Annotated in this window: 46 protein-coding genes and 2 pseudogenes; 31 read left to right on the top strand and 17 right to left on the bottom strand. The window is 45.1% G+C overall.

From position 1 onward, the window contains the following. The first annotated feature begins 290 nt into the window (after positions 1–290). The 3 genes from AB4517_RS01055 to AB4517_RS01045 all read left to right on the top strand — a co-directional run bounded on the left by AB4517_RS01055 (position 291) and on the right by AB4517_RS01045 (position 4,102). Positions 291–2,183, top strand: a complete 1,893-nt coding sequence (locus AB4517_RS01055) for a PTS mannitol transporter subunit IICBA (RefSeq protein WP_136974018.1) — start codon at positions 291–293, stop codon at positions 2,181–2,183. A gap of 183 nt (positions 2,184–2,366) precedes the next feature. Then, on the top strand, positions 2,367–3,515 hold the full coding sequence (locus tag AB4517_RS01050) for a mannitol-1-phosphate 5-dehydrogenase (RefSeq protein WP_017077054.1): 1,149 nt from the start codon (positions 2,367–2,369) through the stop codon (positions 3,513–3,515). A 50-nt stretch (positions 3,516–3,565) separates the two neighbouring features. Then, the gene (locus AB4517_RS01045) at positions 3,566–4,102 is read left to right on the top strand and encodes an MltR family transcriptional regulator (protein WP_372073657.1); all 537 of its coding nucleotides are present in this window, start codon (positions 3,566–3,568) and stop codon (positions 4,100–4,102) included. 261 nt (positions 4,103–4,363) lie between these two features. Here the strand turns inward: AB4517_RS01045 and nagB are convergent, their stop codons facing one another. Both nagB and AB4517_RS01035 read right to left on the bottom strand, forming a co-directional pair. Beyond that, positions 4,364–5,164 (bottom strand): glucosamine-6-phosphate deaminase, encoded by an 801-nt coding sequence (gene nagB, locus AB4517_RS01040; protein ID WP_017057618.1) that lies wholly within the window; start codon positions 5,162–5,164, stop codon positions 4,364–4,366. Positions 5,165–5,770: 606 nt separating this feature from the next. Beyond that, positions 5,771–6,124, bottom strand: coding sequence for a DUF413 domain-containing protein (locus AB4517_RS01035; RefSeq protein WP_017061517.1), 354 nt, complete (start codon positions 6,122–6,124; stop codon positions 5,771–5,773). 154 nt (positions 6,125–6,278) lie between these two features. On the opposite strand from AB4517_RS01035, the gene AB4517_RS01030 reads away from it, so the two are divergent. Beyond that, entirely contained in the window at positions 6,279–7,169 is an 891-nt protein-coding gene (locus AB4517_RS01030; RefSeq protein ID WP_136974019.1) for a LysR family transcriptional regulator, read from the top strand. A gap of 183 nt (positions 7,170–7,352) precedes the next feature. Here AB4517_RS01030 and AB4517_RS01025 read toward each other — a convergent pair whose 3' ends face one another. Continuing rightward, positions 7,353–7,556: a hypothetical protein gene (locus tag AB4517_RS01025; protein WP_017061519.1), complete on the bottom strand. Its 204-nt coding sequence runs from the start codon at positions 7,554–7,556 to the stop codon at positions 7,353–7,355. Positions 7,557–7,792: 236 nt separating this feature from the next. Here AB4517_RS01025 and AB4517_RS01020 point away from each other — a divergent pair, with 236 nt between their 5' ends. The 3 genes from AB4517_RS01020 to AB4517_RS01010 all read left to right on the top strand — a co-directional run bounded on the left by AB4517_RS01020 (position 7,793) and on the right by AB4517_RS01010 (position 10,235). Next, the gene (locus AB4517_RS01020) at positions 7,793–9,169 is read left to right on the top strand and encodes an AlkA N-terminal domain-containing protein (RefSeq protein ID WP_017061520.1); all 1,377 of its coding nucleotides are present in this window, start codon (positions 7,793–7,795) and stop codon (positions 9,167–9,169) included. Between the two features lie 25 nt (positions 9,170–9,194). After that, entirely contained in the window at positions 9,195–9,677 is a 483-nt protein-coding gene (locus AB4517_RS01015) for a methylated-DNA--[protein]-cysteine S-methyltransferase (protein WP_017061521.1), read from the top strand. A 171-nt stretch (positions 9,678–9,848) separates the two neighbouring features. Further along, complete coding sequence (locus AB4517_RS01010) at positions 9,849–10,235, top strand: hypothetical protein (RefSeq protein ID WP_017061522.1); 387 nt, start codon at positions 9,849–9,851, stop codon at positions 10,233–10,235. A gap of 14 nt (positions 10,236–10,249) precedes the next feature. On the opposite strand, the gene nhaD is transcribed toward AB4517_RS01010, so the two are convergent. Together nhaD and AB4517_RS01000 are read right to left on the bottom strand one after the other, a co-directional pair. Beyond that, positions 10,250–11,689, bottom strand: coding sequence for a sodium:proton antiporter NhaD (gene nhaD, locus AB4517_RS01005; RefSeq protein ID WP_017061523.1), 1,440 nt, complete (start codon positions 11,687–11,689; stop codon positions 10,250–10,252). Positions 11,690–11,957: 268 nt separating this feature from the next. Further along, positions 11,958–12,134 carry a hypothetical protein gene (locus AB4517_RS01000; protein ID WP_017061524.1) on the bottom strand — a complete coding sequence of 59 codons (177 nt, stop codon included), beginning with the start codon at positions 12,132–12,134 and terminating at the stop codon, positions 11,958–11,960. A 526-nt stretch (positions 12,135–12,660) separates the two neighbouring features. Between AB4517_RS01000 and AB4517_RS00995 the strand changes: the two genes are divergently transcribed. The 4 genes from AB4517_RS00995 (at position 12,661) to AB4517_RS00980 (ending at position 15,411) form a co-directional block, all read left to right on the top strand. Continuing rightward, complete coding sequence (locus tag AB4517_RS00995) at positions 12,661–13,398, top strand: nucleoside recognition domain-containing protein (protein WP_048610036.1); 738 nt, start codon at positions 12,661–12,663, stop codon at positions 13,396–13,398. Continuing rightward, a complete protein-coding gene (locus AB4517_RS00990) occupies positions 13,398–13,865 on the top strand; it encodes a YjiG family protein (RefSeq protein ID WP_372147740.1) in 468 nt (155 codons plus the stop codon). The genes AB4517_RS00995 and AB4517_RS00990 overlap by 1 nt, the downstream gene beginning before the upstream one ends. A gap of 626 nt (positions 13,866–14,491) precedes the next feature. Next, positions 14,492–14,878, top strand: a complete 387-nt coding sequence (locus tag AB4517_RS00985; RefSeq protein WP_017061526.1) for an MAPEG family protein — start codon at positions 14,492–14,494, stop codon at positions 14,876–14,878. 8 nt (positions 14,879–14,886) lie between these two features. Then, positions 14,887–15,411 (top strand): hypothetical protein, encoded by a 525-nt coding sequence (locus AB4517_RS00980; protein ID WP_017067247.1) that lies wholly within the window; start codon positions 14,887–14,889, stop codon positions 15,409–15,411. 41 nt (positions 15,412–15,452) lie between these two features. Here the strand turns inward: AB4517_RS00980 and AB4517_RS00975 are convergent, their stop codons facing one another. Then, positions 15,453–16,088, bottom strand: coding sequence for an START domain-containing protein (locus tag AB4517_RS00975; RefSeq protein WP_017061528.1), 636 nt, complete (start codon positions 16,086–16,088; stop codon positions 15,453–15,455). 49 nt (positions 16,089–16,137) lie between these two features. Between AB4517_RS00975 and AB4517_RS00970 the strand changes: the two genes are divergently transcribed. After that, a complete protein-coding gene (locus AB4517_RS00970) occupies positions 16,138–16,260 on the top strand; it encodes a hypothetical protein (RefSeq protein WP_017061529.1) in 123 nt (40 codons plus the stop codon). On the opposite strand, the pseudogene AB4517_RS00965 reads toward AB4517_RS00970, so the two are convergent. Beyond that, a pseudogene (locus AB4517_RS00965) lies at positions 16,257–16,740 on the bottom strand (YHS domain-containing (seleno)protein). The gene AB4517_RS00970 and the pseudogene AB4517_RS00965 sit on opposite strands and share 4 nt — an antisense overlap. A gap of 110 nt (positions 16,741–16,850) precedes the next feature. Between AB4517_RS00965 and AB4517_RS00960 the strand changes: the two are divergent. Together AB4517_RS00960 and AB4517_RS00955 are read left to right on the top strand one after the other, a co-directional pair. Beyond that, positions 16,851–17,305 (top strand): annotated as a pseudogene (locus AB4517_RS00960) (AraC family transcriptional regulator). A gap of 230 nt (positions 17,306–17,535) precedes the next feature. After that, entirely contained in the window at positions 17,536–18,414 is an 879-nt protein-coding gene (locus tag AB4517_RS00955; RefSeq protein ID WP_372147738.1) for a 6-pyruvoyl tetrahydropterin synthase family protein, read from the top strand. A 125-nt stretch (positions 18,415–18,539) separates the two neighbouring features. Here the strand turns inward: AB4517_RS00955 and AB4517_RS00950 are convergent, their stop codons facing one another. Further along, positions 18,540–19,580 (bottom strand): acyltransferase, encoded by a 1,041-nt coding sequence (locus AB4517_RS00950; protein WP_372147736.1) that lies wholly within the window; start codon positions 19,578–19,580, stop codon positions 18,540–18,542. A gap of 123 nt (positions 19,581–19,703) precedes the next feature. Further along, positions 19,704–20,660 carry an AEC family transporter gene (locus AB4517_RS00945; protein WP_372147734.1) on the bottom strand — a complete coding sequence of 319 codons (957 nt, stop codon included), beginning with the start codon at positions 20,658–20,660 and terminating at the stop codon, positions 19,704–19,706. Positions 20,661–20,821: 161 nt separating this feature from the next. Here AB4517_RS00945 and AB4517_RS00940 point away from each other — a divergent pair, with 161 nt between their 5' ends. Together AB4517_RS00940 and AB4517_RS00935 are read left to right on the top strand one after the other, a co-directional pair. Continuing rightward, positions 20,822–21,415 (top strand): TetR/AcrR family transcriptional regulator, encoded by a 594-nt coding sequence (locus AB4517_RS00940; RefSeq protein ID WP_017061535.1) that lies wholly within the window; start codon positions 20,822–20,824, stop codon positions 21,413–21,415. A 175-nt stretch (positions 21,416–21,590) separates the two neighbouring features. Then, positions 21,591–22,439, top strand: coding sequence for an alpha/beta hydrolase (locus AB4517_RS00935; protein WP_017061536.1), 849 nt, complete (start codon positions 21,591–21,593; stop codon positions 22,437–22,439). 120 nt (positions 22,440–22,559) lie between these two features. On the opposite strand, the gene AB4517_RS00930 is transcribed toward AB4517_RS00935, so the two are convergent. Both AB4517_RS00930 and AB4517_RS00925 read right to left on the bottom strand, forming a co-directional pair. Continuing rightward, positions 22,560–25,100, bottom strand: a complete 2,541-nt coding sequence (locus AB4517_RS00930; protein WP_372147733.1) for a glycosyl hydrolase family 18 protein — start codon at positions 25,098–25,100, stop codon at positions 22,560–22,562. Between the two features lie 394 nt (positions 25,101–25,494). Continuing rightward, on the bottom strand, positions 25,495–25,959 hold the full coding sequence (locus AB4517_RS00925; RefSeq protein WP_102432103.1) for a DUF2850 domain-containing protein: 465 nt from the start codon (positions 25,957–25,959) through the stop codon (positions 25,495–25,497). Between the two features lie 308 nt (positions 25,960–26,267). Between AB4517_RS00925 and AB4517_RS00920 the strand changes: the two genes are divergently transcribed. After that, positions 26,268–26,549 (top strand): pyrimidine/purine nucleoside phosphorylase, encoded by a 282-nt coding sequence (locus tag AB4517_RS00920; RefSeq protein WP_017057600.1) that lies wholly within the window; start codon positions 26,268–26,270, stop codon positions 26,547–26,549. A gap of 238 nt (positions 26,550–26,787) precedes the next feature. Here AB4517_RS00920 and AB4517_RS00915 read toward each other — a convergent pair whose 3' ends face one another. Continuing rightward, entirely contained in the window at positions 26,788–27,660 is an 873-nt protein-coding gene (locus AB4517_RS00915) for a pirin family protein (protein ID WP_372147731.1), read from the bottom strand. A gap of 158 nt (positions 27,661–27,818) precedes the next feature. Between AB4517_RS00915 and AB4517_RS00910 the strand changes: the two genes are divergently transcribed. Continuing rightward, positions 27,819–28,103, top strand: a complete 285-nt coding sequence (locus AB4517_RS00910; protein ID WP_372147729.1) for a hypothetical protein — start codon at positions 27,819–27,821, stop codon at positions 28,101–28,103. A 25-nt stretch (positions 28,104–28,128) separates the two neighbouring features. Here the strand turns inward: AB4517_RS00910 and AB4517_RS00905 are convergent, their stop codons facing one another. After that, the gene (locus tag AB4517_RS00905) at positions 28,129–29,319 is read right to left on the bottom strand and encodes a GGDEF domain-containing protein (protein ID WP_372147743.1); all 1,191 of its coding nucleotides are present in this window, start codon (positions 29,317–29,319) and stop codon (positions 28,129–28,131) included. A 315-nt stretch (positions 29,320–29,634) separates the two neighbouring features. Here AB4517_RS00905 and AB4517_RS00900 point away from each other — a divergent pair, with 315 nt between their 5' ends. The 6 genes from AB4517_RS00900 to manA all read left to right on the top strand — a co-directional run bounded on the left by AB4517_RS00900 (position 29,635) and on the right by manA (position 36,872). After that, positions 29,635–29,973, top strand: coding sequence for a DUF1840 domain-containing protein (locus AB4517_RS00900; protein WP_017061543.1), 339 nt, complete (start codon positions 29,635–29,637; stop codon positions 29,971–29,973). Positions 29,974–30,379: 406 nt separating this feature from the next. Further along, positions 30,380–31,774 carry a hexose-6-phosphate:phosphate antiporter gene (gene uhpT / locus AB4517_RS00895; protein ID WP_017061544.1) on the top strand — a complete coding sequence of 465 codons (1,395 nt, stop codon included), beginning with the start codon at positions 30,380–30,382 and terminating at the stop codon, positions 31,772–31,774. Positions 31,775–31,921: 147 nt separating this feature from the next. Beyond that, positions 31,922–32,530: a transcriptional regulator UhpA gene (uhpA, locus tag AB4517_RS00890; RefSeq protein WP_372054536.1), complete on the top strand. Its 609-nt coding sequence runs from the start codon at positions 31,922–31,924 to the stop codon at positions 32,528–32,530. After that, complete coding sequence (gene uhpB, locus AB4517_RS00885) at positions 32,530–34,026, top strand: signal transduction histidine-protein kinase/phosphatase UhpB (RefSeq protein ID WP_372147727.1); 1,497 nt, start codon at positions 32,530–32,532, stop codon at positions 34,024–34,026. The genes uhpA and uhpB overlap by 1 nt, the downstream gene beginning before the upstream one ends. An 8-nt stretch (positions 34,027–34,034) precedes the next feature. After that, on the top strand, positions 34,035–35,375 hold the full coding sequence (locus AB4517_RS00880) for an MFS transporter (protein ID WP_065583566.1): 1,341 nt from the start codon (positions 34,035–34,037) through the stop codon (positions 35,373–35,375). A gap of 291 nt (positions 35,376–35,666) precedes the next feature. Continuing rightward, positions 35,667–36,872: a mannose-6-phosphate isomerase, class I gene (gene manA, locus AB4517_RS00875; protein WP_372147725.1), complete on the top strand. Its 1,206-nt coding sequence runs from the start codon at positions 35,667–35,669 to the stop codon at positions 36,870–36,872. Here manA and AB4517_RS00870 read toward each other — a convergent pair. The 4 genes from AB4517_RS00870 to AB4517_RS00855 form a co-directional block, all read right to left on the bottom strand. Then, a complete protein-coding gene (locus AB4517_RS00870; RefSeq protein ID WP_372147723.1) occupies positions 36,869–37,393 on the bottom strand; it encodes a GNAT family N-acetyltransferase in 525 nt (174 codons plus the stop codon). The genes manA and AB4517_RS00870 overlap by 4 nt on opposite strands. Positions 37,394–37,489: 96 nt before the next feature. Beyond that, complete coding sequence (locus tag AB4517_RS00865) at positions 37,490–37,747, bottom strand: YdcH family protein (RefSeq protein ID WP_010432560.1); 258 nt, start codon at positions 37,745–37,747, stop codon at positions 37,490–37,492. 156 nt (positions 37,748–37,903) lie between these two features. Further along, positions 37,904–38,893 carry a rhodanese-related sulfurtransferase gene (locus AB4517_RS00860; protein ID WP_102449725.1) on the bottom strand — a complete coding sequence of 330 codons (990 nt, stop codon included), beginning with the start codon at positions 38,891–38,893 and terminating at the stop codon, positions 37,904–37,906. A gap of 314 nt (positions 38,894–39,207) precedes the next feature. Continuing rightward, positions 39,208–40,356, bottom strand: coding sequence for a PLP-dependent aminotransferase family protein (locus tag AB4517_RS00855; protein ID WP_017065696.1), 1,149 nt, complete (start codon positions 40,354–40,356; stop codon positions 39,208–39,210). A 115-nt stretch (positions 40,357–40,471) separates the two neighbouring features. On the opposite strand from AB4517_RS00855, the gene AB4517_RS00850 reads away from it, so the two are divergent. The 7 genes from AB4517_RS00850 to AB4517_RS00820 all read left to right on the top strand — a co-directional run bounded on the left by AB4517_RS00850 (position 40,472) and on the right by AB4517_RS00820 (position 48,424). Then, positions 40,472–41,341 (top strand): GyrI-like domain-containing protein, encoded by an 870-nt coding sequence (locus AB4517_RS00850; RefSeq protein ID WP_017061552.1) that lies wholly within the window; start codon positions 40,472–40,474, stop codon positions 41,339–41,341. A gap of 209 nt (positions 41,342–41,550) precedes the next feature. Beyond that, a complete protein-coding gene (locus AB4517_RS00845; protein ID WP_372147721.1) occupies positions 41,551–42,888 on the top strand; it encodes an MATE family efflux transporter in 1,338 nt (445 codons plus the stop codon). A 234-nt stretch (positions 42,889–43,122) separates the two neighbouring features. Next, complete coding sequence (locus AB4517_RS00840) at positions 43,123–43,881, top strand: ATP-binding cassette domain-containing protein (protein ID WP_137002082.1); 759 nt, start codon at positions 43,123–43,125, stop codon at positions 43,879–43,881. Continuing rightward, complete coding sequence (locus tag AB4517_RS00835) at positions 43,878–44,729, top strand: ABC transporter ATP-binding protein (protein WP_372147719.1); 852 nt, start codon at positions 43,878–43,880, stop codon at positions 44,727–44,729. Before AB4517_RS00840 ends, AB4517_RS00835 begins: the two co-directional genes overlap by 4 nt. A gap of 47 nt (positions 44,730–44,776) precedes the next feature. Next, positions 44,777–46,288: an ABC transporter substrate-binding protein gene (locus AB4517_RS00830; RefSeq protein WP_372147717.1), complete on the top strand. Its 1,512-nt coding sequence runs from the start codon at positions 44,777–44,779 to the stop codon at positions 46,286–46,288. 4 nt (positions 46,289–46,292) lie between these two features. Next, the gene (locus AB4517_RS00825) at positions 46,293–48,029 is read left to right on the top strand and encodes an ABC transporter permease subunit (RefSeq protein ID WP_372147716.1); all 1,737 of its coding nucleotides are present in this window, start codon (positions 46,293–46,295) and stop codon (positions 48,027–48,029) included. A 152-nt stretch (positions 48,030–48,181) separates the two neighbouring features. Next, positions 48,182–48,424, top strand: a complete 243-nt coding sequence (locus AB4517_RS00820) for a hypothetical protein (RefSeq protein ID WP_017061558.1) — start codon at positions 48,182–48,184, stop codon at positions 48,422–48,424. Positions 48,425–48,525: the final 101 nt, after the last annotated feature.

The following is a 48,525-nucleotide window of genomic DNA, read 5'->3' as shown; positions in this document are numbered from 1 at the left end:
TATTAAATGTGACTTTAATCACTATTTATTTTTAAGTATTACAAAATAAAACGTGATCTAGATCGTGTGTTGATGATATCCATTCTCATTAATTTGGCTTTGTAATTTAAATTCATGGTGTTTTTGTGATCTAAGGTGTGCTTGTTAACCCGAAAGTGTTTTTCGTGTGTGATGGCTATCACGAAAGTTGGGCTAAGGTGCATTTTGGAAATGTTGTGATACATTTTAATCGACTTTTGAGTACACACTTTCGGTCATTTGACCAACCAATACATTACGGGGTTCTACCTATGTTATCACCAGAAGCAAAGATTAAGGTTCAAAACTTTGGTCGTTTCTTATCCAATATGGTAATGCCAAACATCGGCGCATTTATTGCGTGGGGTTTCATTACTGCACTATTCATCCCAACCGGTTGGTGGCCTAACGAAACGTTAGCATCAATGGTTGGCCCTATGATTACATACCTATTGCCACTATTGATTGGTTACACCGGTGGTAAAATGGTTGGTGGTGACCGCGGTGCGGTAGTAGGTGCCATCACGACAATGGGTGTTATCGTTGGTACTGATATCCCAATGTTCATGGGTGCAATGATTGTGGGTCCACTAGGTGGTATCGCAATTAAAAAATTCGATGAAGCTGTTCACGGTAAAGTGAAGAGTGGTTTCGAAATGCTAGTGAATAACTTCTCTGCGGGTATCATCGGCATGATCTGTGCGATCATCGCGTTCATCGTGATTGGTCCTGCGGTTAAGATTCTATCTGGCGGACTTGCTGCTGGCGTAAACGCAATGGTAGAAGCAGGTGCATTACCTCTAGCATCTATTTTTGTTGAACCTGCGAAAATTCTATTCCTAAATAACGCAATCAACCACGGTATCTTCTCTCCACTAGGTATCCAGCAATCTGAAGAGATTGGTCGTTCAATCTTCTTCTTAATCGAAGCAAACCCAGGTCCTGGTTTTGGTCTTCTACTTGCTTACATGGTGTTTGGTAAAGGTAGCGCGAAGCAATCTGCTGCTGGTGCATCTATCATCCACTTCCTAGGTGGTATCCACGAAATTTACTTCCCTTACGTTCTAATGAACCCACGTCTAATTCTTGCGGTAATCGCAGGTGGTATGGCGGGTGTATTCACTAACGTAATGTTCGATTCTGGCCTTATCTCTCCAGCATCTCCAGGTTCTATCTTCGCAGTCTTACTGATGACGCCAAAAGGCTCTTACATCGGCGTGATTCTATCTGTTATCGCAGCAACGGCAGTATCGTTTGTTGTAGCGTCAATCCTTCTTAAAACATCAGCGCAAGATGATGAGGAAGATTCACTAGAGAAAGCTTCTGCACAAATGAAAGACATGAAAGCGTCTTCTAAAGGTGCAGCAGCAGAAGCAAACGTAAACCTAGCGGATGTAAAAGCAGTTTATGTAGCGTGTGATGCGGGTATGGGTTCAAGTGCAATGGGTGCAGGTCTACTACGTAAGAAAGTAGCAACAGCTGGCCTAGACATTGAAGTAACCAACTACGCAATCAACAACCTACCGGCTGATTCGCAAATCGTTATTACGCATAAAGACCTAACAGACCGTGCTCGTAGCACTGTGCCAGGTGCGATGCATATGTCTCTAAGCAACTTCCTAGACGGCGGCGTATACGACCAACTAGTTGCCGAGCTTGTCGATGCTCAAAGTGGTGAAGCGAAAGTAGAAGCTCCGGCGCCTGCTGCAGCTCCAGCGCAAGAAGGCAACAAGCTTGCACTCACTGACGACAGCATCTTCCTTGGCCTTAAAGCGACTCAAAAAGAAGACGCAATCAAGTTTGCTGGCGAACAATTAGTAAAACTTGGCAACGTATCACCAGAATACGTAGATGGCATGTTTGCTCGTGAAGAGCTTGTGTCTACTTACCTAGGTGAGTCTATCGCAGTACCACACGGCACAATCGAAGCGAAACAGTACGTACAAAAAACCGGCATCGTTTTCTGTCAGTACCCTGAAGGTATTCAGTGGGGCGAAGATGAAGATGATATCGCGAAGATGGTTATCGGTATTGCCGCACAAGGCGATGAGCACAACATGGTGCTGATGGCTATTACCAATTCACTCGATGATGAAGAAGCTGTGGAATGCCTACAGAACACAACAAACCCTGCTGATGTTCTACGTATTCTCAACGGAAACTAAAAAGCTCTAGTCAAGCTCCTGAGTGAAGGAGGCCGGTATCCCCCTACTGGCCTCATTTTCGGTCTTAATCTTTCTAACAAGATTCAGTCTGAATAGCTTACTGCTTAATGCCTAGGGCACATCGTCAAGGCATGTTGTTGAGCAGTTAGCTATCTAGATTCAAATATTTATAAGGTCAAAATTATGAAAGCGTTACATTTTGGTGCAGGTAATATCGGTCGTGGTTTCATTGGTAAGCTTCTTTCTGATGCTGGTATGAAGGTTACGTTTGCTGACGTAAATGAAACGGTTGTAAATGCGTTAATTGAACGCCAAGAATACCCAGTTAAGATTGTTGGCGAAGAGTGTGTTGTAGAAGTGGTTAAGAACGTGACAGCAGTAAACTCAGCGACAAGCGCAGTAGTAGATTGCATTGCTGAGTCTGATCTTGTGACGACTGCAGTGGGCCCTACGGTTCTTAAAATCATCTCTAAGTCTATCGCTCAAGGCATTGAAAAGCGTGCAGCAGCAAACAACACTGCACCAATGAACATCATCGCGGCAGAGAACATGGTTCGCGGTACTAGCCAATTAAAAGCAGCCGTGTTAGAGCACCTTTCTGATGAAATGAAAGCGTTCACTGAAGAGCACATTGGCTTTGTTGATTCTGCGGTTGACCGTATTGTTCCACCGGCAGAAGCGGGCGAAACAGATCCTCTAGCGGTAACGGTTGAAACGTTCAGCGAGTGGATCGTAGATCAAACACAATTCAAAGGTGAGATTCCAAACATCCCAGGAATGGAATGCACTGATAACCTAATGGCTTTCGTTGAGCGTAAACTGTTCACGCTCAATACGGGTCACTTGGTAACGGCATACCTTGGTGTACTTGCGGGTCATGAGACAATCAAAGACTCTATCGAAGATGACGTAATCCGAGCTGAAGTAACAGCAACGATGGAAGAGAGTGGTGCGGTTCTAATTAAGCGTTACGGCTTTGATCCAGAAGCTCACGCTGCCTACATCCAAAAGATTCTTGGTCGTTTTGCTAACCCGTTCCTACGTGATGAAGTAGACCGTGTTGGCCGTCAGCCAATTCGTAAACTGAGCCCACAAGACCGCCTAGTTAAGCCTCTGAATGGCACATTAGAGTACGGCCTACCGAATGTTCACTTAGTAAAAGCAATCGCAGCTGCGTTCCATTACAAGAATGAAGACGACCCACAAGCGGTTGAACTTCAAGCAATGTTCGCAGAAAAAGGGTTTGCTGAGACATTAGCGCATTATTCTGAGCTGAATAGTGACTCAGAAGTTGTTAAACTAGCGGAAGAAGCTTATCTAGCATTGAAATGATAAACCATCAAAGTGCCACACCAGTGGCACTTTCTTATTGTCGAGCCGTTATGCCAATACAAACTAGCCACGAAACTGAATTACTCGAAGCCCTATCTGAAGCTGAGAGCGCTAGCGCCTGTCTAATGGCGGCTTACGATGCATTGGACGACACGGTAGATGCCGTATTAAAAAACATTTTCAAGAAAGACGACACGGCAATTAAATTTGTTGTTGAACCACTTCTCAACAGTGGAGGTCCGTTGGGCGAGATTATGATCCGCGCTAAGCTGCTATTAGGGCTTGGTGTGATTAGTAAAGAGCTCTACGATGATTTAGAGATTTTCGTTACCTTGAAAGAGTGGGCGAAAATACAAGGTGAAGACACCAGCTTTACAGAAGTTGATGTGATATTTGAGCTCAACAAGGTGCACGCGATTCAGCGTATTATGCCTATCGAATATGACGCGGAGATGGTGGAAACGATGTCTGGCCCAATGCTTGAAATGTTCTTGGGGCGACATAATCAAAAGGTGAAGTCGACGATCGTATTAGCTATCACTGACATTATCACTACCCTATGCCGAGATAACGCGCTGAGCTCTTAGCTCTAGTTTGCAGCTCTGCTTATCTTGTTTCACATCCTACATAACTTGTAGCTGTTCGTTCGTTTCAATACAAAGATTAAAATGATGGCGGTTTCTCTCGTTGGAGAAATCGCTTTGTTGTTTTTGTGCTTCTAAAAAATATCCGAAATATCTTCCCATTAAATACAAAAGCAGCAGGCACAAAAAAAGCCACATTCAGTGGCTTTTTCTATTCAAGACGCTCTCTTTATAAAAACGCCCTGCTATTCAAGACTATAGGAATTATAGGTCTTGGATGTTCTCAGCTTCTAGCTCTTGGAAGTAGCGTAGAGTCTTAACTTTTAGCTCTTGTTGAGCTGGCTCATCAGCAACGATGATAGCTTTACGGTGCATCTGTAGAGCTGTAACAGTCCACATGTGGTTTACAGAACCTTCGATAGCCATTTGAAGCGCTTGAGCTTTGTTGTGGCCTAGAGAAAGGATCATCACTTCTTCAGCATCTAGAAGAGTAGCAACACCGATAGTTAGTGCGTATTTAGGAACTTGGTTGATGTCGCCATCGAAGAAACGAGAGTTCGCGATACGAGTGTCTTCAGTCAACGTTTTGATACGAGTGCGTGAAGATAGAGAAGAACCTGGTTCGTTGAATGCGATGTGACCGTCGATGCCTACGCCGCCCATGAACAGGTTGATTTTGCCGTATGAACGGATTTTCTCTTCGTATGCTGCACAGTGAGCATCGATATCTTCAGCTTTGCCGTCTAGCAGGTTGATGTTTTCTGCTTGGATATCAACGTGGTTGAAGAAGTTCTCGTGCATGAATGTGCGGTAAGACTCTGGGTGGTTAGGGTCGATGCCAACGTACTCATCCATGTTGAATGTTACAACGTGCTTGAAGCTAACTTCGCCAGCTTTGTAAAGTTCAATTAGCTCAGCGTAAGTAGTTAGAGGTGTGCTACCAGTAGGAAGACCTAGTACAAATGGACGCTCAGCCGTTGGAGCGAACTTGTTGATTGAATCTGCGATATGACGAGCAGCCCATTTACCTACTTTAGCTTTGTTGCTTAATGGAATAAGTCTCATTGATTTTGCCCCTAGAAATAAAATTTTATAGTGTTCTGAAACATTAATTCGCATTATAAAATAAGTTATCCAGTTCCGCTATTGTTTTAGGTCAAGTTTTTGCTTTTTTCGTCGTAACTGTGACTGGAACTCTCAAAATTGCACAATTATTGTATGGATATTTGGTGGCGTTAAACAAGATTAATACGTTTGTCATATACAGCAATGTTGATCTAATTCAGCACCTGAAAGGGTTGGTGTGTTTCTATGCCTTGATACGATTATTGCAATAATGGCATCGCTCGAACCATTGACGAATTTTGGTGCATTAACGTGTTTCGAGTATAAACAAGCGTTGAGCGTATAGTTGAAACTAGAAAAATAATGATGGCAATGGAGCGCTATCGTGATAAAAGACAGGGGCAGGATGAAGAACGATGAATCTCAGTGGGATGAATACCCATAAGATTGAACGAGAGCTGTGTTTTAGTCACGCTATCGCTATGAATTGTATATAAATATTGGTAAAAATGGATAGGTTGGCTAAACTTACCAATTACAAAGAAGATGTGTGTTTGAAGGCAAAAAAAAGCCCAAAGTGATGAGGTATCACTTTGAGCGATTTTACTAATCTTCTAACACTAACTCACTTTCGTATTCTTCCCTAGATACGTCGCCGCGTTTGCAGCCGTTTAGGGTGTGAAAGCGACGGCGTCCACGAGCCAGTTGAATGTACTTCAACCAAACACGCTCTAACTTGGACTTTGCCTTATGAGGGTGAGACAACACTTTAATGAAGTGTTTTTCTTCTGCATTGATTGGTGCTAGTTCACCAGTTTCAAGTGCAAGCATAGTGTCACCAAACAAGGTTAGGATTTCCTCTTCTGAAAGAGTAAAATCACCCGACTTAGCGAACCCTCTCGGGAATTTAATGGTGTCATAAAAACGTTTTTTTCCGTGTCGGAATTCGGTCTCAGACATATCAGCCTCAGTAATGTGGTTAGATAGAAATTAGTGTTTATTGCTCACGCGAAAATATTGTTAAAAGGCTAAAATAGGAAACAAAATGTTTTTGCCTTTACGATAAACAATCCTAGATCGGCTAGTTAGCAGATTTATTACAGAGATGTATTTGATGGATGTGAAAGTATTTAGAACCTTTCTTGAGGTTGCAAGGGTGCGCCATTTTGGGCGTGCAGCTGAAAACTTGTATTTAACACAAGCGGCGGTGAGTGCGCGGATCAAACAGCTTGAAGGCTATTTTGATACTCAGCTCTTCATTCGTGACCGCAATAACATCAAACTCACATCTTCCGGTGAACGTTTGATTGGTTATGCCGAAGTGATGGTGTCCACCCTACAACAAGCCAAATTTGAGCTGTCGTTAGAGAGTGGTAAAGCCTTGCAGTTAACGCTGGGCGGCACGCCGAATATTTGGGATGCGTATCTGCAAAACTGTTTAAGTGTGGTAACCGACTCTTTTGGTGGTTACGGCTTTATGGCAGAGGTGATGGGGCGCGAGCAACTGAACCGTAATTTGTTAGAACGAACCTTAGATATGGCTTTCGCGTTCGATCAGATCAAAGCAGAAGAGCTGAACTGTAAAAAAGTCGCTGACTTGGTTTTGGTGTTGGTATCAACGCAGCAAGATGATCTGGAATCTGTATTTCAACATAAGTATGTTTATGTGGATTGGGGAACGCGCTTTGGTTCTGAACACGCAGTACGTCACCCTAAAGTGCCAGCACCGTACCTACGTACCTCTACAGCCCGTATCGCCCTCGATTTCATTTTAGAGAAAGGCGGCAGTGCGTATCTTCCGGTGTCTCTAGTCGAACCTTTTATCGATTCGGGTCAGCTGCACAAGGTGAAAGGGGTTGAAGACTGGTATCTCCCAATTTATCTGAGCTACCGTAAAAGCAGTACCTCGGTTGATGCGATCATGCAGGTTGAGAAGTTGGTTAATGAGATTGACCCATCGACGGCTTACACATTGCAGCAAGCCGCTGAACAAGCACCTGAGTAACGGCATTCGCGGTAAGCAGTGGCTTTGCTGATTAGATTCAATAAAAAATGGCTCCCAACTAATTGTATAGTTGGGAGCCATTTTTGTTTTAAACCAGAAATGTACTTCTTTTCGGAACTAGAGATCGTTTCTAATTCCATAAATATCGTTTAAGCCTGGTATGTGTAGCCTTTATTAAAAGCCCTATAGGTTCATTAGATTCTCAATAGACTCTTCAAGAGAGTGTGACATGTACGAATGGATTTGATTGCCATCCGTTGCGTCAATCTCGATCATAGAAATCCCGTTGTCCGCTTTGTCTTCAAGAAAGCTTAGAGACTGCTCGACTGATTGACTGGTGAGAACCTGTTGATTTGATAAAACAATACGACATGTGTGTAGAACCATAGCCTTTTCCTTTTTATATTCGATAGGTCTCTGCATCTTGGCGTGCTAAGTACCGATCGTTGACGTTGTGAGAAGAATGTCCTCTCTAGGTTAAATTTAGTCGAATTGAATAAAATTAAAACCCTTTTTTGTGATTTATCTGACCTTCGCTTCCGAAAGTGGCTAGCGACAATGGTGGTTCACGGTAAACTTTTAGGTATCGGATCAAACGCTATGGTAAGTGGGAAGAGTACGGCATGTCGAAAAAGATCAATCACAACAGCAGCTTAACCAGTGAGCAGTGCCATTTGGCTCGATATGCACGAGATGCTCGCTTTGATGGGATGTTTTTTACAGCGGTGAAAACGACAGGAATTTTTTGTCGCCCGATTTGCCCAGCCACACCACCCAAAGAAGAAAACGTCGAATATTTTTCCCATCAAGCTCAAGCATTGAAAGCGGGATATCGTCCTTGTTTACGTTGTCGACCAGACAGCGCACCTTTTTCGCCGGCTTGGAAGGGCGTCGAAACCACTTTCTTACGTGCGATGCAGTTGATTGATAATGGCGCTCTGAATTCAGGATCTATCGTCGACCTTGCAACGCGGTTAGGTATTTCAGATCGTTATTTACGAACCTTATTCGACAATTACATCGGCGTGTCACCCAAGCAATATAGTCTGTACAGTCAATTGATGTTTGCCAAGCAGTTGCTGCACACCAGTAGCATGAGCATTACTGATGTCGGCTTTGCTAGTGGCTTCAATAGTACGCGCCGTTTTAATGATGCCTTTCAAAAAGAGCTGCAGCTTTCGCCAAGCCAAATTAGGCGAGCGAAGCCAAGTGACACTCAGAGTAATCATATTCAGCTTGGTTTTCATGGACCCTTAGATTGGAACCACTTGTTGAGGTTTTATCGACGAAGAATGATTGAGGGCTTAGAAGGCGTTGGCGAAGATTATTATAAGCGCACGGTAAATGTGAACGGGTCAAAGGGTTGGTTCAAGGCGACTTTAGCCAAAGATAACCGCTTGGATATTGAATTCGAGTTGGATGATATAAGCCAATTAAGAAGCTTGATTGCGAATATCCGCCGTATGTTTGATCTTGATGTCGATATTGCCAAGGTTGAGACGTTCTTTACGACTATCGATCCTAACTTGGTGGCTAAGAGTGGTATCCGTATTCCTGGCGTGTGGAGTGCTTGGGAGGCAGGCGTGAGAGCGATTCTAGGACAGCAAGTTTCGGTAACCGCGGCGATTGGTCAGCTTAACTTATTGGTCAAAGAGCTTTCTGATGAACATGAGAAAGCCAGCTTCCCAACACCAAAACAGATAGCGGACGCTGATGTTAGCTTCTTGAGAATGCCGGGAAGCCGCAAAGAGACCCTAAAGCGTTTTGCCGAATACATGGTCGACAATGAAGCTGAGCATCCTTCCAAATGGATTGAGCTAAAAGGGATTGGGCCTTGGACTATTCAATATGCACTGCTTCGCGGGTTAAGCGAACCTAATCATCTGTTGGTTGGTGACTTGGTGGTGAAGAAGTTTATTGAGCATCGCCCCGCCATCAACACGGAGAGTGTTTCGCCTTGGGGTAGTTACGCCACGTTCCACTGTTGGAATCAGTCTTAATCGGAATACTAAGCTAGGAGATATCATGGACAACCGTTTTACTTACTATGAGAGCCCATTGGGAACCGTGACGTTACAGGCGAACGATGAAGGCTTGCTCGGCCTTTGGTTCGAGACACATACCACCAAGCCGGAACCGTTGGGTGTTCAAGATGATAGCTTTCCGATCTTTGCATTGGCTATCGAGCAGCTTAATCGCTATTTCTCGGGCGAAGCTATTCAGTTTTCTGTGCCGATTGCAGCCAAGGGCACGCCATTTCAGCAGTCGGTTTGGCAGGCGCTGACGACCATTCCTTATGGAGAGACTTGGAGCTATGCACAACTGGCCGATGCGATAGGCAATCCGAAAGCCGTTCGTGCTGTGGGTTTGGCGAATGGCAAAAATCCGGTTTCAGTGATTGTGCCGTGTCACCGTGTGATTGGTAAAAACGGCAAACTGACGGGTTATGCAGGTGGCGTAGAACGTAAACAGCACTTATTGGTGATAGAGGGAAGAGAGCAAGACTAGCAAGCGATTTAGCCATGAGCCTGTCGAGATGCTGGCTGAATATCTCGTACTACTTAATGGTGAAGGCGAGTGGTTCTTAAAATATGACTTTGCATTAAAATCAACGCTTTCTGGGAAATATCGATTTGGTTGCATATTCTTTGACTATGTTCTCTAGGCAAGGATGCCCAAATGAATAGATTCCCCTTACTAATATCTGGCTGCAGCTCTGCATTATTGCTGACAGGTTGTTTAACTGATACCAGCCGACCTTTCGAGGTTCCACAGCTTGCTCTGTTCAAAGGTATGTATGAGAACGCAGATAATGACAGTTATCTACTTTTTGAATCCGGGCAAGTGACTTATCAAACAACGGATAATTCCGTGACTCGAACCTATCGTGTTGATGATGACTTGATCACCATTGAATTCAATTCTGGAAGCAGCCGAACTGACTCTAGACTAGTGATGCGCATTCAACAGAAGGGCGAGATGCTAACTTGCAACCAATGTCCAGCGATACAATTGAGTAACGTCTGGACACTTGTAGATAAGCCTGTGAAAGACAGTTCGAACTAGAAAAGATCTCCGAATTAGAAAAGATCGCCATTAAGCCATAGGTGTGCAGCGATACTGACGGCATAGCCAATCATGATCACTGGCATCCATTTCAAGTGGCCAAAGAAGGTGTATTTGCCATGCGCCGCGCCCATTAACGCCACACCTGCCGCACTACCAATAGATAACAAGCTGCCGCCAACGCCTGCGGTTAAGGTGATCAGTAGCCAGTTACCCATCGACATTTGAGGTTCCATCGATAACACGGCAAACATCACCGGAATGTTATCGACAATCGCAGATAAGATCCCCACCATGATGTTGGCCCAAATTGGATCCCATTGGCTATACATCACGCCAGAGGCAAGCTCCAAGTATCCCAGTAGACTCAAGCCACCTACACACATTACCACGCCGTAGAAGAACAGCAGAGTGTCCCATTCGGCATGGGACACTCTTCGAAATACATCAAAGGGCACGACTGAACCGAGTCGCTTCAATGCCCCCCCATCATTGTTGGCAATCGCCACCGCTTTTTTCTTCGCCAGTGAATTTGGTAAGGTCTTACGCAAGAAATAACCAAAGAACTGTAGATACGCCAGCCCCATCATCATGCCCATTACTGGAGGGAAGTGGAGTACGGCATGGAAAGCAACCGCAGTGCCGATGGTCATGATGAACAACAACACGATGCGTCTTGCACCGCGTTTTAATTCAACGTGCTGATGCACCGTGTCGGGTTGGGTTGTGGGAACAAAGTAAGACATGATCATTGCAGGGACGAGGTAATTCATCACTGAAGGAATAAATAAGGGAATGAATTCACTGAAGCTCACATAACCAGCCTGCCACACCATCAACGTTGTGATGTCACCGAATGGGCTGAACGCGCCGCCAGCGTTAGCGGCTATCACGATATTCACACAGGCTAGGTTAACGAATTTAGGGTTAGATCCTGCGACTTTCAGAACCACGGCGCACATCAATAGAGCTGTGGTGAGGTTGTCGGCGATCGGTGAGATAAAGAAGGCCAGAATACCGGTTAGCCAGAACAGAGAGCGGAAATTAAAGCCTTTGCCCACCATCCACGCTTGCAGCGCATCAAACAGTCTTCTCTCTTCCATGGCGCTGATGTAGGTCATGGCGACGAGTAGGAAAAGTAACAGCTCAGCGTATTCCAGTAAGTTGTGTTCGAGTGCTTGCTTAGCGACTTCAACAAGGTTGTGTTCTTGGTAGATAAAACCAATGATTATCCAGATCAGTCCTGCTGCAAGTAACACTGGCTTAGATTTTCGGAGCTTTAGGTACTCTTCCATCATCACCACGATGTAGGCGACAACGAAAATGGTCAGGGATAGGTAGCCAGCGAATGAGTTGGTGAGCTTGAGTGGTTCTCCCAACTGAGAAGTGGCAGCACCTGCTACCGAAGAAAAGAGTAACAAAGAGAGAACAGCAGAAAGCTGGATACCTAACATGGATTACGCTCCGAAGTTAATAAGTTATTAACACGGGTAAAAGAGTAGACCTAAATAACCATGTGCAGTGTGATAGATATCTTAATAATTCAATAGATTATAATGAAAGGAATAGACTGTGATGTGAACGAAATACGGTCTTACATACTCAAAATTACTGTCTTCCACACTTAAGTTAAAGACTAAAGACTAAAGACTAAAGACTAAAGACCAAAGAAAAAGCCCTACCGGACTCAGTGCCGATAGAGCTTATTCGAAATTGCCAACATTATGCAGCATTGAGATCAAACGTCAGTGTTTGTTCTGCTGCACATACTTCAACAGGCCAGCCATAGGATTGGTATTCAAGCGCAAGTTTGTCCGCTACTACGCGAGATACTGTTGCAGTGATCCACATGCCTTTGCCCATTACTTGATATTTAAGCGTTCTCATTTCCATAGTCATCACCGTTCTCCTTCTATATTGGCTGCGCGAAGTCTATAGCACCTCTGAGGGCTGAAATTTCGAATTAAGCTCAAATTCTTTATAAAATGGCTCACTGTTTGCGCTTGGCTCAAAACTCAATCAACTAAGGGAAAACGGTTGCGTTCTGGAAGCAAAATCACTTTTTAAGTCTCTGTATTATAATCGAATTAAAATTGACCAGAAAAACAATGTAAGAGATCTCTTACAGCATTATCAGAGATCGCACTAGGTAAAAACTTCTCACTAGAAGCCAGACTTGTGTGGTGATTGTGTGCGTTTTTGGTTGCGCTGTTGAAGCAATATTTGTTTAGTTTTGTATGTTAAATATTCTAATTTACTTAGTGTATGGTTCTGCTTATAAATCTAAATCACAGTTTTATATGTTGCGGTGTTTCTTTTATTTAAACCGATACGCTATTTGATTTTGGTCATTAACCTTTCGAACATTAGTTTGCACTATCTATACGTGTTCTGTTCCATATAAGCGAGATGTATAGAGGTCCTTATGACTAATCCAACCAAAACCGATCGTAAAGTCACGATCGGCAGCTATATCGCACTCGCGTTCGCGATTGTGTTCTTTTCAGGCTTAATGCAGTCCAATGAATGGTATGGAGTGTTCGATTTTACAACGCTCAACGGTTCATTCGGTAAGGTCGCTTACGATGTGAGTGAAACGGCCGATGGTATTCAAGCGGCAACGACGTCACTGCGTGGTAAAGGCGGTAGTGGTGCTCGCGACGGTTTCATTTTTGCTTTGACACTTATTCCGACCGTGATGTTTGCACTGGGTATGATCAACGTACTTGAGCACTACGGTGCACTGGATGCGGCTCGTAAACTACTGACACCTCTGCTTCGCCCTCTGATGGGTATTCCGGGTAACTCAGGCTTGGCACTGATCGCTTCTTTGCAAAGTACCGATGCTGGCGCAGCGATGACACGTCAGCTGAAAGACGAAGGACATCTGACTAAGCGTGAAACCGATGTGTTCACCATGTTCCAGTTTACGGCGGGTGCGGCGATCGTTAACTTTTTCTCTTCAGGTGCGGTGCTGTTCACTCTAACCGCGATGGACGGCTCTTTAGCGGTGACATCGTCAATTGGTTTGGCTGTCGCTGTGATGTTTATCTTTAAGTTTGTCGGCGCGAATCTGTTCCGTATTTACCTCAACATTACTGAAGGCAAAGAAGACAAACCAAAATCAGACAAAGAACAAAAACTGGAAGAGGAAGTAGCATAATGAGCGAAGTTAAAGCAAAGAAACCAATGGTTACTGATATTTTCGTTGAAGGTGCTAAGAAAGGCTGGGTTATTGCGACTACCTCTACGGTACCGAATGTTCTGATGGCGTTTGTGATCATCAAGGCATTGCAGATAACGGGTGCGCTGGATTTGATGGGCAGTGTATTTGCTCCAATTATGGCGGTATTTGGTTTACCTGGCGAAGCGGCAGCGGTATTGATCGGTGCGTGGATGTCGATGGGTTGCGCGGTGGGCGTGGTTATCACGCTGTTTGACCAAGGTATTCTGAACGGCAACCATATAGCTATCTTGGCGCCAGCTATCTACTTGATGGGCTCTCAGGTGCAATACATGGGCCGTATTATGGGACCAATTGGTACTGAAGGTCGCTACATCCCGGTGATGATCGCAATTTCGGTATTGAATGCGTTAGGTGCAATGTTCTTGATGAACATTATTTTGTAACGTGACTTTGAACGGTTAGCTGCGAACAGCTTTCAGACGTTACAAAAAAGGAAACCCCGTTTGGCTTTCACCAAACGGGGTCTATTCTTTTCGTAGCCATCCTGCTACTGCGCGTTACTTATCTTTCAATAGGTAACTGGTGCTCCCTGCATCGTTCCTTGACGTGGCTAAATCCTTTAACCTATCCAATTCATCGCCGTCCTAGCGGTGTCCTTGCAAACTCATCATCCTGATAAGCGACTCTATCCTAGAGCATAACTTCCTTGCTGATAACTCATCCTAAGCCATCAAATCTTCATCCTGAAGATACCTAATCCGTTAGGCTTTTTCCTGTTCCTGCCAACTCCCTGTCGACATGTGTATTAAACACTGCAGAGGCTTTGCTCACAATCCACCCTAAGAAATAAATGTACTCACTGATCGAAAGAAATATGCGTGGATTCATACAAAACAAGGGCTTGGGTTTGTATTTTAGGAATTTTCTGCGAAGCTTGATTGTGATCTCTTACGTTCGGTGTGAGAGATCTCTTACAAGTACTCGGGTGCGATTTTCATTTTATCTCGGCGGGTGTTGTCGAACAGATAACAAAGAACACTGAGTAAACACAAAATAATAGGGAAATATGATGGTTACAGCACTTTACGCAGCCTTGCTGACGATCGTAATGATTTGGTTAGCAATAGAGGTGATCAAGCAAAGGCGAATCAATCTTGTTGCTCATGCTGATGGCGGTGTCGAGTCGTTACAGATAGCACGTTCGGCACAAAGTAATGCTATGGATTACATCCCAATCACCGTTATTTTGATGGGATTGTTAGAGATGAATGGCGCCGGTGTGTGGCTGATTCATGTCATTGGTGTGGCGTTTATTCTGGGGCGTGTGATTCATGCGAAAGGGATCTTAGCGAAGAACTTCAAAGGTCGAAAAGTGGGTATGGTGTTAACGCTTATCTGCATGATCTCTTTGATTGTCCTAAACTTAGCTTACCTACCTTTTGATAAAATGTTCTAGGGAGCATTATGGCGTTGCGTCTTCCTCCTGCTTGGGCGATTGTCCTCGCAGGCTTGATACTCAACATCATGGCGATTGTCATGTCGAGCTTGGTGCTCGATAAAATTGAAGCTGAGAAAGCGGAGTACAACGATCGCAAATACGGCAATGTGTACTCAATACAGCTTGCTTGGAATACGATTGAAACCCTAGAGCGCAAGCGTGAAGCGATTTTGATTCACCTTGATAAACTAGAAACGGTGCAGCCGACCACGGTTCTCGACGAAGCACTGCGTGGGCAACTTAGGCGTTGGGTGAGTAGCGAAGTGCCAAGTATCTCTTTGGCTCACTTACCGAAACTGATGATGCTGATAAACAGTGCACAAGAAGCACAACGAACTCGAATCGATGATTACTATTTGGATAACCTGACCTTGGTTGAGTTAATCCAAAGGCTTGATGAGAAAATGGCTTTCTATAAGAACATCGCCCTGTTTCTTCAAGTATTTGGCTTGGCGCTTATCTTAGCTCGCGACCTCGCTAGAAGACCTTAATCTTAACCTTAATGCCTCCATTTACTTATCGACTTGTATCGTTAGCGAGACTCATTTGGCAGGTTAGGGTGCTGTTGGCCTTGGTACTTTGGTAACTGTTCTTTTAGCCCCTTAAACGTGCTCAGTGCACTGCCTATCGATAACTTGTTCATCAACCAATTTGGCAAGATGCCCCCTGCGTTCGCATACGCGGTGTAGGTGATGTAGGTATTGCCATTAGTCAGCGGTTGCAGTGTCCAAAGTGCGTCCACATCGTAGATTCGAATGTACCCCGACTCTTTCGCCAAATAGTTCGACGCATCCTTTATCGACAAAACAAACTGCCCACCCTCGATGCTGTATTTTGAGTAGGTCACCATGTCTCGATCTCTGGCAGGCCACGGTGCTTTGAATTGGGTATAGACGATGTTTTCATCTTCAGATATCTGCATCAACACACGGCTTTGCGATACATTATCTATCCAGTTTGGCACGTTCTCACTGTCTTCCAATAACAGTAAAAAACCGGAGTAAGTGGTGGGCGTTTGCATCTGTGCTCGTATTTCGACCAAGCCTTCGCTGTGTGGCCTTTTATCAATCATGATGCCATCTTCACTTTTGACGAACTGCCATGGGTTGGCATAAGTCAGTGTCGATAGGGCGCAGAGGCCGAGTACCAAAATCTTAGGTAATGTCATTATTCTTCCATAAAAAGAAAAGCTTATCTGCTAGGAGTATAGAATAGAAATGGACTTAGTAGGTGTTGCCAATCGCTTTGGGTTGGCCTCTTTGGGGAAAATCCCAATGAAAACGGAAGCGTTCGGTCGCTTCCGTTTTATTCTTGGGCAATGGATAAGCGCTGTAGGCTAGAGCTTATAGGCTTCTACGGTTTTGATGGTTGTCCAGTTGCTGTTGGCGTCTTGGATGAACTCTTGTGTATTCTCCAGCCAGCGTTTCTGAACCGATTTGTCTAAGTTCAGATACAACTTTCCATCTTCCATCTTCCACCTTCCAAGCGAGAGGGTCGGTTTCAAACTTCTTACCCATGGCTACTCCAAACGCGCAGTAACCGCCATATTGAGGGGCATAGGCTTCTGGATTGGCTCGAAATTCATCTCTGTTTTCACTGCTCGCAAAGTTATAGATCGCATTCTTATAGGTCGCTGTGAACTCAGATGTGCCTTTTACTGGACCTTCATTGGCAAAGTAAGCGACAGGATCATAGCCTTTAATTGCGAGGTTATTGCTGTCGACACTCATATCAAGGTCTGCTGCCATTAACGAAAAGCTGGTGCCTAGTAACGCGGCCAATAGAGTGATTTTTTGACTGGTCGATTTCATGTGTGACATATCAAGTTCCTTGTCAGTGTTGGTTATCTTGTTTGAAGTAATTTAGCCCACTTGTCCGGTCTATAGAGGGACAAAAGAACTTAAAAGTAAGCGAATCGTTCGGAGGATGCATGGATCTGCTTTCACAACTAATGGAACACTTCTCGATACGTACCGGTGTTTTCTATTCTGGCAATTTGTGCGGAGTGTCGTCATTTAAGCCGCAACAGGGTAAAGAAGGGCATCTTCATATATTGAGCGCGGGTGAGTTGACCTTGTCTAATGCGCACACGGAGTACAGGCAACTGTCACAGCCCTGCATTGTTTATCTGCCGAAATGGCGTCACTGGCCGCGATGTCTCGCACTCAGTTTATTGAAGCATTCAAGCGCGAGGTGGGCGAAACTCCGGGTGATTATGTCCAAAAGTGGCGTGTGTCTGTGGCTCAGTCTTTGCTGTTACAAAACAAGCCCATCAATTGGGTGGCGGACGAAGTGGGGTACAACAGTTATTCTGGATTCTCGCGTGCTTTTCAGCATGTCGCGGGAATGTCGCCACGTTTATGGCTAAAGCAAAATGTGTCGTAAAGCGCTGGCCATCCCTACCTGCAATATGGCTATTGGCATCAGGCTGGCCTATGTTTTAGCGGAAATTGAGCGTAGTTTGTTCATTTCTCGAATGACGGTGTAAAAAGGTGGACTTTATTAGCTCGTTGTAACATCCTGCCCGTCCTATTTTATCAGACATCAATGAGACGAAGTGCCTGCTGAGCATTATTCAGCCTCCCGTATCTCATTAAAGTATTAAGGAGTTCAACTTGAACCTATTTGTAAGAGACCTTACCGTTATCGATTCTTCATACATCTGTGAACACAGAGGGGTCGTAGGAGATAGTTGGATTTTAGATGTCACCATGTCTGGTGAACTTAATGAAATGAGCATGGTGCTGGATTTTAGTAAGGTCAAAAAGCAGATCAAACAGTTGGTTGATCAACATGTTGACCACCGCTTACTGCTGCCAATGAAAAACTCTGCAATCGTGCATCAAGCAAGCAAAGCCGGTTACTCTAAGGTAGATGTGTTGCGCGGTGACAAGAGCCTGCACCTGCACTGCCCTGATGAAGCTTACTGTCTGATTGACGCTGAAGCGATCACCATCGAGAGTGTGACCGCACACGTTTACAATATTCTTCGCGATAACCTACCAAGTAACGTCACAGGGTTAGAGATCACCCTACGTCATGAGAACATTAATGGCGCGTTCTACCACTACACCCATGGTTTAAAAAAGCATGATGGCAACTGCCAACGCATCGCGCATGGTCACCGTTCTCCAGTAGAAATCGTGGTCGATGGTCAGCGTGACGGGCAACGTGAACAAGCATTTGCTCAGCGTTGGGAAGACATTTATTTAGGTTCTAAAGAAGACCAAGTTTCAGTTTCATCACTTAACCTGAGTGAAAACGCGAACAGTGTTAATGATGAAAGTCACTATGGCTTCCGCTACACCGCGCCACAAGGCGAATTTGAGCTAGCGATTGCTAAGAGTGAGACGGAAATTTTACCGACAGATACCACGGTGGAATTACTTGCTGGCTATATCGCGGATCAAGTTGAACCGAGCCTAGCAGAGAACCAATCACTACAAATCGTCGCTTATGAAGGTGTTGGCAAGGGCGCAATGGCGTTCCGATAACACTCCAGCGAGTGACACAGTCTCATTACTGACATGATGAAATAAAGGCAAGATAATCCGTTATCTTGCCTTTATTTTTTGTGACTCTTTAAAACTGATTTAGCTGATGATGTTAGGCACAAACACTAACGAAGCAGCACGCGTCGCAGTGGTGTTTTTTCGATTCCAACAACCAACCCGAAGCTCAACAATACGGTGCCAAAAAATACCGTAACGTCTTTTGCCAATTCCGTAATGCCTAAAACTCCACAGACATTGAACAGCACGATAATGATCAGCAAATGGCAAACGTAGATGCCTAACATACGATTCGAGATCGCGCGAACCCACGCATAGTCGCCGATGTTTGGATTAGCCAAAAGCCACATAAATACGCCCATTCCCCATAGTGCCGTACCAAACAAGAAATCATTCATGTTGAATCCGACGTCGAACGTGGTGAGCCACGCCGCCTCAGCAAAGTGAATCAACATGCCTAACGCTAATAACCCCAACGCTTTAGTTGATGACACCTTCCATTGATTCTGACGAATAAGGAAACCTAAGGTCACCATTAACGTGCTAAAGAACGGGCCATTACGCGTGAAGAAAGGTGCTTCTAACCCGGTTAGCGTTGCGTAGCTGCCCGCTAAAACACCATAAACGTAAAGTACAATGGCCGCTGGTAATAGCAGTTTGTCGAGTTTCATTTCGACTATCAAAGCAATGATCAAAACTGCACATACGAGAGCGGGAATAAACCATAAATGAACCAATCCACCCTCTAAGAAAGAGTTAAGTGGCGTGTTCATTAAGAAACCCCAATAGCCTTGGCGCTCACCTAGGTAACCAAACTCTTCTACCTTCGCGAGGTTGAATGGCATCACTAAGCAAATGATGCTCCATGCTAACCAAACCTTAAGCAGTGGTTTAGAGTAATTAATGACGGTTTGCCACGGGGAGGCAGTCAGCTTGGGCTGAATAAGATAACCGGAAATTAGGAAAAACAGAGGTACCGCAAAACGAGCGGTTTGGTTGAGTACATAACCGATCCAAGGCACTTCATCTATTTGCCAATAAGTGAGTGCCATTTGACCGTGTAAACCAATGATCGCCAAGATAGCAATCACTCGGCCTAACTCGATACTGGCGATGTGTTGTGAAGGCGTATGTTGAACGGAAGACATATCAGATCTCTTAGTAAAATTTTTACGAAATCTAGCAGTCTTTATGCCCAACCAATTAGTCCTAAATCAAGGCTTATGACCTTTGTTTCAAGGCTAGTGTCGGTTTTTTGAAGCCTGTCGCAGCTATATTAAATCCATTGCAGTAAGTACAAAAATACCGAGAGTACAAGTGATAAGAGAAACAACAGTAGTAAGCGCGATGATGTTAGCCGCCAGTGTTGAGTTTCCTCCCATCGCACGAGCCATAACGTAGCTTGCCGCTGCCGTTGGTGCCGCGCTCATCAAGAAGATAAGCCCGAGATCGAGCCCTTCAAATCCTAAGTACCCAGCCGCCAATGTAATCAGTAACGGTGAGGCAATTAACTTGTAGCTAGAGGCAAACCACGTCGATAACTTTTCTTGTTTGAGCGAGCTGATATCGAGCGACCCACCGGTACACAGCAGTGCTAAAGGCAACGTCATGTTGGCAAAATATTGACCAGCATCAGTGACCATTTTTGGGATAGGAATCGAAAGTGCATAGAAGACGACCGCTAAGAAAATAGCGATGATCAATGGGTTTTTGGTAATCGACTTAGCGATCACTTTAATCGCTTTCGCGCCTGTGTCTTCGCCTTTGGGTGTCAGTGCAATTACGGCTTGAATGTTATACAGCACGGTTAGGGATGCGACATAGATAGCCGCCAATGCCACGCCTTGGTTACCATAAATATTAGCTACATAGGCGAGGCCGATGATCGCGGTATTAGCGCGGAATCCACCTTGGACAATCACACCTTGATCTTTCGAACCTTTAAATACTAACTTGGTCGAGAAAATCGTGAACAAGAAAAAGATAAAGTTAGCGATGACGCCAAAGGCAACTAACGCGCTACTGGCTGAAAAGTTGTGATTCGATTGAACAATACTCAGAAATAGCATCGCGGGTAGGGTGACTTGAAAGACCACCTTAGATGCGACATCAATGAAATTGTCGTTGATTAAGCCGATTCGTTTGAGCATCACACCAAGAAACAGCATTAAACAGATAGGGCCTGTTACTGACGCCGAAAACGCAAACTGTTCCCAAATAGTGTTCATTGTTTTTCCTTTGTTAGTCGATTTCAATTTCCTTTGAATACTGTCGCATTTTTCCACAATTCTTTGAGAAGAGAAATTGAATCCCAATAGATAAGTAAAAATCTTTGAAAAAAAGAACGAACGTGCTAAAAATAACGTATCAGATTTATCCTTGGTGAATAATGAGTAAAGGAAAGATAACCAAAGAGTATATTTTGAGTCATGCATTCGCACTTGCGAGTGAAAACGGGCTTGAGAGTTTGACGATTGGCGAATTAGCCAAACAGTGTGGCATGTCTAAGAGTGGCTTGTTTGCACACTTCAACTCTAAAGAAAACCTGCAACTCTCTGTACTCGAGTATTCCAACGCCATATTCACCGAAAGAGTCATCATTCCCGCAAGAGAGCTGGGAGATGGTGATATTGAAGCGAAATTGAAACAGCTGCTCGACAATTGGTTGGGCTGGAACCATTCATTCCAAGGCAGTTGCATGTTTATTGATGCATGGAAAGATGCGGGCAGTGAAACGCCTGTGATTCAGAAAGCACTGCAGAAAACCATTTCAGTGTGGATTGATTACTTGACGATTCAGGTAGCAAAAGCGGTTGAGAGCAAACAGTTCAGAGCCGATTTAGATCCTAAACAGGCAACCTTTGAGTTATACGGCCTCTACTTGAGTGCCAACTTGTTCTACTCGTTACGAGGCCAACAAGCGAGCCACACCCACTTTTGGAGTGGTGTACAGCGCTTAATCGCTAGCTGGAAAGAGGTTTAGCTCGCAAAGCATCTGAGTTTTGTTTAACTAAGGCTTATAAGAAATTTTAAGAGAAGTGGCGGCAAGCAGCCATAAAAAGCGCTATCGCCATTTTTTACACTAACAAATAGCACGGTCGTTCGATTTTTAGGGCCGAGCTCGTCCGCCAATGATGATGGCGATACAAGGAACGGTCATGAGTGACAAAATCTACTTTAATACATCGAACAAATTCAGCTTCAAGCGCAGCTTAATTGGCGCAACAACCAACCTGCATTACATTCTAGCGCCGAGTCATGCGAAGAAAACCGCACGTAAGCTGCTGCTCACGCCAATGCGTACCGAGCAAAAAAATGCCGATCCCCAAGGGCTTATCAAGAGTGAAATCAAAGGTCGTGATGGCGTTATAAAAACCTATTCTTTAGGTACCGGACCTGTTTGGGTGCTGACTCATGGTTGGTCTGGCACTGCGAGTCAGTTTTTCCCTCTGATGGAACATATTGCTGCTAAAGGTTTTACGGCTCTGGCTTACGATCATCCTGCTCATGGTGGCAGCGATGGTGTACATGGTCATATTCCTGCGTTTGTGAACGGTCTTGAAGCGATTCTAGATTCGGTAGGTGAGGTAGCTGGTTTGGTCGGCCACAGCATGGGTACGGCTTCTGCGTTGGAATGTAAGCACGTTAAATTGGAAAACAAGCCACTATTGCTGATTGCACCTGTACTGGATTATCTAGAAAACCTATTTGGCAGCGTCGCACGTTCTGGTTACTCAATGAAACTGTTCGAGGCGGTAGTTGGAGAAGTCGAAGAGCAGTTTAACTACCCGATTCAGTCTGTTGATCCCTATGGAAAGCTAGCGCTTCGTGAGTCTCAGACGATCATCGTTCATGATGAGCAAGACAAGTTTACTAAGTTTGATGTGTCTCAGCGTGCGGCTAATGAAATGGGTCGCGTTACTTTAATTGCGACTCAAGGACAGGGCCACGGGCGAGTAATGAAGTGCCCACAAGTGTTCGAGAGCTTTGATAACTTAATTGGTTAACTTTAACTACTCAAACAACTAGAACGTGGGTTGAGAGAAAAAACACTAAAAAGGCCAACCAGATATGTTCTGGTTGGCCTTTGCTTTTAGTTGCTTAGTTAGCTTTAACTAATCTTGTCCTTAGTTAGCACAGCTTGCTGGGCCGATCTCTTTCCACACACCCCATTGGCCTGTCGTTGTTGGATCTTCACCTGTTGTCCACCATTTCGCTTCCCAAACCTTACCGCCTTGAGTCACTTGGTCGCCACCAGTGTAGACCGCACTTGAATCCCAAGCGTTAGTACACGTGCCACCGCCTGTGGTTTTCTTGAGGACTTTCACTGATGCAGCCGCAACTGATGTATCGGTACCATCACTCACTGTCACTGAGAAGTTCAGTACCGTATCTTGCGTGTATTCAGCCGCGACAAAGCTTACCGAAGCGCCTTGTACTGTTGCGTTGATACCTGCTGGTACATCCCACGTGAAGGTTAATGTGTCTTGATCCGCATCGCTAGACGCTGACGCATCAACCACAACAACGTCACCCGCATTGACTTCAGCCGGAGCCGTAACCACTGCAACTGGCGCTGTGTTTACTGGGCCTGTGTCTTTAGGGGTTACCGTTACAACAACTGTGTCTGTTGACGTTGCGCCTTCGTTGTCTGTTACGGTTAGGCTGAATGTTAGAGCTTCTTGTTGTGCGACTTCAACAACATCGAAGCTTGCAACAGCTGCATTGGCATTAGCCAGTGTTACGGCAGTTCCGCTTACTTGTGACCAAGCGTAGCTCGCAATTGTACCGTCGCTGTCTTTTGAAGCGCTGCCATCTAGAGAAACAGAAGCTGGGCCTTCAACCGATTGGTCTGTACCTGCAGCTGCCGTTGGTTTGCGGTTGACAGGATCAGTTGTACCGCCCGCTAGGCCTTCATGCATTGCATTCAGGATGTCGCCGTTATCTGCATCAATTTCCCAAGAGAATAGACCCGCAAGGCCAAGGCTACGAACGTACGCGCCTTTTGCTTTTACAGAGCGATCATCATCAAATGTGATTAGCTGACCTGAAGTGCGGTTCCAAACGTAAGGCGCTTCTGCCATTTCGTCATAGCCATATTCGAAGCCGTTGATGCCTTGGTTATTCGCGCCAAGCATGTTTGCTTTAATGCCTTTGTAATCAATAACGCCATCTTCCCATACGCCTTGCGCAGAGCTGCCTTTCAGTTTGCCGTTACCAACGCCTGTCATAGGGTCGCTCGGATCGGTGAGTGATGATGGTAATACGCCTTCCCAACCACGACCGTACATCGCTGTACCAACCACAAGCTTGTTCGCTGGAACACCTTGCTCAAGCAACAGTTGGATGCCGTTGTCTGTGGTGTAAGCTGGGCCTGTGTATTGTTCGCCATTTTCATCAAGTCCTGTGCCATCACATTGGCCAGGGCGCATGAAGTTACCGCAGTTCAATGCTGTCTGGTGACCTAAAACGTTGTTCCAACCGCCGTAGAAGTCGTAAGTCATCGCAAAGATGTAATCCATGTATTGGATAGCATCTCCATAGTTCACGTCTTCAATTTTATCGTGGCCAACACCGATAGCTGATGTGAGTTCGTAAGTGCGACCATTTTCAGCTTCTAGCTCATCGAGCATCACGCGTAGTTCTGCCATGAGGGCTATGTAAGCAGGGCCATCGTTCACAGGGTCACCAAGATCAAGTGCAGCACCGCCGCCGCCAGGGAATTCCCAGTCGATATCCACACCGTCGTAGAATTTCCATGTGTTAAGGAACTTCTTAACTGATGCGACAAAGGTGTCACGGTTTGCTTTGGTTGTGAAATCGAAGAATGGGTCAGACAGTGTCCAGCCACCAATCGATGGGATGATCTTCAAATCAGGATTACGCTGTTTGAGCGCCATCATCATTGCGTAGTTACCCTTGATAGGTGAGCTGTACTCGTGACCCGCTTGAGGGAAGCTCTTCTGGAAAGCCGCCCAAGGGTCATGGATCACCACCTCGTAATCGTTAACGCCCTGACATGCCGTCATGAGTGCGTTGTAGCTGTTACCACCTACTGATTTAACTGATTCGTTCGGACCACAAATTGGGATGAAGCCATAAAGGATATGGGTCAAGTTGTCAGCGGGTAGGTTATCTACCGTGTAGTCACGACCATAAATACCCCATTCAACAAAGTAAGTACCTACTACCGTGTTTGGATCTGTGTTGTATGACTTGTTGTTTGGATCCACATTCATCGCAAGTGGCGCTAAGTGGGAGCCATCGGTATCTGCGATGGTGATTTTAGCGGGTGCGCTCTTGCTACAACCAGTTTCGTCACACGCTTCAATTTCCATATCGAATAAGCCGCCTTGGCCGTATTCGAATGAAGCCGTGGTTTGGCTGCCAGTGATTGGGCCGGTGGCTACTTTAACGCCATCAAAGTAGATGTTGTACGTGTTTCCTGACGTTCCGCTCCATTGGTTGAACTTGACGTCGACCTTTGCTTTATCGTGATATTTCACCATCTGGTTGTAGCCAGAGGTGGTTTCCATCGCGAGTTCAATTTTAGAAAACTGCAGGTTGTTGGAACCGTACATGTCGATGCTAGGTGCTGTTGGAGCAGCTAATGCTGTACCAGATAGCGCCAGAGCAATGCTTGCCGCACAGGTATTTATACGAATCATACTTTTTCTCTCATTCCTTGAAGGTTACGAGAACCAAATGGCCCCATAAAACGGCTCCAGTCAGTTTTGAAGGAGCTTCCCAGTCAGTATTCGAGAGAGTTTTAATTTTATAACTGAAAATAAATCCGTTTTCGATGGACAACTAAAAAATTGTATCTTGTTACAATTCTGTTGCTTAATGAGTGAGATGCTGAGTCCATGTTTTATAAAATAAAACATCCTTCAGTAGGAAAATCTCACAAGTGAAAATTCACGACATGAAGTTATGAAAAGGTGCGACAAACTATAAGAAAATACTGTGAATTGAAGCAGAATCACAAAGTGAAGTGTGTTGAGCGAGCGAGGCCAATCGACGAGTAGGCTAATGCTTCTGGAAGCAAGGAGAAGAGGAGGTTTATCTTTTGAATTGCTCAGCTAGGGAAGCACGTCGTTGTTGCATGACACTATGGGTATCACCAATTGCAGTATTTTCGTAGCCTTCTTTAACAAATTGCTGAGACGGTACGCTTGGCTCTAGTCGCTTCAAGCGAGGTGAATCATAGGTGCCGCTGATGGTGTAAACGGTGGTTCCAGATCCTGTGTTGATCGTGACAATCTTACCGTCAAAATCGAATGAGGTAGTGATAAGACGATGATTCATCATCACACCTTTGTCTGAAAATGTCAGGATATCGGTGTTGTAAGGTGGAGCCGCAATCTCTATCCATGTGCCATAGACATTACTTGGACTGACAGATTGCTGGTGGGCTTGGTAAGCAAAGTAGCCGGCGGTGAAGGCAACCATAAAGCCAGCTAATAGGAAGCCGTAGAGTAACGAGTTGGCAAATAGGTCTCTGCTTTTAGTCGGATTTTTTGCCATTATCTCTTCATTTTTCGACTGATATTGTCTTAGATTCTATTAACTAAAATCTTAGTTTGCAAAAATTGTTATAAGAGTTAGAAGCAGGATCGAATGTTCTAATAGATTTGATTGCGTTAGTGGTTTTTTAGCCTTGCTCCTCAGTATTTACGTTATCAATGAAAGCGAATTCCAGAAATGCTTAAGCTATGCGTATTTATTTCTTGTAGGAAAGTCTCGAATTGGTTAAAACAATTATCACCTAAATTTACGCATAGGCTTACTCGGTGAGCTCAATAAGTGCAATTTGAAGATAACAAGGAAGTACAATGATTAAAGAAAATACATACTTTGAAGGTGGCGTTAAGTCGTTAGCGTTTAACCAGTCTGGTGCTGATGTGAGTGTTGGTGTCATGGCGGCTGGTGAGTACACGTTTGGTACTGCAGCTCCAGAAAAGATGACCGTTGTTAAAGGTGCTTTGATTGTAAAGCGTGTTGGCGATGATGATTGGACGACATACCAATCTGGTGAGTCTTTTGACGTTGCGGGTGACTCTTCATTCGACCTACAGGTAAAAGAAGCGACGGCTTACCTGTGTGAGTACTTGTAATCAGGTCTAAATTTGTTCAATCAGGGCATCGTTTGTCTCTGCTTGAATAGAAAAAACCACGCTCTAGGAGCGTGGTTAAATAAGTGATAGTAACCGGCAGTGGATAGTGTCACTTGTTTTTGTAGTCATCAAATGGATGACCAAATCGTTGTTCGTTGCAAAATCTCTTCAATCTTCAATCTTCAATCTTCAATCTTCAATCTTCAAAGCTCAAAGCTCAAAGCTCATAGCCAAGACATCAGTAAGTCTCAAACACACCGTTGTTGTAGTCTTGAATTGTCTGTTCAATCTCTTCCATCGAGTTCATGACAAACGGACCATAGTGAACAACAGGTTCATTAATCGGTTCACCGGAAAAAATCAGTACCCCTGAATCTTCCAAGCTACCCAAAGACAGCAAGTCAGCTTTGGTAAGCAGGGCAAGTTGACCTTGGTTGATCACTTTGTCGCCGATCTTAATACTGCCTCGGTACACGTAAGTCATGGCATTATGATTAACATTAGTCCCTAACGTAACTTTTTGCCCAGAATGAGAGCGCCAATCCGCAACGCTTAACGGCACACCTGTTTTCTGTAATGGCCCCTGCGATCGTAAAGCCTCTGAACCATCGTCTGTTTGGTTGTGCAGTTCAAACCCTCCGGCAATCACTCTCAACAAACCACTTTGTTCACTTTGATGTTCCGCGATGCTTTCATTTTGGAAGTCGTGATATTGCGCTGGCTGCATTTTGTGTGCCGCAGGTTGGTTTATCCAAATCTGAAAACCATGCAGCGCGCCTTCTTCCATCATTGGCATTTCGCTGTGAATGACACCACGGCCTGCAGCCATCCACTGTGCGCCACCGCTGCGCAGCTCTCCAACATTCCCCATATGGTCTTTGTGTTGGAAATGACCTTGGAGCATGTAAGTGAGCGTTTCTATTCCACGGTGAGGGTGTGGAGGAAAGCCGCCAACATAGTCTTTGCTTTCATCCGATTTAAGTTCATCAATCATCAAAAATGGAGAGAAGCGCGTGTTATTAAAACCCGTAAGTCGTTGGATTTTGACACCATCACCGTCTGAGGTGGCATGCGCTGCAATCACATGATCTACTGCTCTTACATTCGTCATTTTGAAACCCTCATAAACTTGAATAGCTGTAGTTTATGTAATTTGATTGAAAAAGAAGATGGCACAGCGTTGAGTGACTTATTCGAAAATCTTGAACAGGTAACAATATGAAATTATGTCTATACTTGAATAGAGAGTAGACCGCCAAGGAGGCCGCTATGGCAGTTCAGCAAAAACATGGCGAAAGGCATGGTCGGTTGGGTTTTGATAACGACTTTACAACGGAGCAAAGTCAGCGTTTTACAGAAGTTGCAAACAGCGCGGTTAAACGCCGCGTCAAAAAACGTGAGATTGAAGCACCGTTTATTCAGTCGGCTAAGCAAGCCGCTTTTAAAACCGTGGTGAGGCGACCTAAAGGGAATAACCCAAACCGAACACGTCAAGTCATATGGATTATTATGATCGGGTTAGTGAGTCTTTGGCTTATGTACCTTGCAGGTTAGCAGCGCCGCTCCGTTATAGGAATGGCTAGCGTTGGCGCGTTTTTAATAGCGTAACATTGTTCCCTTCGATCTTCGCTTCAAAGCAATCTTCAAGTTCAGATGAATCCGGTGCTGAGCTAACAAGGCTCGTTGGTAGTTCTTCTATCAAGGTTGATACTGGGTTGTCGTGATAATAAGCGTATCGGTTTTTTCCTGAATGCTTGGCGACATACATCGCTTTATCAGCACATCTCGTCAGCTCATGTAATTCTTGGGCGTCTTGTGGGTATAAAGCAACCCCAACACTTAGCGTCAATTCCTTGATTCTCTCGTTTGTCTGGCAACCACTTTCGAACAGCCCGCAAATCCTATCTAAAATACCGTCTAGATCTTTACGAGAGGGTACATCGTAGAGCATCAGAACAAACTCGTCTCCAGCAAAGCGCGCGATGGAATAATCGTATTCATGGCTTTTTCTGTCTCTGGTTCGAATGTTGTTGCTCAAGCGATTGGCAAAATGCTGTAAGACACTGTCTCCCACATCGTGCCCGTAGCTGTCGTTAATGCCTTTAAAGTCATCTATATCCAAAAAGACCAATGCCGTAAGTGATCGCTCACTATCCACGGTGGCTAGTTTTTCTGTCGCCCAGCGTTCAAAGCTCCAACGGTTTGCCAAGCCGGTTAACTGATCTCTGTAAGCGAGATCTTCAATGCCTTCTTTATACAGGCGTTGAATATAACTGACGGCTTTTGTGTAGTAATAGGCGGATGTGTGGCACACCAAGCTCATGGTAAATAAGCTAAGGAAAAATCTGTGTGTGCTGTTAAATGGTAAAGAAAAATTGTTGGGTATTGCTGTAATCAAGGTGCTGATAAACAGGCAAAACGAGGTGCTGAAGATTATGCCAATTCTGAAATCATTAATGAAAATGACCGCGGCCAGAATTGGGTAGAGCCAGAGGATGCGATCTGGGATGGCGTGACTGTACAAGAATAGGATGACGCCCTGAACTAGAAGAACACCACTCAGAATCAATTCGGAATACTCAGGATTGATGACTTTTCTTACATATAAAGCGTTAGAAATGGCAATGATGGCGAAGCACAATTCGAATATTGACAGCGTGTAATGCTCGCCTTCGAAGTAAGCCCAAGTATAGAAAATGAATAACGCAGCGGCAGTCAGTGAAAAGGAGTGGACAATTTTTTGCTTGCGGGTGGATCGTATGTCCGCCATTTCTTCTAGGTGCCTGCCGACGAGCCTTTTCATGTGATCTGTGCCAAAGTTTTTGATAATGGTGTTAATAGTAGATTAAATAACAAGCTATGCAGAGGCTTAGATGTCTATTTAGTGTGACTACTATCAAGGTTTCATATGAAAGGCTGTTCAATCAATTCCAAATAGTGATGTATATCACCGATGGTGCTGGTCATCTCTAGAAGATTAGATTTAAGCATCAAACTTGTAACCGTTGTTTGATGTTTATCTACTTGCTTTCCAGAGAGTTACTCCACATAGTTTGTAAACGACCAAAATTAAGAAAGGCTCATTATGTTAATTACCTTTAGTTGTAAAGCTCATGCTAGTGTCACGATGTTTGGTGAAGTCGGCCTCCAGTTCATCAAGATGCTTGGGCATAGCGGCTCCATCCCAGGTGCTATGGATGCTTCAGAGGTTCCTCAAGCTCTGGATAATCTACGTGCTGCTATTGCAGCAGAGCAGAGCAAGTCCGTAGAGCATGAAAATACTGATGACGACAATGAAGAAGAGGTGGTTGAAGCGCCTGTTAATATCGGTAGTCGAGCGTTCCCACTGGTTGAATTATTAAAAGCTGCCATCAAAGATGAATGTGAAGTAATGTGGGAAGACGGTAGCGGCAAGCGACTGTAGTACGATTCACGCGAAACGTAACAAGCCTATTGAATCTATTTTAATCAGAATGAATGCTGAACCAGTATCGGACACACCATGACCATGGAGTTTTATGGTGATGAACCGATACTGGTGTTTTTTTAGTGAAGTAATCCACTCGTTTCTGTTTATTTACAAGGTTCGTCAGCCCTGAAATGAGTGACTTTTGTTATCGTAATATCAATCCATAACAGACCGTAAACAAAGTGATGCTGTTCACGCTTTCTTGACTCCCAATTCTGAACTAAGAATTTTTCCTAGTTATTCTAAGACCCTCTCTCATGCGGTCGATTTTTAGACTCCTTATTATTTCACGGTCAACTAACAAACAATGTATGGCCGCAATTATGCCGTGCAGACCTCACAAAAAATAAGAGAGTTCACAATGTTAAAGTTCCTAGATCAGGTTCGAAAACCGACGCTGGATCTTCCGGTCGAAACTAGAAGAAAAATGTGGTTTAAACCATTCCTACAATCTTACCTCGTCGTGTTCATTGGTTATCTAACCATGTATTTGATCCGTAAGAACTTCAATGTCGCGCAAAACGACATGATTTCTACTTATGGATTATCGATGACGGATCTAGGTCTTATCGGTCTGGGTTTCTCTATCACTTACGGTATCGGTAAAACCGTCGTTTCCTATTATGCCGATGGTAAAAACACCAAGCAGTTCCTGCCATTCATGCTTGTCCTTTCTGGTATCGCTATGTTGGGCTTCAGCTTCAGTATGGGCGGTGGCAGTGCTAGCTTATTCTTGATGGTTGCCTTCTATGCGTTGAGTGGTTTCTTCCAAAGTACCGGCGGTCCTTCAAGCTACTCGACCATCACTAAATGGACGCCTCGTAACAAGCGTGGTTCTTATTTAGGCCTTTGGAATATGTCGCACAACGTGGGTGGCGCAGGTGCCGCTGGTGTTGCTCTGTTCGGTGCTAACTACCTTTTTGATGGCAACGTGATCGGTATGTTCGTGTTCCCATCAATCATTGCGATTGTGGTTGGCTTTATTGGTATGCGCTTTGGTAATGACTCTCCAGAAGCCTATGGTCTAGGTACGGTTGAAGAGTTGTTTGATGAAGAAGTCAGCGAAGAAGATACGGCTGCTGAAGAAAATCAAATGACTAAGAAAGAGATCTTTGTTGAATACATCCTGAAAAACAAAGTGATCTGGTTGCTCTGCTTCGCGAATATCTTCTTATACATTGTTCGTATCGGTATCGATCAATGGTCTACCGTTTATGCGTATCAAGAGCTAGGTCTATCAAAAGAAACCGCGATTTCAGGCTTCACTCTGTTTGAGGTTGGTGCACTGGTCGGTACGTTAATGTGGGGTTATCTGTCAGACCTTGCGAACGGACGCCGTGCTTTGGTTGCTTGTGTATCGCTTGGCCTGATTATCGTTTCGCTAGAGTTCTACCAGCATGCAACCAGTGAGTTCATGTACCTAGCATCACTGTTTGTGCTTGGTTTCCTAGTATTTGGTCCTCAGTTGCTGATTGGTGTTGCTGCAGTAGGTTTCGTGCCTAAGAAAGCAATCAGCGTTGCGGATGGCGTGAAAGGTACATTTGCTTACTTAATTGGTGACAGCTTTGCCAAACTTGGCCTAGGTATGATTGCAGACGGCACACCTATTTTTGGCTTAACGGGTTGGAAAGGCACGTTCGCAGCGCTTGATACGTCAGCTGCCATTTGTATCGTGTTACTGCTATTCGTTGCGGTTGCGGAAGAGAAGAAGATTCGCCACGCTAAGAAAATACACTTAGCGTCTCAAAACGCGTAGCGAGTCTCACGTGCTTTATTGGTTTAAAGCACGTGAGATCATACCAATCGTTAGTTCGATTCAGTATCATCTCTATTAATAAACTTAATTTTAGATAGCTCCTGTTGGGGCTATTTTTCTTTCTTACTCTTAATTTTGGTTAATATCATGATTAATGTTGCGCTTGTTGATGACCACGTCATTGTTCGATCTGGCTTTGCTCAATTACTCAGTCTTGAAGCTGATATTACGGTCGTGGGGGAATTCAACTCTGCGGCAGAAGCGCGCCTAGGATTGCCAAGTTGTCACCCTGATGTCGTGATCTTAGATATCTCAATGCAAGACGAAAGTGGCCTGAGCTTATTGGAAGAGATTCCATCAGGCATTGCCAGTATCATGCTGAGCGTACATGACTCTCCGGCGATGGTTGAGAAGTCATTAGAGTTAGGAGCCAAAGGTTATCTCAGCAAGCGCTGTAACCCTGATGAGTTAATCCAAGCCGTACACACGAGCGCAAATGGTGGCTGTTATCTCACGCCCGATATCGCCATAAAGCTTGCGACGCCCATGAAGAATAAAGCCTCTTTAAATCAGCTCACCCGCAGAGAAAGCGAAGTGTGTCAGTTATTGGCGACAGGGCTCGATGTAAAATCTATTGCCGTAGAGCTAGGGGTTAGCCATAAAACGGTGCATGTACACCGTGCCAATGCGATGGACAAACTCAATGTTAAGAATAATGTCGAGTTAGCGAAACTGTTTACACAAGACCAGTACTAATGCGTTCTTACCTAGCCACCTCCCTGTGTGGGGTTTTTATGGCTGGCTGTGCATGGTTCTGTTTATGGGTTATTGCCTTCTATTTCATTAATGACCCTGAGTTAGCCATTCTGCTTTTCCCGTTTTCACTTCGACTGGGAATGACGCTGCACACTCGTACCCACTATTGGCCTGCCATCTATATTGCAGAGTGGGGGCTCGCGATTGCTTTAGCTCTACTGCTTGATGAACCCCAATGGCTGACGATACTCATCGCCAGTGGATTGAGTATTCCTGCCACGCTAATTGCCAAGCGTTATTATTCTGGTGACCAGAATCGTCACTTGTTAGTGATGGCGAGCTTAATCATGGTCACAGCATTTATTAACGTTGCCGTGGTGGGTTCTCATGTTTCTGCTGTTTACATGGTGTGGTTGGTGAGTATTACTGGCGGACTGATGCTGGTGCCGATGTGTTATCTGGTCTGGAACTATCTATTCCAAAACAAGTGGGCACCATTGAGCTCTTACTTAATCAATAATGTCGTTGAGTTCAAAATCCGTCATATTGCTTTATATAGCGTGTTGTTGGTCGCCAGTATTTTGATACAAACCAGTTTGCCTGATGAGCTAAGGCGCTTTGCCCCGTTCTGTATGGCGATCCCTATTATCTTGCTCGCCGTTCGTTATGGATGGCAAGGTGCTCTGCTTGCAACAATGTTAAATAGTGTCGCGTTGATTGCAGCCCACAGCGGAACATCCAAACTCGAAATTACCGACTTACTCTTGTCTCTATCTGCTCAAACCATCACAGGTATACTGCTTGGTTTAGCGGTTCAAAAGCAGAAATATCTCAACTCCAAATTGCGAAGTGAACTCTCCAGAAATCAAAACCTTTCACGTCAGTTAGTTACCGCTGAAGAGTCGGTTCGTCGTGATATTGCGCGTGAACTGCATGATGAAATCGGCCAAAACATCACGGCAATTCGTACTCAGGCAAGCATTATTAAACGTGTCGACGCGGCTGAGATGAGCGTTCGCTGTGCGGGTACCATTGAATCATTATCTTTGAATGTTTATGACACCACCAAACGTCTACTTACAAAATTAAGACCTAAGATGCTGGACGATCTGGACCTAAAAGATTCCGTGGAACAGCTTATTCGAGAGATGGAGTTCTCGGATCACGGCGTTGATATCCAGTTAAATTGGCAAGGAGATTACTCGTGTTTGAGTGACACGCTTAAGGTCACTATCTTCAGGCTGTGCCAAGAGTCTCTAAATAATGCCTCTAAATACGCCAACGCGAGCGAGATCAGAATTGAACTGATTTTAGGTGACCAGGCTTACCTTCAGATCACAGATAATGGCATTGGTTTTACAGCGCAAGATCTTCTCAAAGGAATGGGTGTTCGTGGTATGCAAGAGCGTGTTCAGGCGCTCGGCGGCAAGATGACAATCAACGCTAATGGCTCATCTTCGGGTACCAATATCAGCGTTACATTACCTAAAGTGTGAGAACGAATATGTTTGGATTTCTGCGCTCAACAACGTCAGAGAGTGATGCTCTAACTGATGATGAGGTCAATCAGAGTTATCGCTATTGGCGCCTTCACATCATGATAGGAATGTATGTCGGCTATGCGGGTTTTTACTTCACTCGTAAAACCTTTAATTACGCCGCGCCTGCAATGATCACCGATCTAGGTTTGGACAAAGGCGATATCGGCTTAATTGGCACGCTCTTTTATCTTTCTTATGGCTTATCGAAATTTATCTCAGGCACGATATCGGATCGGTCGAACCCTCGTTACTTCATGGGGCTTGGCCTAATCGCGACTGGTCTGATAAACATCGCGTTTGGCTTTTCGAGTTCGTTAGCGGCTTTTATCTCGCTATGGGTACTGAATGCATGGTTCCAAGGTTGGGGCTGGCCATCGTGTTCCAAATTATTGACGACTTGGTATTCTCGCTCCGAAAGAGGCTTTCGCTGGGCAATCTGGAATACAGCGCACAACGTTGGTGGAGCGCTTATCCCTATTCTTGTGGGTTATCTAACGCTGCAGTTCAGTTGGCGAGCTGGGTTTATCTGGCCGGGTGTGATTGGTGTTTTTATCGGTCTTATTGTCTGCTGGCGCTTACGTGACAAGCCCACCACCATGGGACTTCCGACGGTAGGGAAGTGGCGCAGTGATCACCTGGAATTAGCGCAAGAGAGCCATGGGCAAGGGTTAAGCTATCGAGAGATCCTGAAAACCTATGTGTTCAGCAATAAGTACATTTGGTTGCTCGCCTTTAGTTATGTGTTGGTTTACATCGTAAGAACGGCAGTTAACGACTGGGGCAATTTATACCTCACCGAAGAACACGATTACAGTTTGATCAACGCCAACGCTGCCTTGTCTCTGTTCGAGATTGGTGGTTTTGTTGGTTCACTTGTTGCTGGGTGGGGATCGGATAGGTTGTTTGGTGGCAACCGAGGCCCGATGAACATCCTGTTTGCGATTGGCATCTTCCTTTCGGTATCGGCTTTATGGCTTATGCCTTTAACCAACTTTGTGTTTCAAGCGGCTGGGCTATTTTGCGTTGGCTTTTTTGTTTTTGGCCCTCAAATGCTTATTGGCATGGCGGCGGCGGAATGTTCACATAAAGACTCTGCCGGGGCGGCGACAGGTTTTGTTGGCTTGTTTGCTTATATGGGAGCAGCACTTTCTGGTTACCCATTAGCGCTCGTTCTAGAAGCTTACGGCTGGAGTGGGTTCTTCATTACCATCTCTACTTGTGCGGCCGTTATTGGCTTGCTGTTACTGCCTTTCCTACAAGCTCAATCACCTCAGAAAAGTGCAGAAGCTCGCTCTGGTTTTTAAGGAACGATAACAAGATAGTCACTAGTGTTTGTATTCAGATGCTTGTATCGCTGCTGTAATCAGTGCGATACAAGCCGCTATCTTATTCTCAGCGCTTTCTACTCGTGATATTCAAATGTGACTATTTTCACGCTTTTCATCGGTCTCACCTGTTTCTAAGAATTTTTCCTATTGCGTCTAAGACCTCATCTCATGTGGGTTCTAGCCGAGCTCTGTAGTCTTTCTAATTATTTACGTTATTAGAAATCAGCTCTCTGAATTGTGTTCAAAGGGCTCACTACGGAAAACGCCATGTCACTCAGCCACCTCTCAGAACACTCATTTTTCCCAATGGAAAACACCATCCAAAATTATGCATGGGGGAGCATTTCTTCGATACGTGAACTGTTTGGCTTTCAGAATGAGTCACAAGAGCCGCAAGCGGAAGTTTGGATGGGAGCGCATCCGAAAGGTTGCTCAATGGTCAAGCTGGACCAACATTTAGTGCCTCTATCTGAGCTGATTAACAAGAATAAATCGGCCTACCTATCAACCGATATTGCGCAGGCGTTTGGTGAACTGCCGTTCTTATTTAAGATATTGGCAGCAGAAAAAGCGCTATCTGTTCAGGTTCATCCAAACAAGCAGCAAGCAGAGGTTGGATTTGCAAGAGAAGAGCAAGCAAGAATCCCTCTGACTGCAGGGCATCGTAATTACAAAGACTCTAACCACAAACCTGAATTGGTTTACGCGATCACTGAATATCAAGCAATGAATGGCTTTCGAGAATTCGATGAAATATTAGGGTTGTTCAGAAAGTTGGATTCGAGCGAGCTGGCTGGTTTGGTTGAAGAATTTTGCAACAACCTTGATTCTCTAGGCTTAGAAGCATTTTTCCGTGAGCTGTTAACTCTAGATGACCAACGTAAACATCAAGCATTAGAGCAACTTCTGACTTACGCAGAGTCTCATCAAGACCAAGCTGAGTTTGCTTTGGTTACTGAGCTTAGCCATCAGTACCCGAACGATATCGGTCTGTTTTGTGTTCTGCTACTTAACTTGATCACACTAAAGCCGGGTGAAGCGATGTATTTGAATGCGAACACTCCGCACGCTTACATCAAGGGGACCGGGCTCGAGATCATGGCAAATTCAGACAATGTGCTGCGAGCTGGCTTAACGCCAAAACACATTGATGTCGCTGAGTTGGTTGCCTGCACAGAGTTTACACCAATCCCGTTCGAACGCTTGTTGTTAGCACCTTCAAAGTTAGGTCAATGTGATCGCTATGATATCCCAGTTAGTGACTTTGATTTCAATATTTTTCATCGCCCAAAGCAAGAAGAAGTGATCACAAGCGGTGCTGAAATTTTGATGGCAATAGATGATGATTTAACGCTAGTGAGCCAAAGAGGTGAGCACTTAACCCTTACGAAAGGGCAATCGGTATTTATCCCGGCTTATATTGGTCATTACGAATTGAGCAGTAATGGGCGAGTGGCTAGGGCGTTTAATTAGAGATGGTGTTTGTGGTATAGATTGAGCTCCATCCCCACAAAATCATCATCTCCTTCATCAACAACGTGATAGCCAAGCGATTGATAAAAGTTAATAGCACGAGCATTACTTTTAAAACTCGATAGAGTGACTTGACTAAGTTGCTCTGCCATAGCTTTTTTATGTATGAGAGTCATGACTTGCTTGCCAAGTGAGCGGCCTTGGTTTTGAGGGAGAATGATCAGCAGATGAATATGGTATGCGTTGTCATAAGGCTTAAAGCAGACGAGTCCTACTCTCTCATTTTCGCGATATACCCAATGAAACCAAGATGGATGGTATTCGTTTAAAAGTCGTAGGCGTTGGAAGTTGTCATCCCAGCCGAAAACGTCATCTACGTGTATGAATATACCTTTTTTCACACACGCAAATAGTTCTTCGAATTCAGAATTTGAAACGAGCTGGAATTGTATATTCTCTTCTTGTCTTGCCACTTTGCTTGCTTCCTTATCAAACGCCTTTGAATAAGCAAACAGTAACATAACTGAAGAAGCCGAATTAGCTTATATTTTTGATGTTATGAAACCAAAAAACCATGCGTGATGCATGGCTTAGAATAAAGTCTTGGACTGATTTTTCTATACGATCTTAAGTGCGTGATGGCGCGTGAGCTGTTTGTGTAGCGAGTCTTTTAGCGCCATGCGTTCAACTTTGAGATTGTGCATGCTGTCGTCATCGATAGGGCTGCCAGAGATTTCTAGCTGACGGATGTCGTAGTCGAGTTGGTGGTATTTCTGCATGTCTGCTTTGAATTTTTCGTCGTCGTGGTTGAGCTGAACAATGTCTAATTTAAGATCTGGGAAATCTAAGATAAAGGCATGGTTTTCATTGAGCATTGGCACTTCCTCTCTAGTCGGATTATTAACAGTATAGAAGCAATTTATCGAAAGAAATGTGGTTCAAAACACAAAGCGAGAACAGGATCAAAAAAGGGCATTAACGTTCCATTGTGGATTCGCTGATGCCCTTTGTTATTTTCGTAATACTAAAAACTACTTCGCTTTCTTACCAGAGCGTTGCTGCTCTTTGTGTGCTAGCTTTTCTTTCTTACGTTGATCGATAAGGTGAGCGGCTTCGCCACCTACGTGGGTTTCGCCACGAGCATTCGACAGTTGAACTTGCTTTTCACGTTCGCGGAAACGGGCTTTCTGCTCGTCGCTGTGCTTATCAATACACTTAGGGCAGCTTACGCCTTTTTCGAAGTGTTCAGAGGCTTTGTCTTCGTCTGTGATTGGCAGGCGACACGCGTTACACACGTCGTAGCCGCTCTTTTCTAGCTGGTGGTTTACTGCAACTCGACCATCAAATACGTAGCAGTCGCCTTCCCACATACTCTCTTCTTCAGGTACCTCTTCTAGGTACTTAAGAATGCCGCCTTCAAGGTGATAAACCTCATCAAAGCCTTGCTCTTTCATGTAGGCTGTTGATTTTTCGCAACGAATACCGCCAGTACAGAACATCGCAACTTTCTTGTGCTTCTTAGGATCAAGGTTGTCTTCAACGTATTGAGGGAATTCACGGAAGGTTTCTGTGTTTGGGTTTACAGCATTTTTGAAGGTGCCGATGTCCACTTCGTAGTCGTTACGAGTATCAACCAGAATCACATCAGGATCAGAGATCAATGCGTTCCATTCGTTTGGTTTCACGTAAGTGCCGACAACGTGGCGTGGGTCGATGCCCTCAACGCCCATGGTTACGATCTCTTTCTTAAGCTTAACCTTGGTGCGGTTGAATGGTTGTTCTTCGTTGAACGACTCTTTGTAAACAACATCAGCCAAGCGAGAATCTTGTTTGAACCATTGAAGAAGGGCGTCGATAGATTCGCGCTTACCTGCAACGGTACCGTTGATGCCTTCACTCGCAAGTAACAAAGTACCGCGGATTTGGTTGGCTTCTAACACGTCGGTTAGTGGCTGGCGAATTTCTTGGTAATCATCAAGTGCTACGAATTTATACAGAGCACATACAACATATTGAGACATGGTTTTTCCTTTCTGCGAGCTGGAACGTAAATCCAGAGCGGTTGCCTTTTATGATACATACTGAGTTTGATTTACTCAGGTTTGCCCATATTGGCTTATTAAAATCCGCCGCAGTATAACCAAGCCAAGGAAGGACAAAAACCAACCAAAAGTAGGGCTATTTAGCATTGTTATTAGTGTGGCTTTTGGACTAAGAAATGCAATGAAACCGTTTTATCTGGTTCGAATTACAACACGTATTCCCAAACCAAAAAGGCCCTGCTGTAAAAATACATCAGGGCCTTGGTATTGAATCTGTCTGACTTAATCAGCGATTACGCTTGGTTAAGTACTTCCGCTAAGCGTTTCACCGCTTCTGTTAATTCTTCTGGGTTGGCGTTAGTGAAGTTTAAGCGCAGTGCGGCTTTTGCTTCATCGGCCTTTGGATAAAATACTGGGCTTGGTACAACCGCCACGCCATTCGATAGCAAGGTTTTCGCCAGTTCGAAGGTGTCGCACTCTGGGATCTCAACCCAAATGAACATCCCGCCATCTACGGCTTTTAACACGCAATCTGCAGGCAGTTGTTTCTCTAGCTCTGAGAACAGCACTTCATAACGAGACTTGTACAGAGTGCGAATGTTTTCCATGTGTACGCCAAAGTCTTCATGTTTTAGAAGACCAACAAGCAGCGCTTGCATAGGTACACTTGAGTGTAAATCCGCGCCTTGCTTCACTTTGATCAGTGGCTCAAGGTAGCTGCGTTTGCCTGTTACCGCGCCAATACGTAGACCTGGCGATGCAATCTTAGAGAATGAACGAAGAACGATAGAGTTATCAGGGCAGAACGAAGAAACCAACGGCAGCTCTGTGCCTGTGAAACGTAGCTCACGGTATGGCGCATCTTCAATGAATGCCACGTTGTATTTGATACACAGCTCAGCCACTTTTTGACGAGTTTCTGTTGCCCAGCACACACCGGTTGGGTTGTGAAAATCAGGCACCGCGTAGAACATTTTTGGCGCTTGCTGTGCAAAGCATGTTTCCAATTCATCTAGATTCGGCCCAAATTCGGTTTGAGACACGGTCGCAATGTTTGCTTGAACTAGGCCAAACACCTGCATCGCACCTAAGTAGCTTGGCGCTTCCATCACAACCACATCACCTGGATCGACATACGCACGCGCAATCAAATCCAAACCTTGCTGAGAGCCAGTACAAATCATTACCGTGTGTGACTCTGGCAATTGGTAGCTTTGTGTTAGGTGGTCAAGCAACGGGCCGTAACCGGCAGTGGAGCCGTATTGGAAAACTTCAGGCATGTTCGCTAGGTTTTCTAGCGTTGGCTTCATTAAATCGATTGGGAATGTTTTCTCGTCCGGTAAACCGCCGGCCAATGAGATGACATTTGGATCACTTGCGGCTGCGAGGATCTCTCGAATGTATGAAGATTGAATCTGTTGTAATGACTGTGCGATTTCCATGTGTTGTGTCTCGTCGTTTATCGTTTTTATTCTATCGCTTGATATTACACGGCAATTGTAAAAACTAGCGTGTCCGTTTATGCTCTTAAACATGTCCATTTATGCTATTTAAACGATGTCACGTCAACACATATCGCGAATCAATGATGTCCTGTTCCATATTCACCAAGACATCAGTCAGCCTTTGTCTGCCAAAGAGTTATCTGAGATAGCGGCCTATTCAGAACAGCACTTTCATCGCACCTTTAAAAGCGTGGTCGGGGAGTCGTTGCATCAATATATCCGACGCACTCGAATGGAGTATGCAGCCAACCAATTGATGTTTGATACCAGCTCGTCAGTGGTCGAGATCGCCCATAAATGTGGCTTTAGCTCGGTGTCTTCGTTTAGTCGAGCATTTAAAGCGACCTTTAATATGTCTCCGGGCGAGTGGCGTAAACACGATTTACAAGTAGCAGAAAAACCCTATTTGAAAGATCCCGAAGTGGCGGCGGGCTATTTGAATGTGGCGCAGCGAGTATTGCCCGAACCCAAGATCGTTGAAGTGCCTGAACGCATGGCGGCCTATGTTCGACATACGGGTTATAACCGCTCTATTCGTAATGCGTGGTTGATATTGAAAGCGTGGGCGAATTCCGAACAGCGTGATTTTTCGAGCCAATTTGGTTTGCATCACTCAAACCCTGCTTGGGTTGAAATGGATCAGTGTCGTTATGTCGCGTGTATCGCGATTGATGAGCCGATTAAGTATCGTAGCGTAGTTAATCAGATGGTGATTCCGGGCGGCTTACACGCTGTGTTTCGACTAAATGGCCGCTATGGAGAACTGCTACCACAGATCAGTATGGTGTTAGAAAAGTGGCTACCCACATCTGGTTTCAAACAGCGCTCGACTCCCGCGTATGTGCATTATCATCAGAATCATTTTCTCAACACCGATGAAGTGTTCGAACTCGATTTCTACCTTCCCGTGAGCTTTTACTAATCGATGGTTGTGCTGTTTTGTTGAACCAGACTTTGATCTTTTGTTGAGACAAATTAGCACAACCAATAGCAGCTAACGATTTTATGCAGTTGGCCTAAGATAAAGATGCTTTGTTGATAATCTACTCTAAGTAAATGATGACAACGTACGGATTAAACGATAGCATTTCGTTCTAATTGCAAATAGTTCTTAATATCACTCGATAGAATATGACCATTACCCACAAAGATTATCTGAAAATCGCTTTCCCTTTCATCATCTCAACGGTGACACAACCTCTGTTAGGTGCTGTGGATACCGCTGTTATTGGCCAACTTGGTATTGCTGAATTGATTGGTGGCGTAGCGATCGGCACCATCATTATGAACACCATGTATTGGTTGTTTGGTTTTTTCCGTGTCAGTACCACGGGCCAAAGTGCGATGGCACTGGGTAAGGGAAACCGCACTGATTTGGCGGGTAGCTTGATGCGTCCGTTTTTGCTGTCTGGTTTAGTGGGTTTGATCTTTATCTTGATACAACCACTCATCTGGCTAGGCGCAATGTGGGTGATAGAGCCTGAAGCCAATGTAGCCGAGCACGCGCATATCTACTTCAGTATTTTGATTTATGGCGCGCCTTTCGTGTTGCTTAACTACACCATTATTGGTTGGTTAATGGGACAGGCGAAAGCCAAAGACGTTCTTTATACACAAGTGTTTGGTAATGTGTTGAACATTGTCTTGGATGCGGTGTTTGTACTTTATTTCGATTTGGGTGTCGCAGGTGTGGCTTACGCAAGTTTGATTGCACAAGTTACCACCTTTGCGATTGGTGTGACCTTGGTGATGAAGACCAGCAATATTTCGATCTCTGAGTTCTTGCAAGGCTCGAAGATGACCAAGAAAGACCTATCGACAATCATCTCTTCGAATACCGATCTATTGCTTCGCACCATTTGTATCTTGGTGTTCTTCAACATGATGGCGCGTACTGGCTCTAAACTGGGTACCGATGTTCTAGCGGCTAACGCGATCTTGATGCAGGTGACCTTCATTGTCAGCTATATGTTTGATGGTATTGCCAACGCATCGAGTGTGTTTGCAGGTAAGGCGGTAGGACAGAAGAACCCTTCAATGCTTGATCGTGTTTTAAGGCTTAACTTCCAATGGACGGCAGGTTTCATTGCCGCGCTGACGCTTTTAACTTTGATTTTTAAAGATATGATTGTTTTCTTGTTTACCGATATTCTAGCGCTGGTCACGCTGTACCAAGAGATGGCTCCGTGGTTAATTGTGTTCCCGCTAGTGGCTGGCTTTGGCTTAACGGTTTACGGCATCTTTACCGGAACGGGAACCACACGTCCGGTTAGAGACTCAAGCATCGCGACTTTGTTGGTATTTTTAGCGGTACAGGCATTCACCGTCGATATTTGGGGTAATCATGGTTTGTGGTTGGCGTTTACTCTGTTCTATCTTGGGCGTATTGCGTTCCTGTATCCGTTCATCGCACAAGTTAAGCAGAAGTGTTACCCAGTCGAAGATACCGCTCATGGTGCCATTAACTAAGTAACCTAATCACCACCTGTAATATTTTATGAAAGCGCTTTACTATTTTTACACGATAAATTTAGTGAGTGCTTTTTTGTATCGGTAAAAATCACCTCGAAGGGTCAACACGCCCTAATGAAAATTGGTCAATCAAACAGCAAATAAAGTGCGATGCAGTTCAATGTTCTCTTTTCATCATGTCGGCTAAATGATAGAGTTGTTATGTTATAACATCTATATGTGAGTATCTGCGTGAACACCCCACTTTTGTCTGTTGACCACCTAACGATCAAAACCTCTTCGAGAACCCTTTTCCAAGATATCCACTTCGATGTTTATCGCGGTGAGCTGTTGGCGATCATGGGACCGTCAGGCATTGGTAAGTCGATGCTTTCTCGCGCTATTGCCGGGTTTCTGCCAGAGACGATTGAAGTTGAAGGTCATATTTCTCTATCTGGTGAAGCGGTATGTGGTTTGCCTATGTTGCAAAGAACTGCCACACAGCGCCCCGCAGTTATCTTCCAAGATGCGCTTCAAGCTTTGAACCCTCTGGTTTCAATAGAAGGTCAACTCTGCCTTGCCTTGACGGGAACTCGCACTAAGCTTAAATCAAAAGAAAAAATTCAAATTACCGAGTTGCTGAATCAACTTGGTTTTCCTAATCCAGAAACCATCTTGCCGTTGTACCCGAGCCAAATTTCGGGTGGGCAACGCCAACGTGTGTGTATTGCGATTGGCTTGCTGAGTAACGCCGATATTATCATCGCCGATGAACCAACCAGTGCGTTAGATCCGGTGACAGAGCAAGAGATACTTAAGCTGATTCGACACAATGTTAAACAGCGTCAAATTGGTGGTTTACTCATCACCCATGACCTGCATAGCGCGTTGGCGTGTGACAAGCTGTTAGTCATCGATGATGGTGGTGTGGTGGCTTACGGTGCACCGAAACATGCACTTGAGTCGAGCTCTCACGCTTTCTGCTGTTCATTGAGAGACTTAATCGAATGAGCTCGACCTTATCACTAAACTCAGAAGCCTCGCCATTAATGCCAGTGACTGATTCAGAAACACAAACACCGATAGAGATTAAGTTCGACAATGTGAGTGTTCACTACTACTCCGTACCAAGTTGGTTGGGTGGTAAAGCGTTCAAAGCGCTACAGAACATAGACCTTAATGTTGAAGACAAAAGCCTAGCAATTGTTGGGCGTTCTGGTGCCGGTAAATCAACGTTAATTGAACTGCTATTTGGCCTTAACGCGCCAACCGTTGGTCAAATAAACTTGTTCGGTTATTCGCTCCCAATTCGCGATAGCAAAGCGCAAGCAACGGTGTGTCGCTTGATTCAATTGGTGCCTCAAGAGCCCCACACTAGCCTCAACCCTTACTATACCGTTCGACAGATCTTAGCCGAACCTCTAAGTAACTTAGATGTTTCGGGTAATCATGAAGCCATCATTGAAGAGGCGCTTTCAGACGTTGGATTGCCTGCCAGTTTGCTCTTACTGAAACCTAATCAGCTTTCTACAGGTCAAGCTCAACGTGTGGCTATTGCTCGGGCTCTTGTCGTTAGACCCGCAGTGCTGGTGGCCGATGAACCTACTGCCAGCCTTGACCCAGTGAATCGCCAAAGGTTGTTGGACTTGGTTAATTCATTAAAAAAGAAGCGCGATATGCGCCTTATTTTGGTTACTCACGATTTAGGTGCCGCAAAAGCCCTTTGTGAAGAAATACTGGTACTCGACCATGGTGAAATGGTCGAGCACGGACCGACCGATCAAGTGATGAGTAAACCTGCTCATCCTGCAACTCAGATGCTGATCGAGTCTCAGCCTCTTTCGAAATCTACTTGTTAACACAACCTTATTTATTAAAAAAATACAGCTACAGAGAAAAAATAATTATGCGTTTTAATTCAATCAAACTGGCTTGCACGCTTGCGTTGGCTCTGCCTTTGACGGGCTGTTTTGACTCTCAACCAGGGTCTAGCGATGCCGCAGTAAAATCTGAAATTCGAGTTGCGATGATGCAACCACCAAGAACGGGTTTATCGCCACTTTCTGATGACGCTTTTAAGTTATCTCGTTGGAGCACAGCAGAAACTCTGGTTAACCTGAGCCCAACCTCAGAAGCAGAACCAATGCTAGCGACTGATTGGAAACATCTTGATCCTCTGACTTGGCAGTTCACGATTCGCCAAGGCGTTAAATTCCACGATGGCTCTACATTAACAGCAGAATCCGTAGTGAACTCTTTGCAGAAAGCGCTTGAGGCTGCACCTAAGCCACGCATTCTAGATGGTGTCGATCTCGAAGTGAAAGCGATGGACAACTACCGCGTAGAGATCAAGACCAGCTTTGATGACCCTCTTTTACCAAGCCGTTTATCAAGCCCTCAATTAGCGATTCTTGCAGCAAGTGCTTACCAAGAAGATGGCCGTGTTAGCCCAATGGGTGCTGGTACGGGTCCGTTTGAGTTGACTGAAATTAACGGTACAACCAGCGCGAAGCTAAAACGTTTCGATGGCTACTGGGGTGAAAAAGCGCAAGTTGAATCTGTGATTGCAGAATACGTCCCTAACGGTTTTGCTCGCGCTGCAGCTCTAAGAACAGGTACAGCAGACATCGTTGAAGCAGTACCCGTTTCACAAATCGCGACCATTGATCCGAACCTACTTTATGAAGTGGCGATGCCTCGTACCAATACGCTTTACTTAAATAACAAGTCAGGCGTATTCAGCGATATTAACTTGCGTAAGGTAGCGGCGGCTGCGGTAGACCGTGAGCAAATCGTGAATACTGTTTATGAAAACCACGCGGACATCGCACAAGGCCTATTAGGTCCTGCACTTGCTTGGGCTGAGCCGATCCGACCTGAAGGTCAAGCAATCGACAAAACGCTAAAAGCAAACGGTGAAAGTATTGTTATCGGTACCTTTACCGACCGTGCAGAGCTTCCAGAAGTGGCAGCGCTACTGAAGCAACAACTTGAAGCGGCTGGTTTCAAGGTTGAGCTGGATATTCGTGAATACGCTCAGATCGAGAACGATGCGCTATCTGGTAAGTTTGACGCGTTTATCCTTTCTCGTGCAACGGTTCTAGATTCGGGTGACCCAGTGGCTTACATGATGAGCGACTTTGGTTGTAAGGGTTCATTCAACCTTGGCCAGTTCTGTTCTCAAGAGGTAGATAAAGCACTGAATCACGCTGACCTACAACCGCTAGGTGCGCTGCGTCACCAAGCGATCATCGAAGCTGAACAAAAAATCCTTAACGATTTCGCGGCTATCCCGCTGCTTCACGAACGTGTGATTCAAGGTGAAAGTGAGCGTGTAAGCAATGTCGTTCGTGACCCAAGTGAACGTCGCTTGGTTGATCAAACGACACAAGTTAACCCGGCAACACAGGCTAACTAAATAAATGTTATCTGCTGAGACTCTGCGTCGAACTCTATTTATCTTGACGCCTTGGCTATCAAGAATCGCCTCACTGATTGTGGTGGTGATTCTTGTTGGTTTGATGCCTGACATTGCAGGCATCGATCCAAGCCAATCTATTCTGCGGGCTAGGGCGGGGCAACAACACCTGCTTACGCCTGAAGCTTTAGCGGCGGTACGTGCTGATCTTCAGCTTGACCGTTCGGCGAGCGAACGTCTGATCGACTGGATAGGAAGTGCCTTTTCGGGGGACCTAGGTAAATCTTGGATTGATGGTTCTTCGGTTGCATTAGGCATTCAAAAAACAGCGTCTACATCTCTGTTTTTAATGTCTAGTGCATTGGTGATGACTTTCGTACTGTGTGGTGCAGGCTTACTTGCTACCTTACGCAGTTGGAAGAAGGGCAAACTAGGGCAGAGTTACAGCAGTTTAAGCACCGTATTAATATCGTTACCAGAGTATGTGGTGGCCTCGGTATTAATATTGGTGTTCTCTATCTGGTTAGGTTGGCTACCACCGTATGGTTGGCAAGGTTGGCAAGATATCTGGCTACCGAGTTTAGCGCTCGCACTGCCTGCAAGTGGCTTGTTTAGTCGTCTACTCAGAGACAGTTTACAACGCGTTCTCAATGAACCTTGGGTGATCACTTGGCTCAGTGCCAACGTTCATTCCAATCAAATTATTCGCTTTGCGCTGAAAAGAGCGCTGAGCAGTCTGATCCCGCAAATCGCGATGATCGTGATTGGCTTAACTGGTGGCGCAGTCGCGGTTGAGCTTATCTTCTCGATCCCTGGTATCGGGCGCATGATTCTTGGTGCAGCCAAGGCGCAAGACTTACCAACGCTGCAAGGCGGCTTATTGGTGTTGCTGCTATTTTCAATTGCCGTGAGCAGCATGAGCTTGTTTGTTCAGCAATTGATTCTTGGCCACAGCCTGAAAAGCGGCAAGCTCATCAGTAGCCACTCTTCGTTTCGTTTTACCCAGAACCGCGCAAAGCGTGTCACTGCTTTTGCGATCTTCTCTTTCATAATTGCTATCGTTGTATGGGCTGCATTCCGAGACCCATACACTAGCCAATTCGCACGCTTGGCATCACCGAGTTGGCAAGCACCTTTGGGCGCAGATGGCATTGGTCGAGACCTACTGGCGAGAATTGGTTCTGGTATGATTGCGACCTTCCAAGCCGGCATATTGGCAACGTTCTTGAGCTTGGTGACGGGCATCATCATGGGTTTCAACACCCGCTTTAGCCAAGGCCTTATCGAGATCACTAAGGGTATCCCATACATCATTGCAGGCTTGCTTGTTGCAGGCTTAACGGGGATGAATCCGAACAGCGCATTAATCGCGATTGTATTGGTGTCGTGGGCGCCGCTAGCTGCACACTGCTCAAGCTTGATCGTAGAAGCCAAGGCTCAACCTTATACACACCTCGCGCCACTATGGGGCACCAGTAAGCTTAGAATCTTCCGTTTCTACTTGCTTCCGTATGTGTTGCCACCGTTGTTAAGGCACGCGATGTTGAGGCTACCGGTTATCACTCTAAGTCTGACCTCGCTGAGCTTCATCGGATTAGGGGCAAAGCCACCAACACCTGAATGGGGTTTGATGATCGCAGAGAACCTTCCATACATTGAGCGCGCGCCATTAGCAGTCATGGGGCCAATTGTTGGGCTGATCTTGTTGGGTGCAGCCATTAACATGATGTTTGATGACTAACGTAAAGATCCGGTCGCTGAGGTTTCTAAATTGACGATCCGATTGGGTATTCGATTTAGCATTTATGTTGTAACCTTAGCCCTGCTTTTTAGAGACGCTTTTTGATCGGCTCGAAAGTTAAACAGGCCCTAGTTAAGTGTAAAGGATTCAACATGTATCTCGTTTTGTATTGCCACAATATTGGTATGACCGACTTTTCTTTCTTTGAGACGGAAGATTTCGATAAGGAAGATGGCTATATCGTGCGAGGCAAATGGCCGAACGAGAAAGCGTTCCGTGATTACTTAACCAAAGAGTTTGGTGACATGAACGAGTTCCAAGTGATCGACTTAATCGCCAAAGGCGCAGAAGCAGAACACTACTCGCCAGAAGAGTTGGTGCGCTTAGCTCAGTAGCCGCTAGCTCAGCAATATCTAGCTCGGTAATACGTTTTAAATCGAATAAACAAATGGCAGCCTGATTGGGCTGCCATTTTTCGTTGTGCGCCGAGCATGGC

This window comes from Vibrio sp. 10N.222.52.C3, from assembly GCF_041474195.1.
Lineage (GTDB): Bacteria > Pseudomonadota > Gammaproteobacteria > Enterobacterales > Vibrionaceae > Vibrio > Vibrio crassostreae_C.
This window is presented reverse-complemented; position numbering and strand designations above follow the sequence as displayed.

Coding starts and splice junctions, on each gene's coding strand:
- AB4517_RS01055 (WP_136974018.1), top strand. CDS start 291: ATGTTATCACCAGAAGCAAAGATTAAGGTTCAAAACTTTGGTCGTTTC.
- AB4517_RS01050 (WP_017077054.1), top strand. CDS start 2,367: ATGAAAGCGTTACATTTTGGTGCAGGTAATATCGGTCGTGGTTTCATT.
- AB4517_RS01045 (WP_372073657.1), top strand. CDS start 3,566: ATGCCAATACAAACTAGCCACGAAACTGAATTACTCGAAGCCCTATCT.
- nagB (WP_017057618.1), bottom strand. CDS start 5,164: ATGAGACTTATTCCATTAAGCAACAAAGCTAAAGTAGGTAAATGGGCT.
- AB4517_RS01035 (WP_017061517.1), bottom strand. CDS start 6,124: ATGTCTGAGACCGAATTCCGACACGGAAAAAAACGTTTTTATGACACC.
- AB4517_RS01030 (WP_136974019.1), top strand. CDS start 6,279: ATGGATGTGAAAGTATTTAGAACCTTTCTTGAGGTTGCAAGGGTGCGC.
- AB4517_RS01025 (WP_017061519.1), bottom strand. CDS start 7,556: ATGGTTCTACACACATGTCGTATTGTTTTATCAAATCAACAGGTTCTC.
- AB4517_RS01020 (WP_017061520.1), top strand. CDS start 7,793: ATGTCGAAAAAGATCAATCACAACAGCAGCTTAACCAGTGAGCAGTGC.
- AB4517_RS01015 (WP_017061521.1), top strand. CDS start 9,195: ATGGACAACCGTTTTACTTACTATGAGAGCCCATTGGGAACCGTGACG.
- AB4517_RS01010 (WP_017061522.1), top strand. CDS start 9,849: ATGAATAGATTCCCCTTACTAATATCTGGCTGCAGCTCTGCATTATTG.
- nhaD (WP_017061523.1), bottom strand. CDS start 11,689: ATGTTAGGTATCCAGCTTTCTGCTGTTCTCTCTTTGTTACTCTTTTCT.
- AB4517_RS01000 (WP_017061524.1), bottom strand. CDS start 12,134: ATGACTATGGAAATGAGAACGCTTAAATATCAAGTAATGGGCAAAGGC.
- AB4517_RS00995 (WP_048610036.1), top strand. CDS start 12,661: ATGACTAATCCAACCAAAACCGATCGTAAAGTCACGATCGGCAGCTAT.
- AB4517_RS00990 (WP_372147740.1), top strand. CDS start 13,398: ATGAGCGAAGTTAAAGCAAAGAAACCAATGGTTACTGATATTTTCGTT.
- AB4517_RS00985 (WP_017061526.1), top strand. CDS start 14,492: ATGGTTACAGCACTTTACGCAGCCTTGCTGACGATCGTAATGATTTGG.
- AB4517_RS00980 (WP_017067247.1), top strand. CDS start 14,887: ATGGCGTTGCGTCTTCCTCCTGCTTGGGCGATTGTCCTCGCAGGCTTG.
- AB4517_RS00975 (WP_017061528.1), bottom strand. CDS start 16,088: ATGACATTACCTAAGATTTTGGTACTCGGCCTCTGCGCCCTATCGACA.
- AB4517_RS00970 (WP_017061529.1), top strand. CDS start 16,138: ATGGACTTAGTAGGTGTTGCCAATCGCTTTGGGTTGGCCTCTTTGGGG.
- AB4517_RS00950 (WP_372147736.1), bottom strand. CDS start 19,580: ATGTCTTCCGTTCAACATACGCCTTCACAACACATCGCCAGTATCGAG.
- AB4517_RS00945 (WP_372147734.1), bottom strand. CDS start 20,660: ATGAACACTATTTGGGAACAGTTTGCGTTTTCGGCGTCAGTAACAGGC.
- AB4517_RS00940 (WP_017061535.1), top strand. CDS start 20,822: ATGAGTAAAGGAAAGATAACCAAAGAGTATATTTTGAGTCATGCATTC.
- AB4517_RS00935 (WP_017061536.1), top strand. CDS start 21,591: ATGAGTGACAAAATCTACTTTAATACATCGAACAAATTCAGCTTCAAG.
- AB4517_RS00930 (WP_372147733.1), bottom strand. CDS start 25,100: ATGATTCGTATAAATACCTGTGCGGCAAGCATTGCTCTGGCGCTATCT.
- AB4517_RS00925 (WP_102432103.1), bottom strand. CDS start 25,959: ATGGCAAAAAATCCGACTAAAAGCAGAGACCTATTTGCCAACTCGTTA.
- AB4517_RS00920 (WP_017057600.1), top strand. CDS start 26,268: ATGATTAAAGAAAATACATACTTTGAAGGTGGCGTTAAGTCGTTAGCG.
- AB4517_RS00915 (WP_372147731.1), bottom strand. CDS start 27,660: ATGACGAATGTAAGAGCAGTAGATCATGTGATTGCAGCGCATGCCACC.
- AB4517_RS00910 (WP_372147729.1), top strand. CDS start 27,819: ATGGCAGTTCAGCAAAAACATGGCGAAAGGCATGGTCGGTTGGGTTTT.
- AB4517_RS00905 (WP_372147743.1), bottom strand. CDS start 29,319: ATGGCGGACATACGATCCACCCGCAAGCAAAAAATTGTCCACTCCTTT.
- AB4517_RS00900 (WP_017061543.1), top strand. CDS start 29,635: ATGTTAATTACCTTTAGTTGTAAAGCTCATGCTAGTGTCACGATGTTT.
- uhpT (WP_017061544.1), top strand. CDS start 30,380: ATGTTAAAGTTCCTAGATCAGGTTCGAAAACCGACGCTGGATCTTCCG.
- uhpA (WP_372054536.1), top strand. CDS start 31,922: ATGATTAATGTTGCGCTTGTTGATGACCACGTCATTGTTCGATCTGGC.
- uhpB (WP_372147727.1), top strand. CDS start 32,530: ATGCGTTCTTACCTAGCCACCTCCCTGTGTGGGGTTTTTATGGCTGGC.
- AB4517_RS00880 (WP_065583566.1), top strand. CDS start 34,035: ATGTTTGGATTTCTGCGCTCAACAACGTCAGAGAGTGATGCTCTAACT.
- manA (WP_372147725.1), top strand. CDS start 35,667: ATGTCACTCAGCCACCTCTCAGAACACTCATTTTTCCCAATGGAAAAC.
- AB4517_RS00870 (WP_372147723.1), bottom strand. CDS start 37,393: ATGTTACTGTTTGCTTATTCAAAGGCGTTTGATAAGGAAGCAAGCAAA.
- AB4517_RS00865 (WP_010432560.1), bottom strand. CDS start 37,747: ATGCTCAATGAAAACCATGCCTTTATCTTAGATTTCCCAGATCTTAAA.
- AB4517_RS00860 (WP_102449725.1), bottom strand. CDS start 38,893: ATGTCTCAATATGTTGTATGTGCTCTGTATAAATTCGTAGCACTTGAT.
- AB4517_RS00855 (WP_017065696.1), bottom strand. CDS start 40,356: ATGGAAATCGCACAGTCATTACAACAGATTCAATCTTCATACATTCGA.
- AB4517_RS00850 (WP_017061552.1), top strand. CDS start 40,472: ATGTCACGTCAACACATATCGCGAATCAATGATGTCCTGTTCCATATT.
- AB4517_RS00845 (WP_372147721.1), top strand. CDS start 41,551: ATGACCATTACCCACAAAGATTATCTGAAAATCGCTTTCCCTTTCATC.
- AB4517_RS00835 (WP_372147719.1), top strand. CDS start 43,878: ATGAGCTCGACCTTATCACTAAACTCAGAAGCCTCGCCATTAATGCCA.
- AB4517_RS00830 (WP_372147717.1), top strand. CDS start 44,777: ATGCGTTTTAATTCAATCAAACTGGCTTGCACGCTTGCGTTGGCTCTG.
- AB4517_RS00825 (WP_372147716.1), top strand. CDS start 46,293: ATGTTATCTGCTGAGACTCTGCGTCGAACTCTATTTATCTTGACGCCT.
- AB4517_RS00820 (WP_017061558.1), top strand. CDS start 48,182: ATGTATCTCGTTTTGTATTGCCACAATATTGGTATGACCGACTTTTCT.